This window comes from Bradyrhizobium sp. P3_C3, from assembly GCF_056402655.1.
This window is the reverse complement of the sequence record NZ_JBFUGY010000052.1, coordinates 1-47,532: the sequence shown is the minus strand read 5'-3', so window position 1 is coordinate 47,532 and position 47,532 is coordinate 1. Positions and strand designations below refer to the sequence as shown.

Below are 47,532 nucleotides of genomic sequence, written 5' to 3'. Positions count from 1 at the left end.
ACACGCGCCAATCCGGCCAATGGCGCGGAAAAAGCTTCATTGGTGGCGGGCGACAAGCGGTGCGAACGGTATTGTTCATGGGAGCAATGACCGCCAGACGTCACAACCCCGTCCTCAAGGCCTTCTTTGAGCGCCTCGTGGCCAATGGAAAGCCGAAGCTCGTTGCCCTGATCGCCGTCGCCCGCAAGCTGCTGACCATCCTCAATGTCATGATCAGGACTAAAACACCATGGCAACCCGCTTGACAGCGAACACAGTCGCTCACCCGGATCGCAAGAGCGATCCGACCTCTCCCCGCAAGCGGGGAGAGGTGAAGAGCCGCCTCACGGCGCGCAGGTGAAACTGGACGTCTCCGTGACCGGGCCGCTCTTGTAACGCGGCCAGGACGGCCAGCGGCACAGCGGCATCGCGCGCAACACGGCAAACGACGGCGCCTCGACCTTTTGCTCAGAGACCTCCAGATCGCCGGGCGCTTTGCCCTTCTCGACCCAGTCGACCAATGCGCTCAGCATGTCGACATTGGCCGGCGCGCCGGAGCCGACATGGTCGACGCCGGGCGCGGTGTAGAGCCGCGCGAATTCCGCCGTCTCGGCCTTGCCGAGCTTGCGTTCGACGCTCTCGAAATAGCGGATGCCGGCATAGGGGCTCTGCGCATAGTCAGCCATGTGCTCGAGCATGATCAGCCGGCCGCCGCGTCCGCGAAACCGGCTGAGATCGGGATCGGTCGAATCCATCAGGCTCGAGACCTCGATCAGCCGCGCCTTGTGCTCCTCGACCTTGTAGGTGGTGACGTCGAGCTTGGGATCGCGTGCGAACACATGTTGAATGCCGCCGGCGCCGTAGATCCAGGCGATGCCGTTGTTGGGGGCAGGCGGCTGCGCGGGTGGCGCTGTGCCAAGCCACCACGCCACCCAGCCACCGGTCGGTCCGATCGCCGCCGCATCCTCGCCCGACACGCCCCAGCCCGGATAATCGTCGAGCCCGTTGGCGAGCGCGAACGGGAATTTGTAGGTCCCGTGCAGCGTGTTCACGGCCTTGATCTGTGCATCGGTGAGGCACTGATCGCCGCTCTGGCCCGCCGCACAACGCAGCGTCTCGACCTTGAACGCTGCCTTGCAGGCTACGGGGTCCTGCACCAGCGCATTATCGGAGCCGTCGGCCTTGTCGCAAGCCTGCCGCACGGAATCGGCCACGAGCTTGACCTGCGCCGGATTGATCCAGCCCTCGCCCATGGTCGCGAGCCCCGAGCGCGTGCCGGCATGCTGCAGGCCGACCCAGTTGATCACGGGCACGCGGGCGAAGATGCCATCGAAATCATCAGGGTAACGCTGCGCCATGGTGAGGCCTTCGCGGCCGCCCTCGGACGAGCCCATGAAGTACATTTTTTCCGGCTTCTTGCCGTAGGTGCGCTCCATCAGCCCAACCGCGGCGTCGCGCACCTTCTTGTAGGCACGGTGGGCGAAATTCTCGAAGGCTTCGTCATTCAGCGCGAACAGTTGCGGCGGCTCGCCTGGCTTGGACTCATGGCCGGAATCGGTGCCGTAGGTGACGAAGCCGCGCGCCAGCGGCGACGGCTTGTCGAACGGATAGGCCGGCGGCAGCCCAAGGCCGGTGATCAGCACGCCGTTAAAGCCCCCACCGCCATATTGAACGGAGCGCCCGTTCCATTCGACGGGAAGGTTGACCTGGAATTTAATCGGCGGCGCCTTGGGATCGGTTGGGTCGATGTGACCCAGCACCTTGCAGAAACCGGGATTGGCCGGCGTGATGCGCCCAGACGGCGTCGGCCCGCGCTCGGCGACAGCCAGTTGCGACGGCGCCAGCAATGTCGCGGAAACGATCTTCACGGCATCGGCGCCGCCAGCGAGGCTTTTGCAGACCATCTCCGCATCCTCCGCCAGCGTCGCCGCCGACACGGCATTCGCACTCAGCGCGACCGCCGCACCCACGAGTAATGCACACCGCTTCGCGTTCTTTCGCGTCATCGTTTCCACCCTGGCTTTCCCTATTTTTGTATCCGACGGTTGGCCGCATTCAATGCAACCTTCGCCCTTCCGTCAATCGCTTGCTGGCCTTCCTTCAGAACGATCCCAGCGCACTACCCAATGCGATTACGGCGACCAGCGCCAGCAGCGACGTCACGATGCCGACCATCACGATGTCGAAATAGCTGTCACGGTGCGTCAGGCCGCAGATCGCGAGCAGGCTGACCACCGCGCCATTGTGCGGCAGGATGTCGAGCGTCCCCGAGCCGATCACCGCGACGCGGTGCATCAAGGCAGGGGCGATGCCGGTGCGCGCGGCGAGCTCGACATAGGTCTGGCCGAGCGCGTCCAGCGCGATCGTCAGGCCGCCTGACGCCGACCCGGTCAGCGCGGCCAGGATGTTGGTCGCAACCGCTAGCGAGACCAGCGGTCCGCCTTCGATCGCCAGCACCCAGTCCCGCACGATCGTGAACGCCGGCAGCGAGGCGACGACCGCACCGAATCCGACGAGGCTGGCGACACTGAACGCAGGCAGGACCGATGCATTGGCCCCGGCGTCCATGGTGCGGCGAAGCGCCGGCAGGCGGGCCCGGTTCAGCGCGATGGTCGTGACGATGGCCGCAGTCAGCGCGACCGCGACCGACCACACGCCCGCGACGGCCGCGAGCGTCGTTTCACCAAAACGCTGCTCGGCGAGATAGCTGACATCGAGCCGCGGCAGCACCACGAGCGACATCACCAGATTCACGATGACGACCACGATCAGCGGCGCGATCGCACTCCACACGGGCGACGGCCGCTCGCTACGCTGACCGTGCTGGAGTTCCGCCGGATCGAACTCGCGCGCGGTCGTGGCGCGCTCGCGCACGAGCTCGTCGGCGGCGGCGCGCTCGGTCGCGCCCTCGATGTCGTCGCCATAGCCTTCTCCGGTACGGCGCGCTGCGGCTTCAGCGCGGTGCAGCCACCACAATCCTGTCACGAGCATGATGAGGGAGGCGATGATACCGAGACCTGGCGCTGCGAACGGCGTCGTGCCGAAGAACGGCATCGGGATCGCATTCTGGATCGACGGCGTGCCCGGCAAGGCCGACATGGTGAAGGTCGACGTTCCCAGCACGATCGCAGCCGGGATCAGGCGACGCGGGATCGAAGCCGCGCGAAACAGCGAGCGGGCCATGGGAACGATGACGAAAAACGCAACGAACAGGCTGACGCCGCCATAGGTCACCGCGGCACCGGCGAGCACCACCGCCAGGATCACGCGACGCTCGCCGAGGCGCTCCGCCATGAAGKCGGCGACCGACGTGACCGCACCGCTATCGTCCATCAGCTTGCCGAAGACCGCGCCAAGCAGGAAGATCGGGAAGAATTGCGCCAGAAATCCCGCCGCATGCACCATGAACACCTGGGTCAGGTTCGCAAGCAGCGGCTCGCCGCCGAACAACGCGGCAACGAGCGCTGCAAACGGCGCCAGCAGAAGCACGCTCCAGCCGCGAAAAGCGAACAGGACGAGCAGGGCGAGCCCGACGAGGAGGCCGAGAAGACCCATGCCTCAGCACTCCGACAGCAGGACGTCGAGATCGGCGGTCGATTGCCGGCCGATGTCGGCACCGTGCGCGGCGAGAAACGCGTCCGCGGCCAGGCGCCCCTCGGCGCGCAGCATCGAGACGAACTCCCATTCGGCGTTGAGCTTGGATGACGCGCCGAACTTCGCCAGCATGTCGCTCTTGACGCGGTGGGTCCGCATCTTTGCCCAGCGCGCGCCCTCGCCGCTGCCGGGGTCGGCCGCCTGGCGCAGCAGCGCGATCATGCGCAATTCCTTCATCAGGGGCGAATTGAACGAAATCTCGTTCAATCGATTGAGAATCTCCGCAGCCGTCCGCGGCTCTTCGAGCGTTTCGGTCGGATTGATCTGCACCAGGATCGTGTCGTGCGCATCGCTTTCGCGAATGAGCGGCGTGATCGTGGGGTTGCCGGCGAAGCCGCCGTCCCAATAGGGTTCGCCGTCGATGTCGATCGCGCGGAACATGGTCGGCAGGCAGGCCGACGCCAGCAGCACGTCCGCCGTGATCTCGGCATTGCGGAAGATCCGTCCACGGCCGGTGCGCACCCGCGTCGCGGTGACGAACAGCTTTATTGGCGAGTTCGCGAGCCGCTCGAAATCGATACTCTCGGCCAGCACGGCGCGCAGCGGATTGTAGCCGGTCGGATTGAGATCGTAGGGCGACAGCACGCGCGACATCAAATCGGTGAGAATGTAGAAGGGCGACGTATCGAGCGTCCAGCGCCCCATCAATCGATCGAGCGGCGAGCGCTGGAGCGGACTAAAGGCGGCAGCCTTCGAAACGCGGCGCCAGTATTTTTCGAGCGCGTCGCGCGCGCCCTCGGCGCCACCGGCCGTCCAGCCGTCCGCCAGCACGGCCGCGTTCATCGCGCCTGCGGAGGTTCCGGAGATCGCTGCGATCTCTAGCCATCTCTCTTCCAGGAGGCGGTCGAGCACACCCCAAGTGAAGGCGCCGTGCGAACCGCCGCCCTGAAGCGCGAGATCAATCAGTACGGCGTCTCGTTCCATGGCGGACACTCACGCAACTGAAGCTCAAATTCGACGTGATTGTAGCACGCCGAGGATGACAGCAGTGTGGGAGCTGTGACCGCAAGATGCAACCGGAACGTAGGGCGGTTCAGTGCTCGAATACCAGCCGTGCGCCGACCGTGCCCTCAAGCGCGCGGATATGCGCAAGCAGCGCGCCTGAATCCTCGCCCCCGAGGTCGGCGTCGAGCACGACGTAGCCGAGGTCGCCGGCGGTCTCCAGATATTGCGCGACGATGTTGATGTCGCGCTGGAGGAAAACCTCGTTCAGCCGCCGCAGCATGCCCGGCACGTTGCGATGGACATGGCTGAAGCGCGCACCGGCGGGACGCAAGTGCAGTTGCACCTCCGGGAAATTCACCGCGCCCATGGTCGATCCCGTGATGAAATAGTCGACCAGTTTTCGCGCGACTTCCCCGCCGATGCGCTCTTGTGCTTCCTCGGTCGAGCCGCCGATATGCGGGGTGAGGATGACGTTCTCGAGGCCCTGCACCGGGCTCTTGAAGCGATCCGAGTTCGAGGACGGCTCGACCGGAAACACGTCAATGGCTGCGCCGGCGAGATGGCCGTCGCGCAGGGCGCCCGCGAGCGCATCGAGATCAACCACGGTGCCGCGGCTGTTGTTGATCAGGAACGAGCCTGCTTTCATCGCCCGCACCTCCGCCTCGCCGATCATGCCCGCGGTCTCCGGCGTCTCGGGCACGTGAAGGCTGACGACATCGCTCTGCGCCAGCAGCTCTTCCAGCTTCTCGACCGGCTCGGTGTTGCCGTGGCGGAGCTTGTCGGTGCGGTCGAAATAGATCACGCGCATGCCGATCGCTTCGGCCAGCGTCGAGAGCTGCGAGCCGATATTGCCGTAGCCGATGATTCCGAGCGTGCGGCCGCGCACCTCGCGGCTGCCGGTCGCCGACTTGTCCCAGCCGCCCTCATGCGCCGACACCGAGCGCGGGAAGATGCGCCGCAGTAGCATCACGATCTCGCCGATCACGAGCTCGGCGACGCTGCGCGTGTTGGAAAACGGCGCATTGAACACGGGAATGCCGCGCTTGCGGGCCGCCAGCAGATCGACCTGGTTGGTGCCGACGCTGAAGCAGCCGACCGCGAGAAGCCCATCCGCGGCCGCGAGCACCTCATCGGTGATCTGGGTGCGCGAGCGGATGCCGAGCAGGGACACGCCCTTCAGCGCGCGCCGCAGGTCTTCGCCGTCCAGCGCCTTGGTCAACCGCTCGACATTGGTGAAGCCCGCGCTCCGGAACAGGTCGACAGCGCTGTCATTGACGCCTTCGAGCAACAGCGCCTTCGCGTTCCGCTCGGGGCTTTGGCCTGGGGCTGGCATGGAATCTCCGTGGGTCACAGCTTTGCCGCAGCTCATAGACCGCGGGGGAGATGCAGCACAATAGGGTTCGGATATGGGGAGAAGATGGCGGGGCGGTAAGTGTTTACGGTGGCCGCCCAGTCAAATGACGTAAAACCCATGCGTGCCGTCGAGCCGGAGTTGCTCGACGAGACCATATTCCCAGTCGAGATAGGCCTGCATCGCGCGCTCGGCGACGTCAGTGCCTTCGTAGGGCCGGCGGTAACGATGTGCCGGGTCGGGCTTGGGCAGCACGCGCGGCGGGCTGACCTCGAGCTCACCCTCGTAGCCGCCTTCGAGGACGTAGACCTCCCAGCCCATCTGCGCGAGCCAGGATGCCGTCATGTCGGCACGCACGCCCTTGTCGTCGGACAGGAGGATGCGCGCGCCACGCACGGGTGCGGCCATGTCGGTTTCCTGGACGAGCTGTCCGCCGGGATAATGGCGGAAGCCGGGGAGATGGCCGGCCGCAAATTCCTCTGCGTCGCGTACGTCGAAACGATAGAGCGTGCGGTCGGTCTGCGCTGCGAGCGCTTTCGCCTCGTTCGCGCCGATATGGCGAACACCGGCGCGATAGGCGACGTCGCGCGCATTGACCGGGCCGCCCTCGAACGGCCCGATCGCGCCACGCCTGTCGGCGCCGTGATCGAGCGTGTGCCGCGCCAGCGTCCAGCCGATCGTGCCGTTGCGCAGCGCCCGCACCTTGTTGGGCACGCCGGCATTGATCAGCGACTGGGTGCCGATGATCGAGCGCGTGCGGCCGGCGCAATTGACGATGATGGTGGTCTCAGGGTCGGGCGCGGCCTGTCCTGCGCGCAGCACCAGCTCAGCGCCGGGCACGCTAACCGAGCCCGGAATGTTCATGGTCGCATATTCGTCGAAGCGGCGAACATCGAGGATCGCGATGTTGGCCTTGTCCGCGATCAGCTTTGCCACCTCGTCGGCGCTGAACGACGGCGTGTGGCGGCGTGCCTCGACCAGCTCGCCGAATGCCTTGGAATAGGAATTGACGTCCTCGAACACCTTATAGCCCGCATCGCGCCAAGCCTTCAGCCCGCCGTCAAGCGCGCTGACATTGGTGTAGCCGAGCGCGGCAAGCCGCTCGGCGCCGGTTGCAACAAGTCCCTCGCCATCATCATAGAGCACGATCGCGACGTCCTTGCGCGGCAACCGCACCTCGGCCTCGATCGCGATCCGGTCCGCGGCCATGTTGGCGGCAAACAGCGGATGGCCGGTGGCGAAGCCGGCTTCGTACCTGAGATCGAGCAGCGCGATCTCCTCGCGGAGCAGCAGCGCGCGGCGGATATCGGCGGGGGTGACGGTGGGGAGCTTCATGGCGTGAACCCTGGCAAGTAAGGCCAAGGGCTTTTGAACGATTGTCGCGCGCTTGGCTAGCCTTCGCGGCCCTTCACTCGCCCGGAACCAGCCGCCCGAGCGGCGGCTGCGCGGGGCGCCGCAGCCTGCGGCGCGACAGATAAAGCAAAATGCCGGTGACCGAGAACAGCGGCATCAACGCTGCTGCAATCATGAAGGCGAGCTTGCCGGGCCAACCCAGGAACGCGCCGCGATGGATGTCGAGCACGTTCGCGATGATCTTCTCGCCGAGCGTCTTGTCGGCATAGCGCTCCGCCGAGATCACCTGCCCCGTGACCGCATCCACGCGGAATTCGTCGCGCGTGGTATCGAGCGTCGAATCCTTCGGCCACGACCGGATCCGGATGACCGTGCCGGGTCCGGCGGGCAGCGTCAGCAACGCTTTGGAGAAATGTTTCCCCTCCTCATGCTGGAGCGTCGTCCATGCACGATCAAATCCGACCGGCTGAGCCGGCTCGGCCCGGTCGGCTGCGCGCGGCGCCTTTGCGGACATCTTGGGCTGCATCTTCGCAGCAGTGACCTCTGGGCGCGACAGCAGCCAGACGACGCCGTCCTTGTACCAGTCGAACGAGTACCACAGCCCGGTCAGTGTCATCACCAGATAGACCGGCAGCACCCAGGTGCCGATGACGGCATGCAGCGAGCGGTGCAGGCCGCGGCCGCTGAGACCGAGATTTGGCTTCAGCCACATCTTCACGCTGCCGGCGGGGCGCGGCCAGCGCAGCACGAGGCCCGAGATGAGCATGACGATCAGGCCGAGCGCGGCGATGCCGGTGATCTGGCGTCCCCACCCCTTGGCATCGCCGGGGATCAACAGCCAGCGATGCAGCCTGCGCACAGTCGCGAAGAACTCCTCGCCACGCGGCGCACCCAGCACTCGCGCGTCGTAGGGATCGACATAGAGCGATGTCGGCCGCGCGCCCTGCTCGTCACGCGCGAAGCGGACACGCACCGCCGCGGCCGGATCGCTCGACAGCGTGACGGCCGAGACCTTGCCGAGGTCCTGCCCCGCCTTAAGCCGGGCCACCAGTTCGTCCGGCATCAACGCCGGCGCCTGGCGCGGCGCGACCTGCATGATACCGCTATTCAGATAGTCGCCGATCTCGTCCTCAAAGCTCATGATCGCGCCGGTCAGCGCGATCAAGGCCAGCAGCAGCGCGAGCACGAGGCCCGCGATTGAGTGAATCTGGTGCAGAGCGGCCTTGATGTGATGCCCCACCCTACTCATCGAAGCCAACCTTCTTGATAAGCGAGATCGCCGCCTGCTGATGTGCGGCGATCTGGTCGATCGAAATTGCATCGACGATGAACGTGCCCATTTCGGCAACGATCGGTGCACGCTCCGCTGCTGCAAGCACGGGGTATTCCAACTCGGCAGCGGCAAAGATCCGCTGCGCTGCCGGCGTGACAAGGAATTCGAGGAATTGTCGCGCCAACGCCGGATGCGGCGCCTGTTTCGCGATGGCCGCGCCGGTGAGGTTCACATGCGTGCCGCCGCCCCTAAAGGTCGATGGCACCGCCTTGACCTCCATCGCCCAGGCACGCCAGTCGGCCCCTTCGCGTCCGTCGCGCAATTGCGCCAATGCCACGGTGTTGCCGATGCCGATCTTGCACGCGCCTTGCGCGATCTCGCGGATCACGTCGTTGTCCTTGCCATCAGGCTTGTGCGCGAGATTGGCCTTCAGCCCGGCGAGCCAGGCCTCCGTCGCGGCCTCGCCGTGGTGGACGAGATAGGCCGCAACCAGCGCGACATTGTTCTGATGCAGCGGCGAGCGCATGCAGAGCTTGCCGCGCCAATTGGGAGCGGCGAGATCTTCATAGTCGATCGAAGCAAGAGCGCTGTCCTCGCGCACAAAGGCAACGCGCGGGCGGACGGAAAGCGCAAGCCATTGCGCGTCGTTACCACGGAGATTTGGAGGGACCACCTGGTCGAGACGAGACGACGTGAAGGCTTGCGTCAGACCGCGGGTAGAGAGCTGGGTCGTCTTGTCCAGCCCAATCGTCATCAATACATCGGCGGGCGATGCGGCGCCTTCCGACGTAAGTCGCTTGACGAGGCTGTCCTCGACGAAGACGATTTTCACCTTGACGCCGCTGGCTTCCGTGAAGGCCGCAACGACAGGCTCGACCAGGGCAACCTCCCTGGTCGAATAGAGCGTGATCTCCTCGGCGCGGCTCGCACCTGTGGCAGCAAGGCAGGCAGACGCCGTCGCGATCAGGACCGCGATGGCTTTGTGCCGCACCGCCATCGCTAGAACTTCACCGTTGCCGACAGCGACACGCGGCGCGCATCGCCGATCGCGACGTTCAGATTGTTGACGGCGGAGGGATAATAGACGGTGTCGAACAGGTTCTTGACGTTGAGCTGATAGATCACCGGCGTGTTCTGGTAGTTCGTCTCATAGGTCGCGAAAATATCGGCGACCACATAGGACGGCAAGAAGAAGCTGTTGATCGCATCACCGGGACGGTCGCCGACATAGCGCGCACCGCCGCCGAGGCGGAGCTGACCCGGCAAAGCTGTACCGAAATCATAGACCAGATAGAGCGAGGCCGTGTTCAGCGCGACGTTCTGCAGCTTCTTGCCGAGCAGCGTCACATCCTCGGACTCCGTCACGCGGGCGTCGGTGTAGCCGTAGCTGCCGATCAAGGCCCAGCTGTCGGTGAGCCTGCCGGTGACATCCAGCTCGACGCCCCGCGAGCGGGCGCGACCGACGGTGTGGAGCTCGACCAAGCCCGCGCTGTTCGTCTTCGTCGTCTGCACGTTCTTCTTGTCGAGATCGTAGAGCGCCAGCGTACCGGAGATGCGCTTGTTCAGATCGAACTTCACGCCGGTCTCGTATGACACGCCTTCTTCCGGTGCGACATTGGAGTCGATCACGATGCCGATCGGTGCAATGGTCGAGTTCGGCTTCAGCGACTCGGTGTAGCTCGCATACAGCGAGACTTCCTCGGTCAGCTTGAGAATGGCGCCGCCGAGGGGAAGCACCTTGTCTTGCGATACGTTGGTATTGGTGATGAACGGTTTCCCGCGCCCGGCGATCTGGTCGTAGTCCATGTAACGGACGCCGCCGACCAGCGCGAACCGTTCGGTGAGATGCAGGGTGTCCTGGAAGAACAGCGACCATTGGCCGAGCTTGTCGGTCTGTGCGCTATCGCTGTTCGACACCGTCGTGCCCGGTCCGACCCGCCCGTAGACGGGATTGTAGACGTTGATGGCGGGAGTGGCCTGCCGGATCAGATTGTCGCGGTAGATGGTGCGATACTGGCCGTCGCCGCCGAATACCACCTCGTTGCGCATATTGCCGAGCCAGAAGCTGCCGGAAATGTACGACGTTCCATAGCTGGCATTGCTGAGCGAGCCCTGCGTGCCGTCGTTGCTGCGCGTCTCGACGCCCGTCGTGAAGTTGAGGGTGGAGATGCGGAGCTGGTTGGCGCTGAAGGTTTCGGTGTTGTAGCTGTAGCCGGCGTAAAGCTTCCAATCCTGGTTGAAGCGGTGCTCGATCGAGGCTTGCATCAAGTCAGAGGTGCCCCAGGTGTTGTTGAAGGGCTCATCGAGCCGGCGCGTGGACGGCACCGCGAGCGGCGCCTTGGTCACCGGATTGAACGCCGTGCCGCGGTCGAACGGATAGATGAATTCACGATGCTCGTAATTGAGCTGGACCGTCGTGTCCTGGCCGTACCAGGCCAGCGACGGTGCGACCAGCATCTCGCGGTGACGGCCGAAATTGCGCCAGTAATCCTCGCTGACGCCGTAGCCGATGAAGCGATAGGCAAGGCCCTGATCGCCGATCGGACCGGTAACGTCGAGCAGGCCGTCGGCGCCGGTTTTCGAGGCACTGAATGCCGAGCCGAGCAACGTGACCGAACCGTGCTGATAGAGCTCCGGCCGCTTGCTGATCGTGTTGACGATGCCGCCCGGATCCATGATGCCGTAGAGCAGCGAGGGCGGCCCCTTCAGCACCTCGACGCTTTCGACCGCGGGATTGAAGCTGCGGCCCTGCACCAGCGGCATGCCGTTGCGCATGATCGAACCATCACGATTATCGCCGAAGCCGCGGCGGATCACCGCGTCCTGGCTGCCGGCGAGCGTGTTGGTCTGAGTGATGCCGGAGACGTTGATGAGCGCATCGTCGATGTTCCGCGGGAGCTGGTCCTTCAACACCTGTTCAGGCACGATGTTGACCGCCTGCGAAGTATCGAGGGGCGAGGCGCCGCTGCGCAGTGTGGTCGAACTCGGCATCGCGCGGTAACCGAGCTTGGCAGCCTGCTGCGCGGCGGCCGCGGCTGCCGCACGTTCCGATATTGTCGGTGCTGCTGGTGTGGCGGCATTCCGGCTGCGCTGGCGCGCGGCGGCTTGCGTCCGGCGCTGGGGCGATTCAGATGCGCGGGCCGGCTTCGGTCGCTGCACCGGCGCTTCCACCGTCACCGGCGGCAGCGCTGACTGCGCCTGCGCACTCGTCGTGTTCGAGGGGGATTCGACGAGCAGCACCGCTGCGCCGAGGAGAAGACCTGCACGGCTCTTGCCGGCACGATGACGATGGCCGCTGACGCGTTGGCCATCCACGAGGGCACGCACTTTCATTCCACTTCAAGTCAAGAACATTGAAGTGTGCGCCTGTAACAGTCGGCGGGATCGAAGAGAACCGTAGGCGAGCTTGAATCGCTCCAGTGTTGAATCGTTCTAAGCGCATCAGCGCACCGAACGGCAATCACCAATAGACGTCGCAGGTATCGCAACACGCTGCACGCGAATCCGCGGCAACGTGTCACGAAGATTTCATATCTCACGCGATGGCAGGAGCAATCAGCTCGTCAATCTTTCGCTTGAGCGCCGCGCCATCGGACGAGGCACGGAACGGCGGGCGTACGCGCAGCCAGCCTGCGTCGCCCGTCTGTGCGGCGAGGATTGCCTTCAGCGTCGCGAGGAACGACGGCGTGTTCAGCACGACATCGGTCGCGGCTTGCATGCGCGCCTCGACGTCCTTGCCGTCAACCATGCCCTTGACCAGCTCAGGCACGACGTTGGCCATGCCGCAGATGGTGCCGGCGCCGCCGGCGGCGATCGCGCGGGTGATGTCGGCTTCGTTGCCGACGGTGATGGCGAGATCGGGAGCAGCACTACGGAACGCTTGGAACTGCTTGAAGTCGCCGCTGGAGTCCTTCAGGCCCGCAACCACCTTGCCGTAACGCTTGCGCAAGTTTGCCGCGACACCGGTCGGGATCGCAACGCCGGAGACCTGCGGGATGTGATAGAGCGAGGCGCGCAGGCGATCGTCGGCGACGCCGTCGATGATCGCAGCAAAAGCATCCTCGATGCCTTCGGGCGTGACACCACGGTCGAAATAGGGCGGCAGATACAGCACGTGGCGCAGGCCGAGGCCGAGCACGGTGCGCGTCAGCGCGATGCTGTCGGTGATGGCGGGAAAGCCGCCGCCTATGCCGATACGCTCGGGCGCGACGCCGGCCTTGAGCACGGCCTCGATGGTCTCGATACGCTCGGTGACATTGAAGGAGGTGCCCTCGCCGGTGGTGCCGAACAGCACAACGCCGTCGACGCCCTTGCCGAAGAGCTGCTTGGCGTGAGCGCCGAGCTTGGCGGAGTCCACACTACCATCCGTCGCCAGCGGCGTCGCCGACGCCACCCAGAACCCGCGAATTGCCTCCGTCATCTCACCACCCATTAGCTGCGGTCCCGGACTAAGCCCCTGATCTCGAACGATCTTAGGAGGCCTTCCGAGCCTTGTTTTTGCTTTACTTTTCATGTTGTACCTTACATACAAGACGGACGCAAATCCTTTCCACCATCACGGCGCGCATGAGACGCAGCCAGATTCCGAGGAGGTCTCGCATGAACATGGTGAGCCCAATTGAGCGTCCCGATCAGTTGCTGAGCGCCTTGCGCGACAAGCTCGGCGCGGCCGCCGTGCTTGTTGGCACCGACGTGCCCGCGCGCAATTGCAACGACTGGAGCGCGAGCCTGCCACAAACGCCGCTTGCGGTGATCCGGCCGGTCGATGCGCAAGGCGTTGCCGATGCGATTGCGGCCTGCCGGCAGGCGCGGCTGCCCTTCGTGCCGCAAGGTGGATTGACCGGGCTGTGCCGCGGCGCATCGCCCGAAGCAGGCTGGGTCGCGATCTCGCTCGAGCGCATGACCGGCATCGAGGAGATCGATCGGGCGTCAATGACGATGACGGTGAAATCGGGCACGCCGCTGGAGACAATCCAGAAGGCCGCGGACGAAGCCGGCTTCTTCTTTCCGCTCGATCTCGGCTCGCGCGGCTCCTGCGCGATCGGCGGCAATCTCTCCACCAATGCCGGCGGCAACCGCGTGATCCGCTACGGCATGACGCGCGAACTGGTGCTCGGCCTGGAGGTGGTGCTGCCCGACGGCACCATCATCACCAGCCTCAACAAGCTGATGAAGAACAACGCGGGCTATGACCTCAAGCATCTCTTCATAGGCTCCGAAGGCACGCTCGGCATCATCACCCGCGTGGTGTTGCGGCTGTTCCCGAAACCGCGCTCGACCATGGCGGCGCTGTGCGCGCTGAAGGACTATGCCGCGGTGATCGCCCTGCTCGATGCCGCGCGAAGCGGGCTCGGGCCGCTGCTGTCGGCATTCGAGGTGATGTGGCCGGACTATTGGGACGTGATCACGAATCGCGCCGGGGTGAAGCCGCCGGTCGCCGCAGGCCACGGTCTCTACGTGCTCGTCGAGGCCCAAGGCACCGACGAGAGCCTGGATGCACCGCGTTTCCAGGCCTGGCTCGAAGAGCTGATGGAGCGCGGGCTGCTCGCAGATGCCGCCGTGGCGCAATCGCTGGCGCAGACGCAGGCGTTCTGGCGCGTGCGCGACATCTGCGCCGAGTTCGGCCAGGTGCTGGGCCCGCACATCTCCTACGACATCGGGCTTGCGGTGGCGCGGATGGACGAGTTCGTCACGCGCTGCAAGGCCGCGTTGGCCTCCGGCATCAAGGGGTGCGAGAGCGTCTATTACGGCCATATCGGCGATGGCAATCTGCATCTCGTGTCCTGGGTCACCGGTCTTTCCGTCGAGCGGCAGCCGAAGGAAGAGATGGACGCGATCATCTACGGTCTGGTGCGTGAACTGGGCGGCAGCGTCTCCGCCGAGCACGGCATCGGCACGCTGAAGAAGAAGTGGCTGGGCCATGCCAGGAGCGAAGCCGAGATCGCGTTGATGCGGACGCTGAAGGCCGCGCTCGATCCCGATCACCTGCTCAATCCCGGCAAGGTGATCTGAGACAGCAGATGCGATCGCTCAAGCTCGATACGCCGAAATCGCTGTCGCAGCGGGTGGTGCTGCGGCTGCGCCAGGCCATCATCGACGGCGAGTTCGCGCTCGGCGCCGCCATCTCCGAGGAGATGGTGGCGAACTCCTTCGGCGTCAGCCGCACGCCGGTGCGCGAGGCGATGGGCCAGTTGCAGGCGCAGGGCCTGGTCGTGATCCGGCCGCAGGTCGGCAGCTTCGTGTTCACGCCGAGCGCGGAAGACATCACTGCGCTCTGCACCTTCCGGATCGCGCTCGAGCCCAAGGCTGCCGAGCTCGCGTTCCGTCATGATCGCGACGGCGCAATTGCGACGATGAGCAAGGCAATCGCGGCGATGGAGCCGGCGATCGCGGCGAAGGACAACATCGCCTATGGCCGCGCCGATGCGAGCTTTCACGAAGGATTGTTCGCGCATTGCGGCAACCGCTATCTCATCGAATCCTACCAGCTCGTCTCGGGCCGCGTCGCCGCACTGCGCACCAATCTGACGTCGCCGATCGACGTGCGCACCCGCTCGTCCTTCGACGAGCATCGCAAGCTGCTCGATCTGTTCGCGCGCGGCGAGTTCGCGGCCTTCGACGCGCTGATGACGACGCACATCACCAATTCCGGCCTGGTCTATGCCAAGGCCTTGAAAGTGGAGGCCTTGAAAGTGGAGGCGCTGAAGGTGGACTGAGCGCTTCTACCCCGCGTCCTTCGATCCCGGCCTGTCCAGAAAATCCAGCGCGGTGTTGATCTGTTCGAGCTGGTGCTCGATCTTGTCGCGATCGTCGACCGACTGCGCCTTCTCGAGCTGTTCCACAAGCTTCTGCTTCCGTGACAACAAGTTCTCTATGACCGTACTCACAAGTCCCCCATCGCCCCGAAACGAAGCGTCGAGGCAAAATCCGGTTACGGCACTGGCGCCGGGATGGTCGGGGCGCGCGCGAGCATGGCTCGCATCGGTCCCTTGATCAGAATGTTCGCGGAGGCGGTTGGTTCCTGCGAATGAACCACAACTCCGATCGATGGAACTATTTGCGCAGGCTCGCCCAGACCCCGCCGAGGATCAGCACACCGCCGAACAGATGGATCAGTTTTGGCGGTTCACCGAGAATTGCGAACGACAGCAGGGCGCTCGCGATCGGTCCGAGATAAAGCACGAGCGAGGTTCGGACCGAACCGAATTTGCCGCCGAGCCAGGCAAAGCCGGCATAGGCGAGCAGCCCGGGAACGATCCCGGCGAAGACGTAAGCCGACACCGCTTTCGTGCTGAAGACCTGCGCCGGCGTGGTCCACATCTCGATCAGCGCCTGCGGCAGCGAGAACAGCGCGCCGGCGCCCGCGAACAGGCTCATGCGCGCCAGCAGCGACGCCTTGGGCGCCGCGCGCGATTGCAGCAGCGTATAGCCGGACCAGCCGAGCATCGCGATCACGACCAGGCCGTCGCCCGCTGCCGTCTCCAGTGCGAACAAGGTCTCCGGATGACCGCCGGAGATGATGAGCAAGGCGCCGGCGAGCGCAAGCGCTGTGCCGAGCCATTGCAGCGGGCCGACATGCTCGATGCCGAGCACCGCAGAGATCATCAGCACCGTGATCGGCGACAGCGCCATGATCAACGCGATGTGGATCGCCGTCGTCGAGATGCCCGCGGCATAGACCGGGCCGCCGCAGAGGAACATGCCCATGAAGCCGGCGGCGAGGATCGGCCAGATGTTCTTGCCGAGTGGCACGCGGCCGGCGCGGATTTCGGCGAACGCGATCGGCGCGAGCCCGATGGCAACGATGCTCCAGCGGAAGAAGGCGAGCGCGAAGGGCGGGACGGAGCCCGCAAGCCCGCGCGCCAGAATTTGATTTGAGGCCTGCGCGGTCGCCACCAGGATGAAGCCGATCAGCGCAACCGCACCGAGCCAGGCCTCGGTGGACGGCGCCGCACCGGCGTCGTCACCGCCGTCAGAAGTTTCCTTGCCCATGGAGCAATCGGATATCCGATGTCGGCTGCGGTGAGAACCCGGAAGAGGGATCGCTCGTATGCATATGCGGCACGCGCACAGTTCCGGGCGGCGAGGCGATGCTCGCCATGCGCAAGGCCTGGATCGAGGCGGCGCTGCCGGGCTCAACAGTGACCAATCTCCGCCTCGTCGAGGACGCCGTACGGATGGTCCGCCAGCATGGCGAGCCGGCCACGACTGCCGAGGTCCGGCAGGGGTTTGCGAACGGTTAACGCGCTCGCGCGGGCCGATTTGCCCCTGGCGGAACCGCAAATCTTCACGCGCCTGTCGGTTGTATTCGCGGCCCCGGAGTCCTATGCGTAGGCGCCATGGACATCCAGATCATCACCGCCGAAAAGCCCCTGATGGCGCAGGCGCGCCCGCGCAAGCCGGCGCCGTTCCTTCCCATGAGCCGCGCCGAGATGGACGCGCTCGGCTGGGATGCCTGCGACATCGTGCTGGTGACAGGCGATGCCTATGTCGACCATCCGAGTTTTGGCATGGCCATCATCGGCCGGCTGCTGGAGGCGCAGGGCTTTCGGGTCGGCATCATCTCCCAGCCCGACTGGCATTCGGCCGAGCCGTTCAAGGCGCTGGGCAAGCCAAAGGTGTTTTTTGGCGTCACCGGCGGCAACATGGACTCCATGGTGAACCGCTACACCGCGGACCGGCGCATCCGCAGCGACGACGCCTATACGGCCGGCGGCGAGGGCGGCAAGCGGCCCGACCGCTGCACCGTCGTCTACGCGCAGCGCTGCCGCGAGGCGTTCAAGGACGTGCCGATCGTGCTCGGCGGCATCGAGGCCTCGCTGCGCCGGATCGCGCATTACGATTACTGGTCCGACAAGGTGCGCCGCTCGGTGCTGGCCGACGCCAAGGCCGACCTGCTGCTCTACGGCAATGCCGAGCGCGCCGTCGTCGAGGTGGCGCAGCGGCTCGCTGACGGCGAGGCACCGCGCGACCTCAGCGACATCAGGGGCGTCGCGCTGTTCCGCCGCGTGCCCGAGGACTATTCCGAGCTGCACGCCGACGATCTCGATTCCGCCGACGAGGGCGCAACGCGCCAGAAGGGTGCGACCGTCATCCGGTTGCCGGCGCTGGAGCAAGTCGAGCAGGACAAGGAAGCCTATGCGCGCGCTTCACGCGTGCTGCATCGTGAGAGCAATCCCGGCAATGCGCGGCCGCTGGTGCAGCGTCACGGCGATCGCGATCTCTGGCTCAACCCGCCGCCGATCCCGCTGACCAGCGACGAGATGGACGCGGTCTACGATCTTCCTTACGCGCGCGCGCCGCATCCGTCCTACGGCGAGGCCAAGATCCCCGCCTGGGACATGATCAAGTTCTCGGTGACGATCATGCGCGGCTGCTTTGGCGGCTGCACCTTCTGCTCGATCACCGAGCATGAGGGCCGCATCATCCAGAACCATTCGGAAGGCTCGATCCTGCGAGAGATCGAGAAGATCCGCGACAAGACGCCGGGCTTCACCGGCGTGATTTCCGACATCGGCGGCCCCACCGCCAACATGTACCGGATGGCGTGCAAGGATCCGAAGGTCGAGGCGGCGTGCCGGCGGCCGTCCTGCGTCTTCCCCGAGATCTGCCCGAACCTCAACACCTCGCATGACGACCTGATCCGGCTCTATCGCAAGGTGCGCGAGACCAAGGGCATCAAGAAAGTGATGGTCGCCTCCGGCGTGCGCTACGATCTCGCGGTCGAGAGCCCCGAATACATCAAGGAACTCGTCACCCATCACGTCGGCGGCTACCTGAAGATCGCGCCCGAACATACCGAGCGCGGCCCGCTCGACAAGATGATGAAGCCGGGCATCGGCGCCTACAACCAGTTCAAGCGGATGTTCGATGCCGCGGCCGAGCAGGCCGGCAAGAAATACTATCTGATCCCGTATTTCATCGCGGCGCATCCGGGCACGACCGACGAGGACATGATGAACCTCGCGCTCTGGCTCAAGAAGAACCGCTATCGCGCCGATCAGGTGCAGACCTTCCTGCCCTCGCCGATGGCGACCGCGACCGCGATGTACCACACCGGCGTCAACCCGCTGCGCGGCGTACGCCGCGGCGGCAGCGACAAGGTCGAGGCGATCAAGGGCCTGCGTCAGCGAAGGCTGCACAAGGCGTTCCTGCGCTATCACGACCCCGACAATTGGCCGGTGCTGCGCGAGGCTTTGATCGAGATGGGCCGCCGCGACCTGATCGGCTCGCGCCCCGACCAGCTCGTGCCCGCGCATCAGCCTCCCGGCACCGGCAAGGCCGCGGGTACGCGGCGCCCGGTGCGGCCCGGCGGCAAGACGCAGCGGTTCACGACCAAGGGCCTGCGGGTGATGAAGTAGGCAAGAGCCGGACGAGATCCGGTTCAGCCCGCGGCTGTCGTGCCTCCAAAACAAAAATGTCGAAAACGACCCCATGCACAGTAGACGGCATGAGCGGGATCAATGGCTTAGGCGGTCTGCGGCGACGTTGACCCGTCGGGCAAAACGGGCGCGGGATGGCAACGCGCCCCTTACGCTCGCACCGAAACTGGTTGACCTAGGCGCTATCATGTAACATACGAAGTTACATGAAACGAGACAGCCGATTATCAGGGGTTCTCCACGTCCTGCTGCACATGGCGCAGCAGCCTGGCCCGTTCACCTCGGAGACGCTGGGGAAGGCCATGGACACCAACCCGGTGGTGATCCGCCGCATCATGGCGGGCCTGCGCGACCTCGGTTACGTCCGCTCCGAGAAGGGGCACGGCGGTGGCTGGACGCTGGCTTGCGATCTTTCGAAGGTGACGCTGCGCGATGTCTACACCGCGCTCGGCAGCCCCTCGATTCTGGCCATGGGCAACCGGACCGAGGCGCCTGGCTGCCTGCTCGAGCAGGCCGTCAATGCCGCGCTCGATCAGGCCTTTGACGATGCAGAGGCGTTGCTGCTGTCGCGCTTTGGCGAAGTGACGCTGGCGATGCTGAGCGACGATCTGCGCAGGCGCCTGGGTGCGCGAAAACTTCACAGCATGAGCGCGCATCACGCGTGACCCGCTCCCCTCAGCAGGACAACATCGTGACCGACATTCAAAACGCATTCTCCGATCCGCAGATGGTGGCGAAGTACACCGAAGGGCCGCCACGGTTCGTTCCCGGCTACAATTCGATGCTGTCGATGGCGGCGATCCTTTTGGGCGAGCGTGCGCGTGAAGATGCGCGAATACTCGTTCTTGGCGCCGGCGGCGGCCTGGAGCTGAATGCCTTTGCGCAAGCGCAGCCGCGCTGGACCTTTGATGGCGTGGACCCGTCCGCTGCGATGCTGAATCTCGCGAAGCAGACGCTGGGCCCGCTCGCGCCGCGCGCGCATCTGCATCAAGGCTATATCGACGATGCGCCGGAGGGACCATTCGACGGCGCGACGTGCCTGTTGACCCTGCATTTCGTCGATGTCGAGGAACGGCTGCGAATAGCGTCCGAAATCCGCCGCCGCCTCAAGCCCGGCGCGCCGTTCGTCGCGGCCCATTTCAGCATCCCCGGCAACGACGATGAACGGCCGCTTTGGCTCTCGCGCTATTCGGCCTTTCTCGCCGCAGCCGGAGTCGAGCCCGACAAGGCGGCCGCCGCGCGAAAGGCGGTCGACGGCCAGTTGAGCATTCTGGCACCAGAGCAGGACGTCGTGATCTTGCGCGACGCAGGCTTCTCCGACCCGACCCTGTTCTATACCGGCTTCACGTTCCGCGGCTGGGTGGCCTACGCCTGAGACGTCACGGCCTCGTCGACACGTCGCCATGAAAAAGCCAGGCAGGGCCTGCCTCTCGCGCTACTCCGCAAGCCGCGCGAGCGGGCCCGCGGCCGCCTTCTGTTCACCCAGCGCTTGGCCCTGGGCCATGCGTTGGCGGATCATTGCGACAACCGGGCCTACCTGCTCGAAAGCCCGGTCGTGGGCGTCGTCGCCGGCGACCGCCAGTTTCGTCAGGTCGTAGACGTCGATCCGGTCGCGCGCGAGCTCAGTTCGATAAGGCTCCTGGGTCGGGTCGATATCGCCCAGGCGGGCGACGTCTCCCCAGATCGTCTTCGACAGCGAGAGCGCGCCGTCGTCACGCGAGACGAACAACGAGATGGGGGGCCGCGCGCCGCTCATCCGGTTCAGTTGCGAGCGGAAGACATCGACATCCACGTCGGGTGCCACCAGCATCACATTCTTCAGCTTGCTGCGCTTCGACGCGACAGCCGGGGCGCGGATCGCCCGCGTTCGCAGTGCTTCCAGTGCGATCCAATTGCCCATCGAATGAGCCAGAAGATAAACTTCGCCGACGGCAGGCGAGGCGTCGAGCGTGCTCAACAGATTGTCGAGCGCGTCACGCGAAAAATTGGCACTTTCCCGGTCATAGGTATACGCGCGCAGCCTCAGCTCGCCGCGCGATGGCCAGGTGAAAAGCACGGGAACGACCGGCACTTTGGAGTCGTGCACGATCTGCGCGAAGCGATAGACCGCATCATCGAAGCGGTTGTTGAAGCCGTGGACGAAGACAAGCACCTTGTTGCGACCGGACTGCTTCATCGCCGCGGCGACAGACGCAGCGAAATGCGTCTTGTCGAGATAGTCGGCCGACACAGTCGTGAAATCCCGTTGGGGGTCGCCGGGCAGGCTCGCGGGCCACTGCACTTCGCCGATCTTCCGCGCGGCATCTGGCGGGATCGAGACAGTCACCTCGGCAAAGGACAGCTCGTCCGAACGGTCCCCGCTGAACATCTCACCGGGATCGACGTCGGATCGCTTGCGATTGGTGACGACGTAGATCGGGACATTTGTGTTTCCGGGGGCGACCTGCGCTGTCGGAACAAGCACGCCCTGCGACGGACGTCCTGCACAGCCGCCCAGGACTGCTGCGATCGACAAAGCCAACAAAACTGCTGGAGCACTGATGCGACTCGTCCGGACCACCGGCAACACTCACAACTGGACGCAAGAGCGCGATAACTCACCATCCGGGCAACGGAAGGGGCACCGGATATCGACCAGTCTATACCGGCTGAGCGTGCCTGGATGTCACGGCGCGGCAACACCCAGCCGGCGACAACTGCGGAACCCGGTCTTGCAGACCATGGTCGAGTGAAATGTTTAAGAGGGAGATGTCGAGCATCTCACGTGGCACACATTGCATATGCGTTGCCGTTGTTGGCGGCGGCCTTGCTTTGGCGGTCGTCAGAGCGCCTTGACGTGCTTGGAGAAGATGCGGAGCCGCTCGCGCTGCCGCCTGCCCTGCTGTTCGAAAGCGTATGATGCAAGGCGCTCGACCGCGTCGCGGAGACACCTGAATTGGATCTCCCTTTCGTCGGGACGCGTGCCCTTCGAGCCGTGAAGGTCGTCCAGCGCGACGCTGCTTATCTCGCAGTCGACGATGCTGGCGCCATACGTCATCGTAAACAGAAACGCCATCCGCTCCGTGTCGTAGCCAAGAATCTGGCCGCGCGTCAGAAGCGCTGCGTTTTCCGCTGGGAATACTCTCGGTGGACGCGGCAATTGTCAGCCTACGGCTTCGCCGGTGTCGCACGGCGGCACCTCCGCCAGGCGGCTCGCCTGCGAAGCAAAATCGTTGAACGCTGCGACTGCGTCGCTCATGTTGTGGCATCCGCGGCTGTCGCGCGAGGCGTGAACGCGAAGATCGAACAGCTCCATCCAGAACAGGGGCGCCGCAGCTGAAGCGGCTTCAAGCGTTTCGAACATGTTGATCTCGCAATCGCCAACGCGCTCAAGCGCAACCGTCCGTGGGCCATGAGCGATATGAGGAATTCCGAGCAATTTTCCGTAACTTCGCAATATCTTCACGTTTATAGGCGGCGCGCCATCGCAGCTGGACATCAAGGCCTTCGGGCTTTTTCGGGGTGGGTTCGCCCCCGAGTACAGACGACGCACCTAGGGGGACAGATCGCCGATTTAAGTCACATGACACCCGGTTTCTTGTTATCGTGAGCCAATAACTTGATTTTCTATGCCGCGATCCCGATGCGCGAGCCGAGGACTCAAGGCCGCAGCGGCAACGACGAAAGGGTTCGATGTGGCTGCTGCCCGTTCGCCCCAATTGCAAGCCATGCCCAGTGCGACCGGCGGCATCGCCCGCCTGGTGTGGGCCCGCCTGCGCGAAGCCGGCATTCAGGCGGACGGCTTGCTGTCCAAGGCCAGATTGACCCTCGAGCAGATCCAAGACCGCAAGGCGCGGCTGAGCGTTGAAAGCCAGATCAAGTTTCTGGAGCTTGGTGCCGAGGCGCTGCACGACGACGCCCTGGGATTTCACCTGGCACGGGACTTCGACCTTCGTGAGATCGGCCTGCTCTACTATGTCGCGGCCTCATCCGGGACAGTCGCTGAAGCCTTGTCAAAGACGGAGCGCTATTGCCGCCTCGCGAACGAGGGAATTTCACTGCGATTTGCCGCGAAGGACATGGCGATTGCGTTGAGCTATGTCGGCGTGGAACGGCGGTCGGATCGGCACCAGATCGAATTCTGGGTGACCTCTATCATTCGAATCAACCGCGCACTGACCAACCGCCGCGTGGTGCCAAGCCGTGTCAAAGTCGCCCATCGCCGTCGAGCGATGCCCGCGGAGGTCAGGTCGTTCCTTGGTTGCGAGATCGAGTTCGGATCAGACGTCGATGAGATCGCCTTCCCTCAGTCCGTGGGACAGATGCCCATCGAAAGTGCCGATCACCACTTGAACGATCTGCTGGTGACCTTCTGCGAGGAGGCGCTTGCACATCGGAAGCCTGGGGGAGTTTCGCTCAGATCGAGCGTCGAGAATGCCATCGCGCCACTGCTTCCCCATCGCGAGGCACGGGCTGAGGAGATCGCGCGCCGGCTCGGCATGAGCCACCGCACGTTGGCGCGGCGCCTCGCGTCGGAAGGACTGACCTTCACCGGCATTATGGACGAGCTGAAAATCGACCTCGCCAAAAGCTATTTGAAAAAGGACGAGTTGCCGATTTCGCAAACCGCCTGGCTGCTCGGCTATGCCGAAGTCAGCGCATTCACCCACGCCTTCAGGCGCTGGACCGGAATGACGCCACGACAATGGCGTGCCGCGGACGATCCCAAGCGCGCCGACAACGTCAACGATACGCCCCCTCGCGCAAAGAACGCCAGGGCAAGCTAGTCCCGGCGGTAACCCCAAAGCGCCCCGATGCAGCCAGGAAAACACCAGATCCACTCAAGCCGCGGACCGCTGCAACCCTCACCGATCCACCGGCACGCCCGGCCCGAGATGATACCGGCTCGAGAAGAACACCAGCGGCGTGGTGTCGCGATAGTCGCAGCTCGAGACTTCGGCGATGATCAGCGTGTGGTCGCTGACATCGACGTGGCGTGTGACCTCACAGGCGAACCAGGCCATGCAGCCGGACAGACGCGGCAGGCCGTCGACGATGTCGTAATCCGGCGCCGCGCCGGTGTTCGGCTGGCTCGCGAAGTGCCGCGACAGGTCCCGGCCGTGCTCGGGCAGGACGTTGACGCAGTAGCGTCCAGTCGCCGAGATCGCCCGGTGCATGCGTCCCGGCATGACCGACACCAGCACGGTCGGCGGGGACAGGCTGACGGTGACAAAGCTGTTCGCGGTCATGCCGCAGACGCGGCCGTGCTCGTCCAGCGCGGTCAGCACCGCGACGCCGGTCGTGAAGCGCGATGCGGCCTCGCGGAACGAGGCCGGATTGGCGCGCGGCATGTCAATCCCCACTCGCATCGGTCCTCACGCAATCGCCCTGACAGGCTCAGGCGGCGCCGACATGCGCTCGATCCAGGCCTGGATGCGCTGCGGCGTGCAGATGCGGTCCCACTGCCGGTCCGGGTAGTTGAAATTCTCGGTGAACTCGTTAGCCAGCGCCGGGTTCTGGCTCATCGCGCCGATCAGCATGCCCAGCGCTTCCGTCGGCGGCTGCAGCATCACATTGGTCCAGCGCGAGGCCGCCAGCACGCGATCCTGTCGTTTCAGCTCGATCTTCTCGCACAGGCGCAAGTCGAGCGCATCCGCGTTGACGATCTCCTCGCCGAGCACGAAGGCCGCATAGGAGGCGACATTGGCGCCCTGGCCCATCATGGGATCGACGATCGCATGGACGTCACCGAGCGCGATCGCGCATTTGCCGTCGTCGAACTCGACCACAGTGTTGCGCACCGTCGGGACCACGCCGCCTTGCAGCAGATCCTGCGGCTGCGCGAGATCGAAGCGCGCGGTGTCGATGCGGTCGTAGGTCGTCGGGTGATGCTTCTCGAGCTTGCCGAGCAGCACCTTCAAGAAGTGCTTCGGGTTGTCGTCGTAGCTGAGCGTGGCCAGTTCCTCCATGTCGCCGCCGGGCACGTTCTCCATCAGCAGCGCGTTGGCTACACCGCCGAACGTAATGGTCGGGATCACGATCATCTCGCCATGTCCTGGAGACACGGAGAGCGTGACGTTCATGGGATCGGGCTGCCGCACGCCGGTGTAAAGCCCGACGCACAGCCGCCGTTGCGGCTGCGAATAGGGCGTGTGCTCCGGCCGGTAAGTGAAGAGCTGGCCCAGCGGACCCTTGCCAGTCGAGACGACCAGGAGATCGAAACGGGCGACCAGCGGACGGATGTCGCGCTCTTCGATGCGGCGGTATTCGATCTTGCCGCCTCGCTTCACGAAGTCCTGCATCAGCGCAGGAAGATAGATCCGGTAGTCGACGGCGCGGCTCGGCTTCGAGAAATCACCGCGAAAACTCAGCGGCTGCGGAAAATTGAAGACGTGGTCGTGGTAGTAATAATGGTCCTTCGGATCGCTCCAGTGATTGACGCCGAGATAGTCCTCGCGCGCGATCGTCACGTGGTGATGCGCGACGGTGTTGAGCAGGCGGATGTTCTTGTATTCCTCAGGCGGTCGATCCGTGATGATCGTCGCGTCCACGCCGTGCTTCTGCAGGTAAAGCGCGAGATGCAGGCCGGCGATGCCGGCGCCGACAATTCCGATATGGCGTGCCAATTTCGTCTCCTCCCCTGTGAATGCTTGTTTTGAGGGAGCCTAGCGACCCGCCGAGTTGCGCACTACGGAATAAATGGGATATAATTTATTCCAGATCGGAATGAATTATGGACCGGATCGATTGCCTGCGCGCTTTCGTTCGCGCCCTGGAGGGCGGCAGCTTCTCGGCTGCGGCCAAGGAGCTCGGGATCGGCCAGCCCGCGATCAGCAAGCGCATTGCGATGCTTGAAAGCGAATTCGGCACGCAGCTGTTTTCGCGCACGACGCGCACACTGAAGCCGACGGCCGAAGCGCACCGGATCTACGATCTCGCGCGGCAGATCCTCGACAGCTTCGACATGGCGCGGTCGAGTGTCGAACAGGCCGCACCCCGCCCCACCGGCACGCTCCGGATCGGCGTGCCGTCGTCGTTCGGACGGCGCTACGTGATGCCCGTCATCGCCGAGTACGTTCGGAATTATCCGGAAGTGCGGGTCGACATCCGCTTCAGCGAGCGGTTCGTCAATCTGGTGGAAGAAGGCATCGAATTGGCGCTGCGCATTGGAAACCTGGAAGCGAGCACGCTGGTCGCCCGCCGGCTCGGGACCGTGCAGCGCCATCTTGTTGCGACACCCACCTATCTGCACGGCCGCCCGCTGCCGCGGACACCTGACGATCTCAGCTCGCACCAGTGCATCGTCTATTCGCGGATGTCGCCGGCGCAGCAATGGGCCTTCGAATCCGAGCATGGCCGTCACGTCGCATCGATCAACGGACCCATTCACGTCGACGACGCCGATGCGATGCAGGAGGCGACGATGCAGCATCTCGGCATCGCAATCCTGCCCGAGTGGAATGCCGCGGAGGGCCTTCGCAGCGGCGAGCTCGAACATGTGCTTCCGGACTACACCATCGCCGCGCTGCCCCTGCACGCGATCTATCCGGAGACGCAGTGGATGTCGCTGCGCGCGCGAAGCTTTCTGGATCTCCTGGTCGACCGCGCCGAGTATTTCGCGCCAGCCCCGTCGCATACCCGCACCGCCGGCGCAGGCGGTTGACGCCGCCCCCGCCATCATTAAATGACGCCCATGAAAAAGATCGGATTTCTGTCCTTCGGACACTGGACGCCCTCGCCGCAATCGCAGACACGCTCGGCGGCGGATACGCTGCTGCAATCCATCGAGCTGGCCGTCGCGGCGGAACACCTCGGCGCGGATGGCGCCTATTTCCGCGTGCATCACTTCGCGCGCCAGCTGGCCTCGCCCTTCCCGCTGCTCGCCGCTGTCGGCGCAAAAACCAGCACAATCGAGATCGGCACGGCCGTGATCGACATGCGCTACGAGAACCCGCTTTACATGATCGAGGATGCAGGCAGCGCCGATCTCATCGCCGGCGGGAGGCTCCAGCTCGGCATCAGCCGCGGCTCGCCGGAGCAGGTGATCGACGGTTGGCGCTACTTTGGCTATCGCCCGGCCGACGGCCAGAGCGATGCCGACATGGGCCGGCGCCACGCGGAGGTCTTTCTGGACCTGTTGCGCGGCGAAGGCTTTGCCGAGCCCAATCCGCAGCCGATGTTTCCCAATCCGCCGGGGCTGCTGCGGCTCGAACCGCATGCGGCAGGCCTGCGCGAACGGATCTGGTGGGGCGCCGGCTCGAACGCGACCGCAGTGTGGGCGGCGAAGCTCGGCATGAATCTGCAGAGCTCGACGCTGAAGAACGACGAGACCGGCGAAGCTTTTCATGTGCAGCAGGCGGCGCAGATCCGTAGCTATCGCGCCGCGTGGACGGAGGCTGGCCACACCCGCGAGCCCCGCGTGTCCGTCAGCCGCAGCATCTTCGCGCTGATGAACGATCGCGACCGCGCCTATTTCGGCGGGGAGCGCGGCGGCGAAGACCAGATCGGCTTCATCGACCCGCAAACGCGCGCGATCTTCGGGCGGAGTTATGCGGCCGAGCCGGAGGCGTTGATCGAGCAGCTCAAGCAGGACGAGGCAATCGCCGAGGCCGATACGCTGCTGCTGACGATCCCGAACCAGCTCGGTGTCGACTATTGCGCGCATGCGATCGAGGCGATCTTGAAACACGTCGCGCCGGCGCTTGGCTGGCGGTGAGACCGTCGACCGGTTCACTGCGACCGGTTCACTGCGCAAGTCAGGCCGTCTCTTGCTGACTCCTGATCTTCTCAAGCCAAGCTGTCAAACGCGGATGTCTGGTATATCGGCCCTCCAGCCCTGCCAGCTCCTGCTGAAAGACCGGCAGCGAGAGCAGCCGTTCGATATCGGGCTCCCTGATCTTCCAGATCGCCGGCGGAAAGAAGCCATGCACCTTGAGTTCGTAGAGCTCGAAGATCGCGTGAATGATCTCGTGGACCGCCCGGCGCTCTTCCGGTGTGATCTCAATGTCGCCGGCAGCCCCTCGCTCGAGGAATGCCGCGACCGGAAGGCGGCGTCGCAGGTCGGAGACCCGGTCGGAATATCGAAGGAAGATGTCCGCGCCGAGACGCCGATTGTTGGTGTGTAGCGCCGCATAGATCGCAGCCATGCCAACGATGATCGATCCGAGCGTCACGAATCTGAGAATATGGTCGAGCACGCGTCTCCTCCTTGCGCAGGGCACCGGAGTGACAGAGATAAACCAGACCGTGGGCCGATAAAATGGGGCGGCCGAGGCTCATGGATGCCCCGCATCTGACATTTGTCAGATGCGCGGAGGATGAAGTCCCGTGAATTCGTGGTGATGTCAGTCCCGCGCCCGGGCCTATCCCGTCTTCGTCCCCGTGATGACGGCGAGCGCCTCGACGAAACGATCGAGATCGGCCTCGTCAGTAAAGAGCGCCGGCGTCACACGGATGCATTGGCCCTTGGCGACGCCGGTCCGGCGCACCGTCATGACCTTGTGGCTGTCCCTCAGCTTCACGACGATAGCGTCGTTGTCCGCCTTGCTGGTCTTGCCGGCGAGACGGAAGGACGTGATCGCGCCATATGAGCCGACCTCATCCGGCGTCAGGATCTCGATGTCCTTGAATCCGCGGGCGCGGCTCACCCAGTAATCACGCAAATAGCGGAGGCGGGCTTGCTTTGCCGCCGCGCCGATCTGCTGATGGAGCGCCACGGCCGCGGGCACCGTCAGGACCGTCGCGAAATTGACCGTGCCGGTGTGCACCCGCGAGCGGATGTCGGTCTCCGCAAAGTCCTCGTCGCCCATGTCGCGGTCGATGTCGGCGAGGCGATCCTTCCTGATGTAGAGGAAGCCCACGCCGAGCGGCGCGCCGATCCATTTGTGCAGGTTGAAGCCGACGAAATCGACGTCGAGCTCGCCCACCCTGAAGTCGATCTGCCCCCAGGAATGCGCGGCGTCGACGATGGTGTCGATGCCCTTGGCCCTGGCCATGCGGGCGATCTCGGCGACCGGCATGACGAGGCCGGTGCGATGGCTGACATGGGTGAGGAGAAGGAGCCTGGTCATGGGATTCGCCTCGAGGGCACGGGCATAGGCGTCGAGCACGGCCTGGCGGGTGGCCGGCTCCGGCACATCGAACCTGACCACGTCGACACCGCGACGCGCCTTAAGCGCGTTCATCGCGTACTGCATCGAGTCGTAGTCGAGGTCAGCGTAGAGCACGCTGTCGCCGGGCTTCAGCTTGTTGTAGCCGCCGATCAGGAGCTGCAGCGCTTCGGTCGCGCCGCGGGTGAGCGCGATCTCCTCGGGCGCCGCGCCGACCGCCTGGGCCACCTTGATGCGCACGGCCTCGAAATCCGCACCCGCGCGCTGCCGCGCGTAGTAGGTGTTCTGATAGTTGACCATGTCGGTCTGGCGAATGAACTCGCGCCTCACCGGCTCGGCCATGATGCCCCAAAAACCGTTCTCCAGATTGACGACATCCGGCGTCACGGCATAGAGCCCCTTCACCGCCGTCCAATAGGCATTGTCGGTGGCGATGGCGGCCGCCGCTCCGGTCGGCTGCGCCGGCAGGCCGTCGGCTGCCATGGCCGGTGCCGCCAGGGACGTGACGGCTGCGGCCGCGAGGCCCTTCAGGATCGACCGGCGGTCGGACGACATTGTCTCATTCAGATGCATATCAGCCCCCCACGATGCGTGGCGAAGGGAGCAGCGATCCATAGAGCGCGCATGACGAAGCGATGACAGTTCGATGATGCCCGGCGCGCCCGGTTACATCCCGGTCATTGCCCCGTCGATCATCCCTGCGCCGACGTCACCGGCCATTGCGAGACGTCCGCCATCGCAAGCAATTCCAGCTTCGCGGATGATTTTTCCAACAACCCGGCTTGCGCAAGGCGCCGGGGATCATTGCGATAGTCCTGAAAGTCCGCATCGGATGCGAAGCTGACGATGTGCACCTCGATCGTGCCATCCGGATTTCGAAGACGACGCTCCACACGCCCGTTGAACGCAGCGAGTAGCGGCAAGACGGCATCCTCGTAGGCGCGGAAGGCCTCGATACCTTCAGGCGGTATTCGGGCAATGAGCACCAGCGTTACGGAGTGAGCTTGAGAGGTCATCGCCGCAATCCCGAGCCGAGATAGTCGCGCATTGGAGACGCTGCATCCTGCGGGCGCCGCCTCACGGCGTCAATGACGGCTCGAACACAGGCGGATACCTTCGAGACGCCCGCTTCGGGCGGGCTCCTGGGGATGAGAACCTGCTTCGTGTCGAAGCGCGGTCGCCTCGCGCGATCTCAGAACAAGGCGGCGTTGAGGGCCTGTCCATAGATCATCGCGGCCACGAGGGAGAGCAGCAAGCCCGCGCCCGAGAAGATCACGAGCACCTTTACGGTTTCGACATCAACGTTGGTTCTCGTCGCGCGGGATATCGCCTTTGCCAGTGCAGCCATCATCGCCAGCTCCGAACCGGGCCGCGCGAAGGCGGGCCCTGGTTCATCTAGCGTCATTGGGTGCGTTTGCGTGTGAAGCAGATTACAGGTGCGCTTGCGTGCTGCGCCTCAGGCATGAGCCGCAGCCTTGCCAGCGGTCGGCATCGTCAAACCGCCCTGCTCAACGCGCTGCCCTCAGGGTGAGGCGCCACTGAACCCGCCGGCGCGTGATTGACGACGAGACCGGTCGGCACCGTGTTGTACCTCGACAGCGCTGCGGTGACCCGCCGCATCGCCGCCGAACCGAGTTCGCCGGCGCGCACCACCGGGATGATCAGATCCGCGTGCGCGGCCAGCGCGATGGCGTCGGGCTGAAGTGCGAGATTGCTCGCATGGACGACGATCAGATCGAACTCCGAGCGAATATCGTCCTCGGGCCGGGCATCGGCTTTTCTGCCGGCGCTCAGCAGCTCGTCGATCGACTGCAGCCCCGCCGTGGTCGAGCCGTCCTGCCATTCGGTCACCGGAGGCTGGTGACCGGCGAATTCCGGCTGGAGCCGGATCAGCACGCTCATCATGCCCCGATTCACCGCCGCGCGATTGAGCGAGCGCGCAACGGTGTTGCCGCCGGCACCTTTGCCGACCGACAACACGAGGGCGACCTTGCAGCCACGCACCGGCGCGCGATCGATCCGCTCGAGAAGCGGACGCAGATATGCGCCGAGATCGAGCTCGGCCGAGGCAGTGATCGGCCTTTGCCATACAGTGTTGGCCACGGCGCCAGGCGCCAGATCGGGAATGCGAGCCCAGACAGGCAGGTTCGGCATCGCCTCGGGCTGGCGCGCAGCCGGAGCCGGACGCTGGACTTGCGCGTCCGCCGCTTCCGCACGCGCAAGAGTTTGAGAAGGAGTTTGAGCAGGAGCCTCGGCAGGCGCTGGCCCGTCGGACATGCTTCCCATCGCCGCAACGGCCGCCGTCGAGGTCAGGATCGAGCCGATCGCGAGCGCCGCGAGCAGCAAGGCGAGGGGCGGACGCGTCGAGCGCATCGGCGGAATGGCGAGCGAGGCGATCTTGGTCTGGGAGCTCTGCAGCTGGCGCTGCTCGTTGGTCGTCTTGAACCGCGACAGGAACTGCTCGTAGATGTTCTTGTTGGCATCGGCGTCACGCTGCAGCTCCTGCAGCTTCACGAGCGCCTGACCGTCGACCAGCATCTGCGTCTCGACCGCCCTGAGCTGCTTTTCCAGCGCGTTCTGCTGCTCCAGCTGAGCCTCATATTCGGACTTCGCCGTGTCGATGTTCTTCTTCCGCTCGACCTCGATCTGCCTGTTGATGTCAGCCAGCTGGCTGTAGGAGATCGCGAGGTCGGGATGGCGGTCGCCGTACACCGCTTTCTTCTGCGCGATCTGATCGTTCAGGGTCGAGCGCTGCGCGCGCAGCATACTCAGGAGGTCCTGCTTCACCGGACCTTCGACATTGGCCTTGAGATCGCGCTGCACCTGCTCGTAACGCGCCTTGGCTTCCTCGGTGCGCGCGCGAGCGGCGGAGACCTGCTGATTGAGGTCAGTCACCCGCAATTGCTGGGTCGTGGAATCCTTGCCGGCATTGAGGATCTTGTGCTCGAACCTGAAGGCGGCAACGGCATCTTCCGATACGCGCAGGCGCTCGTTCAATGCCTTCAGCCGGTCCTTGAGCCAGTCGGCCGCCTCGTCCGTGGCCTCGGTGCGGACACGGCCTTGGCTCGCGACGAACGCCTCGGCGATGGCATTGGCGTAATGCGCGGCCCGTTCCGCATTGTTCGAGGTGAATGAAATCGCAATGACGTAGGTCAGTCCGCGGCGCGAGATATCGAGACGGTTGCGGAATTTTTCGAGCAGGCGCGTCATGTCCGTGTAACCGCCCGCGATGTCCGGGTCTTCGGCGATCTTGAGCTGCTCGATCAGGGGGCGGAGAAAGCCGTCCGATTTGGCGATCTCGATCTGGCTCTGAAGTGCCGCGGCATCCTGGCCGATGCCCGGCAGCACGTCCTGCTCCGAGGTGACGCGCAGCTCGCGGGGATCGACGACGACCAGGGCTGTCGCGGCATATCGAACCGGCAAGACCATCAGGACAATGACGCCCAGGGCGAACAGCGCCAGCGCCAGCGTCAGGATGCGCCGGCCATTCTCGCGCAGGAAGGAGAGCGCACCGGTGACGGTCAGCGATCCCTTGATCAGCGCAGGAGCAGCGCTGTCAGGCTTCGCCGTCGCAGCCCGCGGCGCTTCCCACGAAGCCGCAGGCTCCGTCGGGGCGATGCTTCGCGGAGATGCGCCTCTACCGAACGCCATAGGGTTGGACTCGAAATCAACTGACAGCCCCGGTTCAGAGGCTTGCTACACCGTAAATATCCATGGTTAACCGGCGGTTACGGCTGGCGCGCCGTGGCCAATGAACGATCTGTTAACGCGCGTGCCGATGCGCCGCGCGGCATCGGCGCGTTCGGTTGAACCGGGCTGGCGCGACCACCACGACGTCGATCAACGTTCCGCTGCGGCGGTTCGAGGGCGATCATTTCGTCGTCGGCATTGCATTCCTCTCGACGACATTCGAGGTGTCGACGCCGCCTCACCGAGAGGCGGGGACGTGGGAAATGGTGGTCGATGGCGTGGAGCTGACCCGCACTCACTAGAGCCCGCTGCAGCGCAATCGGAACTGTGCTCCAGCGCGCCATTCAGAATAAAACCACGAGCTCATACTCAATTGAAATTGCTCGTAATTTTCTCACCTCAATGATTCGGCGACCTCGGCCTCGCCCGCTGCCGTAGGGAATTCCGGCACGCCTCACAACAGCGTGCGCCTTTCGCTCGGGGATCGTAGTATTGTCGCCGGAAGTCGCCGACGCACGAGACCGAGGATCTTGCGTATCCACGCGATCGCGGCGCTCGACGAGATGCACTCCAGAAATAGGCTGAGGATCGCGGCTGCGGTCGGACGGCGCGGCAAATGGAGGACATGATGGCGTGGCGTGACGACAAGGCCCGGGCAACCCTGATCCGCGATGCAGCAGGCAGCGTGCCGCCGGGCAAGAGCCCGCGGGCCTTCGCCGAGCCCTTGTTCGGCTACAGCAATATCGAGGATCTCGACAATTACGATGCCGCCTCGCTTGCCGTCCTGGCGGAGCAAGCCTGGGAGCATGTGCAGCGGCGCACGTCGGGCAGCGCCGATATCCGCGTGGTCAATCCGACGTTGCCGAACGGGCGCGAGATTTCCGTGCTCGAGATTCTCAACGACAACATGCCTTTCCTGTACGACTCCACGATGGCGGAACTCGCCGAGCAGGGCATCGAAGTCACCCTCGTCGCCCACCCGATCATCGCCGTGGAGCGCGATGCCGAGGGCAAGCTGCTGAGATTCTACGGCGAAGCACTGCCGGAGGGAGCAAGAGGCGTTCGCGAAAGCCTGATTCACCTCCACATCACCCGCCTGGACGCCGACGCCGATCGCCAGAAGCTGATCGACGGACTGACCAGGGCGCTGAACAACGTCCGCGCCTGCGTCACCGACTGGCGCGCCATGCGTGACCGCGTCGAGGAGGCAATCAAGACGTTCGCTTCCAATCCGCCGCCGCTGCCGATCGACGAGGTCGCCGAAGCCAATCAGTTCCTGCAATGGCTCTGCGCGGACAATTTCACCTTCCTCGGCGTGCGCGAATATCGCTTCTCGCCCGACAGTGATGCGTCGGACGACATCACCAGCGGCGAAGGCCTCGGCATCCTGCGCGATCCCGACGTGAAGGTCCTGCGCCGCGGCAACGAAATGGTGGTGATGACATCGGAAATCCGCGAGTTCATGCACGAGCCGACGCTGCTGATCGTCATCAAGGCCAATGTCTCAAGCCTCGTCCATCGGCGCATCCGGATGGATTATGTGGGGATCAAGCTCTATGCACCCGACGGCCGGCTCGAAGGCGAATTGCGCGTCGTCGGCCTGTTTACCTCCGGCGCCTATACCCGCTCGGTGCGGCAGATCCCTTATGTGCGCCACAAGGTTGCGCGGGTGCTGCAGCGCGCCGGCTTCGACCCGAACGGCCATTCGGGCAAGGCGCTCATGCATATCCTCGAAGATTATCCGCGTGACGAGCTGTTCCAGATCGACGTCGACACGCTCTACAATTTCGTCATCGAGGTCCTGATCCTCTACGAGCGCCCGCGCGTCCGGGCGCTGGCGCGGGTCGACAAGTTCGATCGCTTCGTCTCCATCCTCACCTTCATTCCGCGCGACAAATACGATACCGACGTCCGCACGCGCGTCGGAGCCTTCCTGTCGCAGGTCTACAAGGGGACCCTGTCGGCGTCCTACGTATCGTTTCCCGAGGGCGCACTTGCGCGCGTCCACTTCATCATCGGGCGCTATGAAGGCAAAACGCCCGTCGTCGAGCGCGCCGCGCTCGAAGCCGGCATCAGCGCCATTGCCGCGACCTGGACCGACAAGCTGAAGGCCGCGCTCACCGCGTCGACCGACGGCATGCGGGCGCGCATGATCGCCAATCGTTATGCCCAGGCCTTTAGCGGCGGCTATACCGAGGTCTTCACGGCGGAGCAGGCCATCGCCGATATCGCCACCATCGAAAGGCTGACGCCGGCACGCCCGGTGACGATTTCGGTGCACCGCGACAAGGGCGAGGACGATCCCAGGCGCTTCGGCCTGAAGGTGTTCTCCGACGCCGCACCGCTATCGCTGTCCTACCGCGTGCCGGTGATCGAAAATCACGGCCTGCGCGTGGTCGACGAACGCACCTATCAGATCGTGCCCGGCAACCGGCCGGAGCCGGTCTGGCTGCATGAGATGACGATCGAGACCAGCGACGGCCAGCCGATCGAGATCAACCCGGAATTCAGCCATCGCCTGGAAGCCTCGATCATGGCGGTGGTCACGGATCGCGCCGAATCCGACGGATACAACGCCCTGATCCTGCGCACTGCCCTGGGCTGGCGCGAGGTCTCGACGATCCGGGCGCTGTCGCGCTATCTGCACCAGATCCGCGCTCCGTTCACCCAGGACTACATGTGGGAGACCTTGCGCAAGAACGCCGCGATCACGGCCACCCTGGTCGCGCTGTTCCAGACCCGCCTCGATCCACGCCTCGTGCTTACCGATCGCGAGCGTTCGGCGCGCGAGACGGCCCTGCTTGCCGAGATCGAGGAGCAGCTCAAATCCGTCGCCTCGCTCGATGAAGACCGCATCCTGCGCCGCTTCACCAATCTGGTGCAGTCGACCATCCGCACCAATCTGTGGCAGATCGGCGAGGATGGACATCCGCGTCCGGTCATCTCCTTCAAGTTCGACGCGCGGCGGATCGACGATTTGCCGGCGCCGCGGCCTCTCTACGAGATCTTCGTCTCCTCGCCGCGGGTCGAAGGCATTCACCTGCGCTTCGGCAAGGTCGCGCGCGGCGGCTTGCGCTGGTCCGACCGGCCGCAGGATTTCCGCACCGAGATCCTGGGTCTCGTGAAGGCGCAGCAGGTCAAGAACGCCGTGATCGTGCCGGTCGGCGCCAAGGGCGGTTTCGTGCCCAAGCGCCTGCCGCCGCCGTCCAATCGCGACGCCTGGCTCGCGGAAGGCACCGAGGCCTATCGCATCTTCGTGCGCTCGCTGCTCGAGCTCACCGACAATCTCGACGGCGACGCCGTCGTGCCGCCCGATTCCACCATGCGCCATGACGGCGACGACCCCTACCTCGTGGTCGCCGCCGACAAGGGCACCGCCACCTTCTCCGATGTCGCCAACGCGATCTCGGCCGAGAAGAACCATTGGCTCGGCGACGCCTTCGCCTCCGGCGGCAGCCAGGGCTACGACCACAAGAAGATGGGGATCACGGCGCGCGGCGCCTGGGAGGCGGTCAAGCGCCACTTCCGCGAGCTCGGCACCGACATTCAGACCATGCCGTTCACCGCCGCCGGCGTCGGCGACATGTCCGGCGACGTCTTCGGCAATGGCATGCTGCTCTCGCCGGCGACAAGGCTCGTGGCGGCGTTCGATCACCGCGACATCTTCATCGATCCTTCGCCCGACCCTTCGACCAGCTTCGCCGAGCGCAAGCGCCTGTTCGACCTGCCGCGATCGAGCTGGCAGGACTACAACAAGTCGCTGATCTCGCAGGGCGGCGGCGTGTTCTCGCGCACGCTCAAGGCGATCCCGCTCGCACCGGAAGCCCGCAGCCTGCTCGATCTCGACAAGGAGCAGGCCACGCCGTTCGAGGTGATGACGGCGATCCTGAAAGCGCGCACGGACCTGTTGTGGTTTGGCGGCATCGGCACCTATATCCGCGCATCGGCAGAGAGCGACGATCAGGCCGGCGACCGCGCCAACGATCCGATCCGCATCGCAGGCACTGACGTTCGCGCCCGGGTGATCGGCGAAGGCGCCAATCTCGGCGTCACCCAGCGCGGCCGCATCGAAGCGGCACAAAAGGGCGTCAAGCTCAACACCGACGCCATCGACAATTCGGCCGGCGTCAACACCTCCGACGTCGAGGTCAATATCAAGGTCGCGCTGGCGCGCCCCGAACGCGAGGGACGCCTCAGCTTCGCCGACCGCAACAGCCTGCTGGCCGCGATGACCGACGAGGTCGGCACGCTGGTGCTGCGCAACAACTATCTGCAGACGCTGGCGCTCTCGCTCGCCGAGCGCAAGGGCGTGGCCGAGACCGGCTTCCTCACCCGCCTGATGCAGTCGCTCGAGCAGCGCGGCCTGCTCAGCCGCGCCGTGGAGTTCCTGCCCGACGACGCAGCGCTCACCGAGCGGACACGGCGCGGCCAGGCCCTGACACGGCCCGAGCTTGCCGTGCTGCTCGCCTACGCCAAGCTGACGCTCTACGAGGACCTGCTCCTCACCAGCGTGCCTGATGATCCTTACCTCGCCCGCAGACTGTCCCTGTATTTTCCGCGCGAGGTTCCCGATAAATTCCCGACTGCGGTCGAGCTCCATCGCCTGCGACGCGAGATCATCGCGACCAGTCTCGTCAATGCCGTGATCAACCGCGGCGGCCCGGCGTGTATCGTACGCCTGACCGACGAGACCGACGCCGATATCTCCACCATCGTCATGGCGCAGGTGGCGGTGGACGCGATCTACGAGCTCAGGCGACTCAATGACGCGATCGACGCGCTCGACACCCGCATCGACGGGCAGGTGCAGCTCGGCCTCTACGCGACGGTCCAGGACCTCCTGATTTCCCGCATGGTCTGGTACGTGCGCAATGTCGATTTCAAGGACGGCCTCGAGGCGGTGATCGGACGTTTTGGCCCGGGTATCCGCGAGATCGCGGCCTCCCTCGACACCACCCTGCCGCCGGACCTGCAGGCCGCGCGCGGCAAGCGGCGCCAGGAGCTCACCGATGCCGGCGTCCCGGCCGGCCTCGCCGGCGAGCTCGCCGATCTCGACCCTCTGATCGCGGCACCCGATATCGTGACGGTCGCCGAGCGCACCTCCCGCGCCATCGGCGATGCTGCCGCAACCTTCTTCGCTGCGGAAGCCAATTTCCGTCTCGACCGCATCATCGCCGCCGCGCGCGGCGTGCCTGCAAATGATTATTTCGAACGCATGGCGGTCGATCGCGCCGTTGAGCAGATCGCCGGCGCCGAACGAAGACTGGCCGCGGATATGCTGGCAACCGGCCAGTCCGGCCAGCAGGCCGTCGAGACCTGGCTCGCGGCTCACCCCGAAGCGGCGCGCATCCGCCGCTCGGTCGAAGAAATTGCTGCCAGCGGCCTGACGCTTGCCAAACTGACGGTCGCGGCGAACCTGTTGGGGGACCTGGTCAAGGTCTGAGCGCGTGCGAGGCAGCGATGTGAAACCTAGCCGGCGAACGGAGGAACCCCATGATCCACGCCACTTGCCACACCGCCGATAATGTCCGCTGCATCGAGTTCGATGCCACACCTTGGTTCAGCGAGGCTGACGCTCCGAGCATTGTCGATCTGGCCCGACGAGGCTGGACCAGCACGGCGATTGCAGAGTCCCTCGAGCACCGACGAGGATACGAGGGCTTGCACGATCTCGTCGAGTATGCGGCGAAGCGACTGCAATCGGAGTCCCTGGAGGACCCGACCTGGGAAACCTTCGCGTGCGTCGTCGATGGACCCGAGGCCGTCGCATGGCTCAGGGAGAACCGGCCCAACGTTGTGGCAAGGATCCCGTAAGACACGAGAAGCGCAGCAAAAGCCACAATCGATCGGCGGCAAACGAAGCGGACAGGCGCGCCCGGAACGATCCGAACCCCCGATCCGATTGCCGCATTCGAGCGCGAGGCCTATGCTGGCATCCGGCAATCACGCGGCCGCCCATCGTGCGGCGGGGCAGCCTCACGGTGGATGGCTCGCATATCCATCCGAAAGGCTGCGCCATGACCATTGCCCCCACGCTCCACCGATACCTGGCTGCCGAGAACATCCAGTATGTCGAGATCCCGCACGTTTTCACCATGTCATCCGCGCGCACGGCGCAGGCCTGCCACGTCTCGGGCGATCGCTTCGCCAAGGCCGTCGTGCTGCGCCATGACGGCGGCTATATGCTCGCGATCGTTCCGGCATCGCACCGTCTCAACTTGCCGGACTTGAAGGAGAAGCTCGGCGCGGATCTCGTGATGGCGAACGAAACCGAGATCAACAGGCTGTTCGCGGACTGCGCGCATGGAGCCGTTCCGGCGGTAGGCCGATGCTACGGGCTCGATCTCATCGTCGATGACAGCATCCGGGCGCAGCCCGAGATCTATATCGAAGCCGGCGACCATGAGACGCTGCTTCACCTGACGCATGCACAGTTCGAACGGCTGACGGCCAATGCGCCGCATGGACGCTTCAGCACGCACGGTTGACGCAGCATGGCAGCGGGATGATTTTTCCTGCGCCTTCGTCGCGGCGCGCGTGCGGTCGCGCCCGGTTCGTAGTATAATCGCGTCACGGGGGCTGCGTTCGCAACGGAGGTCCTCCATGAAGGTCAAGGACGTGATGCACAAGGGTGTCGATTGGGTCAGCCCGGACACCCCGATCACCGAGATCGCGAAGTTGATGCAAGGGCACGACATCGGCTGCATTCCGATCGGCAATGACGACCATCTGATCGGGATGGTGACCGATCGCGACATCGTCTGCAAAGGCCTCGCGAGCAAGAACTTCAACGCCGCGCGCATGACGGCGCGGGACGTGATGACCGAAGGCATCCATTGCTGCCGGGAAGACGACGATCTGGCGAAAGCCGTGCATCACATGGAGACGCTGAAAATCCGCAGGCTGCCCGTGATCAACAAGAGCAGGCGGATGGTCGGCATGATCAGCCTGGGCGATGTCAGCCAATTCGCCAGCGTTGATCTGTTGACCCAATGCGTCAAGGGCGTGTCGGCCCATCATTGATGGCGACCGCCACCCGGCGCCCGGAACTTCGTCGCATCGCTCGCAGGACCCCGCTGCCGGCGAACGCGCACGCTATGATACGCGACCTGCCAAGAAGCTGCTCCGCCGTCTTCTCTCCCCCATTGTCACCTGCGCAGCTAATTCTTCAATTCGTTCCGCAGCTCATTCTTGGCGTTCCGCATCTTGCTCGCTCCCCTGAGCGGGGGCTTCGGCAGCGGAGTCGGATTCGCCCAGCCTGCCATCTGCAGGCAGGTGAGCAGATCGACATAGCTTTCTATTCCCCCTGCCGCAGCCTCGCCTTCGCAACTATCGCGCGCGGGGCCCGGAACAGTCAGCCAGGTCGAGCTCAGCTGTTGCTGCGCAATTGTCTCGTCACGCACGCACTCGCCGGCGTCCTGCGCCAGGGTGAGCCCTGAGGCCTTGTCGTCGGCGGAAACGTCCCGGCAAAGGGCTTCCACATTGAAGATGGGCACACGGTCTGAAATCGGAATCGTGGGCTGGCCAAGAAGCGACAGGACCAAGAGCGCTGCTTTCATAAAATCCTCCCTTGAATCGGGTTGGACGGGAAAGCTCGGGGAAAGTTAGGCCTGGTTTGTTTCCGGCCGGCTTCACCCGGCCTGCAAAGGGTTTCGTCCTTGCCCGGCAGCGCATTGTGGCTTCCCGACGGACGCCGGTCGCGGCGCGTCACGGCCGATGACGAAGCTTACCCGGGTCTTCGCACGTAGAGCGAGATAAACCGGTCGATCATCGGGTTGATCTGCTCCGGCACCTCCAGCGACAGGAAATGTCCGGAGCCGACGGCCTTGGCTGTGACCAGCTGCGGGCACAGCTCCGCAAAACGATCCAGATCCGCGAGCCGATGGGCCGCTTCGATGTAGAGCACCGGGACCCGGCACGCCTGGGCGCATTCACGCGCCCGATGCACATCCCAGGGAAACAGACTTGTAAACGTGGACACCAGCACGTGCTGTGGCGTCGCCAGAAAGGTCTGTTCAACATGGGCGCGGCATCGGTCGGTCGGCAGACAGGAGTCCGCTACGATTTTCCGTACCTCGTCCGCAAAATTCGCGCCCCTTAAGCCCTCCAGATACCCGGCGAACACCGTCCCTGCCGAGGCAGGGAAGAGCACCCCTGAGTCGAGCAGCACCAGGCCTGCAGGAAAGTCCGGATAGCGGGCGGCGATTTCGAGCGCCATGTTGCCACCCATGCTTTGACCCACGATGATCGGCTTTGTGATCTGCTGTCGGTTGCACAGAAAGACGAGATCATCGGCGAAGCTTTCGATCGAATACGCCTGTTGCGGCTTGTCGCTCTCACCATGCCCCCGCAGTTCGGCATTCAATGCCCGACCTTGACGGGCGAAATACTCCATCTGCGGCGCAAAATGCGTGCGATCCCCGCCGAGGCCATGGACGAACAGGAATTGAAGCGGTCCCGCGCCGGCAATGTCGAAGGACAGCTGGATTCCGTCATGCGCGAGCTTCATGGGTCATCTCCATATTCACCGACATGTCCAGGCGTCTCTGGCGAGTCCTCAATCTAACCGGCGCCACACGGCCGATAAAGACGGGCACGACTGCTTCGCCGCGGTGCCATGACGCTGCGGCCGACCAAGCGCACCGGCCGCACGTTCGGCGATGCCACGCGATTTTTCGCTCCGCCGAGGCCAACCGGAAAGGCCGTCACCTGCTCCAGGCTTACGCCGTGACGAACTGTGAGCAGCGGTGCGACGCTCTCGCCCGGCGCAGATAATGGGAGGTTTTGGAGTGCCCAGTTTTGTAGCGGAATGGCGCGCCCGGAACGATTCGAACGTCCGACCCTCAGATTCGTAGTCTGATGCTCTATCCAGCTGAGCTACGGGCGCGTTTTTCGCAAACAGTGCGGGCTGGGCCCGCAGGCAGCCTCCGGACAGCGCCGGAGGGGTGCGAAAGAGCGCTCTGACTAACCGCTCTTGCCTCGATTGGCAAGGTCCGGGAGGGGGAGATTTTACAGAGAGGTGACGATTTCCCGGGTGGGTCGCTGGCCGACTACGCCCTCTGCCGCTCGTTGCGGATGGAGAGGAGTTCCACGGGGCGGTCGGGGATGACGATCCGGAAGGTGGCGCCGATTGTGCCCTCGACCAGATGGATCTCGCCGCCATGGGCGCGGACCAGCTCGGCGGCGATCGCCAAGCCAAGCCCGCTGCCGCCGGGGCGGCCGGAGGTCTGGAACGCCTCGAACAGATGGTCCCGGGTCTTCTGGGGGACGCCGGGGCCGGTGTCGGAGACCTCCAGGATGGCGACGGCACCTTCGCGCTTTCCCGTGATCCGGATCTGCTGCGCCCCGCCATCGCCCGACGAATGGCTTTCCAGCGCCTGGGCAGCGTTGCGGACGAGGTTGAGCAGCACGCGGAAGAGCTGGTCAGGATCGGCATCGACCGCGAGCCCGCGCTCGATCGCGGCGACCCAGGCGATCGAGGCGTCGCTGGCGAGGCCCGCGGTTTCGCGCACCTCCAGCACCACAGGCTCGATCATGATCATGCGGCGGTCGGGAGCCGCTTCTTGGGCGCGGCCGTAGGACAGCGTCGACTGGCAGAAGGCGATGGCGCGCTCGAGCGAGCGCACCAGCTTCGGCGCAAAACGCTGCACCCGCGGATCCGGCACGCTGGCGAGCTGGTCGGACAGAAGCTGGGCCGACGCGAGCAGATTGCGCAGATCGTGGTTGATCTTGGAGACGGCGAGGCCGAGGGCGGCGAGCCGGCTCTTCTGGTGCAGCATCGACATCAGGTCGCGCTGCATGTCCGACAATTCGCGCTCGGCGACGCCTATTTCATCGCTGCGCTGGCTCGGCACGATGATCCGCGCCGAGCTTTCGGGGTTCTCGTGGAAGCCGACCAGGCTCGCGGTCAGCCGCCGCATCGGGCGCACGAAGAGATAATGGAGCACGAGATAGACGAGGCCCGCGGTCAGCACCGCGATGATCAGCGCGACCACCACGACGTTGCGGGAGAAGCGATACATCTGCTGCCGCAGCGGCAGCTCGTCGGTCACGATCTCGATGAACTGGGCATTGCCGACGCCGGGCCCGACGATGCGGATGGCCTGGTTGCCGGTCTCCAGCATCATCCGGAACGAGCCGGTGATCGCCTCCCACACCGTCATGTCGCGCAGGTCGATGTCATGCTCGATGGCGGTGGGAAGGTTGTCGCTGGCGAGCAGCCGTCGCTGCTGCCCCATCTTGATGGCGACGGCGCGGGCATTGATGCTTTTCAGGATCTCGCGCGACAGCGACTCGGGGACCATGCCGAGCGGGGCGGCGTCGAGCACCAGCGCGGCGGTGTTGGCCGCCGCGACGCGGTCATTGAGCCGGTTGACCCAGAAGTTGGCGATGGCGGGCACGTAGAGCAGAACAGCGGCAATCATCACCAGGGGGACGGTGAGCAGCAGCAGCTTGCCGGATAGCCCGAGCCCGCTGGGCCCACGCGGCCGCATCGCCGGCTGGCCCGGCTGATCCGTATCATGGACCGGCTGGAGGTCTGTCGCTGCCACGAAGTTCGCCCCTGTTGGCTTTGTAATAGAGCCTGGCTGATGAAGGATGCGACCCGGCCGGGGGCCGGTCAAATTACGGATCGCTAATCTCTCAAGGTGGGATGTAAGCTCTGATATCGCGAGTCGCCACCTCAAGGGTTAAAAACCCCGCACAAACAGTGATATTCACCGGAACAGCGCGCTCTTGCGACGTTGACGAAAAGAAGACGCTCGCATATAAGCCGCGCAAATTGTCCGCGATGACCCGGTGCGCACGCCGGGAGCGGCTCTCTTGGGGCCGAAAAGGGCCCGTTTTGGGCCGCATCTTCCGGACTTTATCATCAATTCTACAGGCAAATTGCCCGGTCAGCGGAGAAAAACCCGTGAAGCGGACTTATCAACCCAGCAAACTGGTGCGCAAGCGCCGTCACGGCTTCCGTGCCCGTCTCGCCACTGCCGGCGGCCGCAAGGTTCTCGCCGCCCGCCGCGCTCGCGGCCGCAAGCGTCTGAGCGCCTGAGCCGGACCCCCATTTTTGGGATTTCATCATGGATCGGCTGAGGCAGCGAGCGGATTTCCTCGCCGTTGCCAATGGCGCGTGGGCGAATAGTCCCGCGTTCGTCCTGCAAAGCCGCCGCCGCGACGACAGCGGCCCGATCCGGATCGGCTTCACCGTTACCAAAAAGAACGGCAACGCCCCCCAGCGCAATCGCATCCGGCGCCGGCTTCGCGAATTGGTGAAGCGGCTCGACCCGGTGTCGATGCAGCCCCATCATGACTATGTACTGGTCGGCCGAAGGGACGCGCTCTCGCGCGACTTCGCCACCATGCTCGACGATCTGCGCATAGCGTTCACGAAGCCTGCGCGGCATACGCACAAGGGACGCGGCTCAAGAACCGACGGCTCAAGGCCCGGCCCCGCTCCTGCGACCAGCCGCAAACCGGATTGATGACGAGACAATAGTGATGACCGACAATCGCAATACCATCCTCGCCGTCATTCTGTCGGGCCTCGTCCTGATCGCCTGGCAATATTTCTACAATGTGCCGGCGATGGAGAAGCAGCGCGCCCAGCAGCAGGCGCAGGCCGAGCTCCAGAAGAACACGCCGCAGCCGACGGCCTCCGCAACGCCGGGCGCCGCGCCGCAGCCCGGCAGCGCGGCCCAGCCGGCAACACCGGCCGCGAACCAGGCCCAGCCGGTTGTTTCCCGCGAAAGCGCGATTGCAGCCAGCCCGCGCGTGAAGATCGACACGCCGCGGATTGCCGGCAGCATCTCGCTGAAGGGCGGCCGCATCGACGACATTGCGCTGGTGCAATACCGCGAGACGGTCGACCCGAAGTCGCCGCCGATCGTGCTCTATTCGCCCTCGGGCACCGCAGAACCCTATTACGCCGAGTTCGGCTGGGTGCCGGCGACGGGCGTGACGGCCAAGCTGCCGGACGCCCAGACCCTCTGGCAGCAGGACGGCAGCGGCAGCCTGACGCCGACGACGCCGGTGGTGCTGAAATGGGACAATGGCGAGGGCCTCACCTTCCGCCGCACCATCGCGGTCGACGACCATTATCTCTTCACGCTCAAGGACGAGGTGAGCAATGTCGGCAACGCGCCTGTTACGCTCTACCCGTTCGCGCTGATCTCGCGCCACGGCACGCCGCAGGTCTCCGGCTATTACATCCTGCATGAAGGCCTGATCGGCTATCTCGATGGCTTGCAGGAATACGCCTACAAGAAGATCGACGAAGCCAAGGCGGTGAACTTCAAGGCCACCAATGGCTGGCTCGGCATCACCGACAAGTACTGGGCTTCGGCGCTGCTGCCGGACACCAGTGCGCAGCTCCAGGCGCGTTTCTCGTCGAACCCGGTCGGCAACGTCCACACCTACCAGACCGATTATCTGCTCGACCCCGTCACCGTCGCGATCGGCGGCACCGCGACCGCGAACKCGCGGCTGTTCGCCGGCGCCAAGGAAGCCGGCGTGGTCGGCGTGTTCCCGTTCGCCGGTCTCGGCGGCTACAACAAGGAGCTCGGCCTCAACCATTTCGATCTGTTGATCGACTGGGGCTGGTTCTACTTCATCACCAAGCCGATGTTCCTCGGCCTCGACTTCTTCTACCGCTTCTTCGGCAATTTCGGCATCTCGATCCTGCTCGTCACCGTGATCGTCAAGCTGCTGTTCTTCCCGCTGGCCAACAAGTCCTACGCCTCGATGGCGAAGATGAAGTCGGTCCAGCCGCAGCTTCAGGCGCTGAAGGAGCGCTTTCCCGACGACAAGGTGAAGCAGCAGCAGGAGATGATGGAGATCTACCGCAAGGAGAAGATCAATCCGGTCGCCGGCTGTCTTCCCGTGGTGATCCAGATTCCCGTGTTCTTCTCGCTCTACAAGGTGCTGTTCGTCACCATCGAGATGCGGCACGCGCCGTTCTTCGGCTGGATCAAGGATCTCTCCGCGCCGGATCCGACCAACCTCTTCACCCTGTTCGGCCTGATCCCGTTCGATCCGACGACGATCCCGGTGTTCGGCCACTACCTCGCGCTCGGCATCTGGCCGATCATCATGGGCATCACGATGTGGTTCCAGATGAAGCTGAACCCGACGCCGCCGGATCCGACCCAGCAGCTGATCTTCAACTGGATGCCGCTGATCTTCACCTTCATGCTGGCGGGCTTCCCGGCGGGTCTCGTGATCTACTGGGCCTGGAACAACACGCTCTCAGTGCTCCAGCAGAGCTTCATCATGCGCCGCAACGGCGTGAAGGTGGAGCTGTTCGACAATCTCAAGGCGACGTTCGCGAAGAAGGCGACGTAGCGCCGTCATTGTTGGGCGCAAATGCCTCCACATCGTCATGCCCGGGCTTGTCCCGGGCATCCACGTTTTGGAGGGTACCGTGTGGACAGACGTGGATGGCCGGGACAAGCCCGGCCATGACGAGAGGTGAGATCTTCGCATGACCAATGACAAAGATGCGAAGCTGATCGAAACCGGGCGAAAGCTGTTCACCCGCGACTGGCAGTTCATCTGGGCCTCGCCCTCGATTGCGACGCTGCCGCCGATGGATGGGCTGGAGATCGCCTTTGCCGGCCGCTCCAATGTCGGCAAGTCCAGCCTGATCAACGCGCTGACCGGCCGCAACGCGCTTGCGCGCACCTCGCATACGCCGGGCCGCACCCAGGAGCTGATCTTCTTCGAGGTCCCCGGCAAGAAGGACCTGCGCCTCGTCGACATGCCCGGCTACGGCTACGCCAAGGCGCCGAAGACGCAAGTCGCGTCCTGGACCGAGCTGATCCACAAATTCCTGCTGGGGCGCGCCTCGCTCGCACGCGTCTACGTGCTGATCGACGCGCGGCATGGCCTCAAGGACGTCGATCTCGAAATCCTGGGGACGCTCGACCGTTCCGCGGTGAGCTACCAGATCGTGCTGACCAAGGCCGACCAGGTGAAGGCGTCCGAGCTTGAGTCCCGCATCACCGAGACCGAGGCCGCGCTGGCAAAACATCCGGCGGCGTTTCCGAACGTGCTCGCGACCTCGTCACGGAGCTCGACCGGCATGGCCGAACTGCGCGCCGCGATGGCGAAGCTGCTGGAAGAGCGAACCTCGTGACGCCTGCATTCCGCCTGTTGCTTGGGCTTGCCGGTTTGATGGGCGCCGCCGGCGTCGCACTGGCCGCCGCCTCCGCCCACGGCGCCGACGCCAGCCGGCTCGCCTCCGCCAGCGCCATGCTGCTGTTTCACGCAACTGCCATACTCGCAGGTGTCGCCCTGCTGACGCGCGGCCTTCTGCACGGCGGAATTGGCCTCGTCGCGGCGTTCGGCTTCGTGATCGGCGCCGCGCTGTTCGCGGGCGATCTGACCTTGCGGCAATATGCGGGGCACTCGCTGTTTCCATTCGCGGCGCCGACCGGCGGAACGGTGATGATCTTGAGCTGGCTGGCGGTGACGCTCGCGGCCGTGGCGGCGAGGAAGTGATGCCTTCTTCCTTCTCCCCTTGTGGGAGAAGGTGGCGCGAAGCGCCGGATGAGGGGTCTGTCTCCGCGGATAGAGACCCCTTGTAAGTCGAAGCGCCGCAGGTCTGCTATTGTAGACGTTGCGGTGACGGACGGGAGCCCGCAAACCCCCAGGTCGTTGCAGGCCGTGGGTGAGAGAGGTGCCCCGTCCGTTAGTCCATTGAACCCGAACAGTCGCCTGGGCCGCAAAGTGCGAAGCCCGATTAGGCAAGGAAGGGTGACCATGGATATCATCGCGGTTGGTATCGACGTATCGAAGGACCGTCTTGACGTTGCAGTTCATCCC

44 protein-coding genes and 1 tRNA gene are annotated in these 47,532 nt (G+C 64.6%); 20 read left to right on the top strand and 25 right to left on the bottom strand.

Annotation, left to right across the window (positions count from 1 at the left end; translation table 11 throughout):
* Positions 1–245 (top strand): transposase (locus AC1DW2_RS37875; RefSeq protein WP_477008542.1); only part of this gene is annotated, 245 nt, incomplete at its 5' end.
* Between the two features lie 78 nt (positions 246–323).
* Here the strand turns inward: AC1DW2_RS37875 and AC1DW2_RS37870 are convergent.
* The 9 genes from AC1DW2_RS37870 to AC1DW2_RS37830 form a co-directional block, all read right to left on the bottom strand.
* On the bottom strand, positions 324–1,985 hold the full coding sequence (locus AC1DW2_RS37870; protein ID WP_477008541.1) for a tannase/feruloyl esterase family alpha/beta hydrolase: 1,662 nt from the start codon (positions 1,983–1,985) through the stop codon (positions 324–326).
* A 94-nt stretch (positions 1,986–2,079) separates the two neighbouring features.
* Positions 2,080–3,534: a GntP family permease gene (locus AC1DW2_RS37865; RefSeq protein ID WP_477008540.1), complete on the bottom strand. Its 1,455-nt coding sequence runs from the start codon at positions 3,532–3,534 to the stop codon at positions 2,080–2,082.
* Between the two features lie 3 nt (positions 3,535–3,537).
* Complete coding sequence (locus AC1DW2_RS37860; protein ID WP_063979779.1) at positions 3,538–4,557, bottom strand: patatin-like phospholipase family protein; 1,020 nt, start codon at positions 4,555–4,557, stop codon at positions 3,538–3,540.
* A 109-nt stretch (positions 4,558–4,666) separates the two neighbouring features.
* Positions 4,667–5,911: a phosphoglycerate dehydrogenase gene (gene serA / locus AC1DW2_RS37855; RefSeq protein WP_477008539.1), complete on the bottom strand. Its 1,245-nt coding sequence runs from the start codon at positions 5,909–5,911 to the stop codon at positions 4,667–4,669.
* Between the two features lie 120 nt (positions 5,912–6,031).
* Positions 6,032–7,264 (bottom strand): rhodanese-like domain-containing protein, encoded by a 1,233-nt coding sequence (locus AC1DW2_RS37850; protein WP_477008538.1) that lies wholly within the window; start codon positions 7,262–7,264, stop codon positions 6,032–6,034.
* Positions 7,265–7,337: 73 nt separating this feature from the next.
* Positions 7,338–8,531, bottom strand: a complete 1,194-nt coding sequence (locus tag AC1DW2_RS37845) for a PepSY-associated TM helix domain-containing protein (RefSeq protein ID WP_477008537.1) — start codon at positions 8,529–8,531, stop codon at positions 7,338–7,340.
* Positions 8,524–9,552 carry an extracellular solute-binding protein gene (locus tag AC1DW2_RS37840; protein WP_477008536.1) on the bottom strand — a complete coding sequence of 343 codons (1,029 nt, stop codon included), beginning with the start codon at positions 9,550–9,552 and terminating at the stop codon, positions 8,524–8,526. Before AC1DW2_RS37840 ends, AC1DW2_RS37845 begins: the two co-directional genes overlap by 8 nt.
* A 2-nt stretch (positions 9,553–9,554) precedes the next feature.
* Positions 9,555–11,888: a TonB-dependent siderophore receptor gene (locus tag AC1DW2_RS37835; protein ID WP_477008535.1), complete on the bottom strand. Its 2,334-nt coding sequence runs from the start codon at positions 11,886–11,888 to the stop codon at positions 9,555–9,557.
* A gap of 202 nt (positions 11,889–12,090) precedes the next feature.
* Positions 12,091–12,975 (bottom strand): dihydrodipicolinate synthase family protein, encoded by an 885-nt coding sequence (locus AC1DW2_RS37830; RefSeq protein ID WP_477008534.1) that lies wholly within the window; start codon positions 12,973–12,975, stop codon positions 12,091–12,093.
* A 179-nt stretch (positions 12,976–13,154) separates the two neighbouring features.
* On the opposite strand from AC1DW2_RS37830, the gene AC1DW2_RS37825 reads away from it, so the two are divergent.
* Both AC1DW2_RS37825 and AC1DW2_RS37820 read left to right on the top strand, forming a co-directional pair.
* Positions 13,155–14,567 (top strand): FAD-binding oxidoreductase, encoded by a 1,413-nt coding sequence (locus AC1DW2_RS37825; RefSeq protein WP_477008533.1) that lies wholly within the window; start codon positions 13,155–13,157, stop codon positions 14,565–14,567.
* 8 nt (positions 14,568–14,575) lie between these two features.
* The gene (locus AC1DW2_RS37820) at positions 14,576–15,271 is read left to right on the top strand and encodes a GntR family transcriptional regulator (RefSeq protein WP_477008532.1); all 696 of its coding nucleotides are present in this window, start codon (positions 14,576–14,578) and stop codon (positions 15,269–15,271) included.
* Between the two features lie 6 nt (positions 15,272–15,277).
* Here the strand turns inward: AC1DW2_RS37820 and AC1DW2_RS37815 are convergent, their stop codons facing one another.
* Together AC1DW2_RS37815 and AC1DW2_RS37810 are read right to left on the bottom strand one after the other, a co-directional pair.
* Entirely contained in the window at positions 15,278–15,418 is a 141-nt protein-coding gene (locus AC1DW2_RS37815; protein ID WP_162131457.1) for a hypothetical protein, read from the bottom strand.
* 190 nt (positions 15,419–15,608) lie between these two features.
* Positions 15,609–16,547, bottom strand: coding sequence for a DMT family transporter (locus tag AC1DW2_RS37810; RefSeq protein ID WP_247313766.1), 939 nt, complete (start codon positions 16,545–16,547; stop codon positions 15,609–15,611).
* A gap of 107 nt (positions 16,548–16,654) precedes the next feature.
* On the opposite strand from AC1DW2_RS37810, the gene AC1DW2_RS37805 reads away from it, so the two are divergent.
* From AC1DW2_RS37805 to AC1DW2_RS37790, 4 genes are all read left to right on the top strand, one after another.
* The gene (locus tag AC1DW2_RS37805) at positions 16,655–16,798 is read left to right on the top strand and encodes a hypothetical protein (protein WP_477008531.1); all 144 of its coding nucleotides are present in this window, start codon (positions 16,655–16,657) and stop codon (positions 16,796–16,798) included.
* 96 nt (positions 16,799–16,894) lie between these two features.
* The gene (locus AC1DW2_RS37800) at positions 16,895–18,916 is read left to right on the top strand and encodes a YgiQ family radical SAM protein (protein ID WP_477008530.1); all 2,022 of its coding nucleotides are present in this window, start codon (positions 16,895–16,897) and stop codon (positions 18,914–18,916) included.
* A gap of 227 nt (positions 18,917–19,143) precedes the next feature.
* The gene (locus AC1DW2_RS37795) at positions 19,144–19,602 is read left to right on the top strand and encodes an Rrf2 family transcriptional regulator (protein ID WP_477008529.1); all 459 of its coding nucleotides are present in this window, start codon (positions 19,144–19,146) and stop codon (positions 19,600–19,602) included.
* Positions 19,599–20,312, top strand: a complete 714-nt coding sequence (locus AC1DW2_RS37790; RefSeq protein WP_477008528.1) for a class I SAM-dependent methyltransferase — start codon at positions 19,599–19,601, stop codon at positions 20,310–20,312. Before AC1DW2_RS37795 ends, AC1DW2_RS37790 begins: the two co-directional genes overlap by 4 nt.
* Before the next feature lie 60 nt (positions 20,313–20,372).
* On the opposite strand, the gene AC1DW2_RS37785 is transcribed toward AC1DW2_RS37790, so the two are convergent.
* The 3 genes from AC1DW2_RS37785 to AC1DW2_RS37775 all read right to left on the bottom strand — a co-directional run bounded on the left by AC1DW2_RS37785 (position 20,373) and on the right by AC1DW2_RS37775 (position 22,280).
* Entirely contained in the window at positions 20,373–21,506 is a 1,134-nt protein-coding gene (locus tag AC1DW2_RS37785) for an alpha/beta hydrolase (protein WP_071909205.1), read from the bottom strand.
* Between the two features lie 252 nt (positions 21,507–21,758).
* Positions 21,759–22,076, bottom strand: a complete 318-nt coding sequence (locus AC1DW2_RS37780; RefSeq protein ID WP_477008527.1) for a DUF1488 family protein — start codon at positions 22,074–22,076, stop codon at positions 21,759–21,761.
* A 3-nt stretch (positions 22,077–22,079) separates the two neighbouring features.
* Complete coding sequence (locus tag AC1DW2_RS37775) at positions 22,080–22,280, bottom strand: hypothetical protein (RefSeq protein WP_477008526.1); 201 nt, start codon at positions 22,278–22,280, stop codon at positions 22,080–22,082.
* 331 nt (positions 22,281–22,611) lie between these two features.
* Between AC1DW2_RS37775 and AC1DW2_RS37770 the strand changes: the two genes are divergently transcribed.
* Entirely contained in the window at positions 22,612–23,703 is a 1,092-nt protein-coding gene (locus AC1DW2_RS37770) for an AraC family transcriptional regulator (protein WP_477008525.1), read from the top strand.
* Between the two features lie 78 nt (positions 23,704–23,781).
* Here AC1DW2_RS37770 and styB read toward each other — a convergent pair whose 3' ends face one another.
* Positions 23,782–24,267, bottom strand: a complete 486-nt coding sequence (gene styB / locus AC1DW2_RS37765) for a styrene monooxygenase NADH-dependent flavin reductase subunit StyB (RefSeq protein ID WP_166104624.1) — start codon at positions 24,265–24,267, stop codon at positions 23,782–23,784.
* A gap of 24 nt (positions 24,268–24,291) precedes the next feature.
* Positions 24,292–25,542 (bottom strand): styrene monooxygenase subunit StyA, encoded by a 1,251-nt coding sequence (gene styA, locus AC1DW2_RS37760; RefSeq protein WP_477008524.1) that lies wholly within the window; start codon positions 25,540–25,542, stop codon positions 24,292–24,294.
* A gap of 107 nt (positions 25,543–25,649) precedes the next feature.
* On the opposite strand from styA, the gene AC1DW2_RS37755 reads away from it, so the two are divergent.
* The gene (locus tag AC1DW2_RS37755) at positions 25,650–26,579 is read left to right on the top strand and encodes a LysR family transcriptional regulator (protein WP_477008523.1); all 930 of its coding nucleotides are present in this window, start codon (positions 25,650–25,652) and stop codon (positions 26,577–26,579) included.
* Positions 26,580–26,609: 30 nt separating this feature from the next.
* A complete protein-coding gene (locus AC1DW2_RS37750) occupies positions 26,610–27,632 on the top strand; it encodes an LLM class flavin-dependent oxidoreductase (RefSeq protein WP_477008522.1) in 1,023 nt (340 codons plus the stop codon).
* 40 nt (positions 27,633–27,672) lie between these two features.
* On the opposite strand, the gene AC1DW2_RS37745 is transcribed toward AC1DW2_RS37750, so the two are convergent.
* The 5 genes from AC1DW2_RS37745 to AC1DW2_RS37725 form a co-directional block, all read right to left on the bottom strand.
* Complete coding sequence (locus tag AC1DW2_RS37745) at positions 27,673–28,113, bottom strand: hypothetical protein (RefSeq protein WP_477008521.1); 441 nt, start codon at positions 28,111–28,113, stop codon at positions 27,673–27,675.
* 165 nt (positions 28,114–28,278) lie between these two features.
* Positions 28,279–29,580, bottom strand: coding sequence for an aminotransferase class V-fold PLP-dependent enzyme (locus AC1DW2_RS37740; RefSeq protein ID WP_477008520.1), 1,302 nt, complete (start codon positions 29,578–29,580; stop codon positions 28,279–28,281).
* A gap of 137 nt (positions 29,581–29,717) precedes the next feature.
* A complete protein-coding gene (locus AC1DW2_RS37735; protein WP_477008519.1) occupies positions 29,718–30,041 on the bottom strand; it encodes a DUF1330 domain-containing protein in 324 nt (107 codons plus the stop codon).
* A 176-nt stretch (positions 30,042–30,217) separates the two neighbouring features.
* Positions 30,218–30,376 carry a hypothetical protein gene (locus AC1DW2_RS37730; protein ID WP_166104648.1) on the bottom strand — a complete coding sequence of 53 codons (159 nt, stop codon included), beginning with the start codon at positions 30,374–30,376 and terminating at the stop codon, positions 30,218–30,220.
* Positions 30,377–30,519: 143 nt separating this feature from the next.
* Entirely contained in the window at positions 30,520–32,676 is a 2,157-nt protein-coding gene (locus AC1DW2_RS37725; RefSeq protein WP_477008518.1) for a GumC family protein, read from the bottom strand.
* A gap of 155 nt (positions 32,677–32,831) precedes the next feature.
* On the opposite strand from AC1DW2_RS37725, the gene AC1DW2_RS37720 reads away from it, so the two are divergent.
* From AC1DW2_RS37720 to AC1DW2_RS37700, 5 genes are all read left to right on the top strand, one after another.
* On the top strand, positions 32,832–33,017 hold the full coding sequence (locus tag AC1DW2_RS37720) for a hypothetical protein (RefSeq protein ID WP_477008517.1): 186 nt from the start codon (positions 32,832–32,834) through the stop codon (positions 33,015–33,017).
* Positions 33,018–33,331: 314 nt separating this feature from the next.
* On the top strand, positions 33,332–38,158 hold the full coding sequence (locus tag AC1DW2_RS37715) for an NAD-glutamate dehydrogenase (protein ID WP_477008516.1): 4,827 nt from the start codon (positions 33,332–33,334) through the stop codon (positions 38,156–38,158).
* Between the two features lie 50 nt (positions 38,159–38,208).
* Positions 38,209–38,529 carry a hypothetical protein gene (locus AC1DW2_RS37710; RefSeq protein WP_063979802.1) on the top strand — a complete coding sequence of 107 codons (321 nt, stop codon included), beginning with the start codon at positions 38,209–38,211 and terminating at the stop codon, positions 38,527–38,529.
* Between the two features lie 203 nt (positions 38,530–38,732).
* On the top strand, positions 38,733–39,203 hold the full coding sequence (locus tag AC1DW2_RS37705; RefSeq protein ID WP_028148973.1) for an aminoacyl-tRNA deacylase: 471 nt from the start codon (positions 38,733–38,735) through the stop codon (positions 39,201–39,203).
* A 115-nt stretch (positions 39,204–39,318) separates the two neighbouring features.
* Positions 39,319–39,738 (top strand): CBS domain-containing protein, encoded by a 420-nt coding sequence (locus AC1DW2_RS37700; protein ID WP_477008515.1) that lies wholly within the window; start codon positions 39,319–39,321, stop codon positions 39,736–39,738.
* A gap of 137 nt (positions 39,739–39,875) precedes the next feature.
* Here AC1DW2_RS37700 and AC1DW2_RS37695 read toward each other — a convergent pair whose 3' ends face one another.
* From AC1DW2_RS37695 to AC1DW2_RS37680, 4 genes are all read right to left on the bottom strand, one after another.
* A complete protein-coding gene (locus AC1DW2_RS37695) occupies positions 39,876–40,274 on the bottom strand; it encodes a hypothetical protein (RefSeq protein ID WP_477008514.1) in 399 nt (132 codons plus the stop codon).
* A gap of 167 nt (positions 40,275–40,441) precedes the next feature.
* Positions 40,442–41,224, bottom strand: coding sequence for an alpha/beta fold hydrolase (locus tag AC1DW2_RS37690; RefSeq protein ID WP_166348330.1), 783 nt, complete (start codon positions 41,222–41,224; stop codon positions 40,442–40,444).
* Between the two features lie 301 nt (positions 41,225–41,525).
* Positions 41,526–41,602, bottom strand: a tRNA-Arg gene (locus AC1DW2_RS37685).
* 163 nt (positions 41,603–41,765) lie between these two features.
* Complete coding sequence (locus AC1DW2_RS37680) at positions 41,766–43,265, bottom strand: ATP-binding protein (protein ID WP_094183985.1); 1,500 nt, start codon at positions 43,263–43,265, stop codon at positions 41,766–41,768.
* Between the two features lie 362 nt (positions 43,266–43,627).
* On the opposite strand from AC1DW2_RS37680, the gene rpmH reads away from it, so the two are divergent.
* The 5 genes from rpmH to AC1DW2_RS37655 all read left to right on the top strand — a co-directional run bounded on the left by rpmH (position 43,628) and on the right by AC1DW2_RS37655 (position 47,208).
* Positions 43,628–43,762, top strand: coding sequence for a 50S ribosomal protein L34 (gene rpmH / locus AC1DW2_RS37675; RefSeq protein ID WP_008542748.1), 135 nt, complete (start codon positions 43,628–43,630; stop codon positions 43,760–43,762).
* Positions 43,763–43,790: 28 nt separating this feature from the next.
* Entirely contained in the window at positions 43,791–44,192 is a 402-nt protein-coding gene (rnpA, locus tag AC1DW2_RS37670) for a ribonuclease P protein component (RefSeq protein WP_477008513.1), read from the top strand.
* A gap of 16 nt (positions 44,193–44,208) precedes the next feature.
* Positions 44,209–46,050: a membrane protein insertase YidC gene (yidC, locus tag AC1DW2_RS37665; protein ID WP_477008512.1), complete on the top strand. Its 1,842-nt coding sequence runs from the start codon at positions 44,209–44,211 to the stop codon at positions 46,048–46,050.
* A gap of 139 nt (positions 46,051–46,189) precedes the next feature.
* On the top strand, positions 46,190–46,843 hold the full coding sequence (yihA, locus tag AC1DW2_RS37660; RefSeq protein ID WP_477008511.1) for a ribosome biogenesis GTP-binding protein YihA/YsxC: 654 nt from the start codon (positions 46,190–46,192) through the stop codon (positions 46,841–46,843).
* Positions 46,840–47,208 (top strand): DUF423 domain-containing protein, encoded by a 369-nt coding sequence (locus AC1DW2_RS37655; RefSeq protein WP_477008510.1) that lies wholly within the window; start codon positions 46,840–46,842, stop codon positions 47,206–47,208. The genes yihA and AC1DW2_RS37655 overlap by 4 nt, the downstream gene beginning before the upstream one ends.
* Positions 47,209–47,532 lie beyond the last annotated feature (324 nt).

Bases quoted from the DNA above. Each gene is read 5' to 3' on its own strand.
- AC1DW2_RS37870 (WP_477008541.1), bottom strand. From the start codon at position 1,985: ATGACGCGAAAGAACGCGAAGCGGTGTGCATTACTCGTGGGTGCGGCG.
- AC1DW2_RS37860 (WP_063979779.1), bottom strand. From the start codon at position 4,557: ATGGAACGAGACGCCGTACTGATTGATCTCGCGCTTCAGGGCGGCGGT.
- serA (WP_477008539.1), bottom strand. From the start codon at position 5,911: ATGCCAGCCCCAGGCCAAAGCCCCGAGCGGAACGCGAAGGCGCTGTTG.
- AC1DW2_RS37850 (WP_477008538.1), bottom strand. From the start codon at position 7,264: ATGAAGCTCCCCACCGTCACCCCCGCCGATATCCGCCGCGCGCTGCTG.
- AC1DW2_RS37845 (WP_477008537.1), bottom strand. From the start codon at position 8,531: ATGAGTAGGGTGGGGCATCACATCAAGGCCGCTCTGCACCAGATTCAC.
- AC1DW2_RS37840 (WP_477008536.1), bottom strand. From the start codon at position 9,552: ATGGCGGTGCGGCACAAAGCCATCGCGGTCCTGATCGCGACGGCGTCT.
- AC1DW2_RS37835 (WP_477008535.1), bottom strand. From the start codon at position 11,888: ATGAAAGTGCGTGCCCTCGTGGATGGCCAACGCGTCAGCGGCCATCGT.
- AC1DW2_RS37830 (WP_477008534.1), bottom strand. From the start codon at position 12,975: ATGACGGAGGCAATTCGCGGGTTCTGGGTGGCGTCGGCGACGCCGCTG.
- AC1DW2_RS37825 (WP_477008533.1), top strand. From the start codon at position 13,155: ATGAACATGGTGAGCCCAATTGAGCGTCCCGATCAGTTGCTGAGCGCC.
- AC1DW2_RS37820 (WP_477008532.1), top strand. From the start codon at position 14,576: ATGCGATCGCTCAAGCTCGATACGCCGAAATCGCTGTCGCAGCGGGTG.
- AC1DW2_RS37810 (WP_247313766.1), bottom strand. From the start codon at position 16,547: ATGGGCAAGGAAACTTCTGACGGCGGTGACGACGCCGGTGCGGCGCCG.
- AC1DW2_RS37805 (WP_477008531.1), top strand. From the start codon at position 16,655: ATGCGCAAGGCCTGGATCGAGGCGGCGCTGCCGGGCTCAACAGTGACC.
- AC1DW2_RS37800 (WP_477008530.1), top strand. From the start codon at position 16,895: ATGGACATCCAGATCATCACCGCCGAAAAGCCCCTGATGGCGCAGGCG.
- AC1DW2_RS37795 (WP_477008529.1), top strand. From the start codon at position 19,144: ATGAAACGAGACAGCCGATTATCAGGGGTTCTCCACGTCCTGCTGCAC.
- AC1DW2_RS37775 (WP_477008526.1), bottom strand. From the start codon at position 22,280: ATGTTCGAAACGCTTGAAGCCGCTTCAGCTGCGGCGCCCCTGTTCTGG.
- styB (WP_166104624.1), bottom strand. From the start codon at position 24,267: ATGCCGCGCGCCAATCCGGCCTCGTTCCGCGAGGCCGCATCGCGCTTC.
- AC1DW2_RS37755 (WP_477008523.1), top strand. From the start codon at position 25,650: ATGGACCGGATCGATTGCCTGCGCGCTTTCGTTCGCGCCCTGGAGGGC.
- AC1DW2_RS37750 (WP_477008522.1), top strand. From the start codon at position 26,610: ATGAAAAAGATCGGATTTCTGTCCTTCGGACACTGGACGCCCTCGCCG.
- AC1DW2_RS37740 (WP_477008520.1), bottom strand. From the start codon at position 29,580: ATGTCGTCCGACCGCCGGTCGATCCTGAAGGGCCTCGCGGCCGCAGCC.
- AC1DW2_RS37735 (WP_477008519.1), bottom strand. From the start codon at position 30,041: ATGACCTCTCAAGCTCACTCCGTAACGCTGGTGCTCATTGCCCGAATA.
- AC1DW2_RS37730 (WP_166104648.1), bottom strand. From the start codon at position 30,376: ATGATGGCTGCACTGGCAAAGGCGATATCCCGCGCGACGAGAACCAAC.
- AC1DW2_RS37725 (WP_477008518.1), bottom strand. From the start codon at position 32,676: ATGGCGTTCGGTAGAGGCGCATCTCCGCGAAGCATCGCCCCGACGGAG.
- AC1DW2_RS37715 (WP_477008516.1), top strand. From the start codon at position 33,332: ATGGAGGACATGATGGCGTGGCGTGACGACAAGGCCCGGGCAACCCTG.
- AC1DW2_RS37710 (WP_063979802.1), top strand. From the start codon at position 38,209: ATGATCCACGCCACTTGCCACACCGCCGATAATGTCCGCTGCATCGAG.
- AC1DW2_RS37705 (WP_028148973.1), top strand. From the start codon at position 38,733: ATGACCATTGCCCCCACGCTCCACCGATACCTGGCTGCCGAGAACATC.
- AC1DW2_RS37700 (WP_477008515.1), top strand. From the start codon at position 39,319: ATGAAGGTCAAGGACGTGATGCACAAGGGTGTCGATTGGGTCAGCCCG.
- AC1DW2_RS37695 (WP_477008514.1), bottom strand. From the start codon at position 40,274: ATGAAAGCAGCGCTCTTGGTCCTGTCGCTTCTTGGCCAGCCCACGATT.
- AC1DW2_RS37690 (WP_166348330.1), bottom strand. From the start codon at position 41,224: ATGAAGCTCGCGCATGACGGAATCCAGCTGTCCTTCGACATTGCCGGC.
- rnpA (WP_477008513.1), top strand. From the start codon at position 43,791: ATGGATCGGCTGAGGCAGCGAGCGGATTTCCTCGCCGTTGCCAATGGC.
- yihA (WP_477008511.1), top strand. From the start codon at position 46,190: ATGACCAATGACAAAGATGCGAAGCTGATCGAAACCGGGCGAAAGCTG.